The organism is Acinetobacter sp. AG1 (assembly GCF_001005525.1).
Taxonomy (GTDB): Bacteria; Pseudomonadota; Gammaproteobacteria; order Pseudomonadales; family Moraxellaceae; genus Acinetobacter; species Acinetobacter modestus.
Genome location: NZ_LBMZ01000093.1, coordinates 1 through 42,092 on the forward strand (window position 1 = coordinate 1; position 42,092 = coordinate 42,092).

Sequence of the window (42,092 nt, forward strand, 5' to 3'; positions counted from 1 at the left end):
TTTATTTAAGTGAACATTTTTTAGACTGATCAGTTACTTTTTATCTATTTTCTTTGTCGATAAGAACTTTTTTTAAACAATTAAGTTAAGTAGAATGTGTCTCTTGCTTCACATTTTTTGGCATTTTTGATTGAAAATACGGTTTATTAGTAAAAAAGTACAATTACTGTTGCTTTTAGCGTCAATCGCTACGAGCCAGATTTGTTACGCCATTTCAAATCATAATTTTTATGAATTAGCATTAACCATATTGAGTTATAGCAAGTGGTCGAATACATCTCGCCCAATTATTTGTGTAATAGATAATGCTGAGGCTTCGAATCAATTTCAGTCCAATATTAAACAACTTGGATATGACTATCAGGTGCAGGCTGTTAATTCAAAAGATTTTCAAAAAACAGAATGTCATGTTGTGTATTTCTCAACAACAACACCGCAACAACAACAAAACTTGATTCAAGCTTATCCATCGCGTTCATTACTGTCATTAAGTATTAATAATCCAGCATGTGAAATCGGCAGTATTTTCTGTTTATACAACAAAAAGACCTCTTCTACATTTAAAGTAAATCTAGATGCTTTGAGTTACTCCAAAGTTCATATCGACCCCCGAGTCTTAATCTTGGCGAAGAATACGGAGTAATTAAAGTGATTTCGAATTTATATCAATCTACTTCGCTACATGCTTTATTCCGTAAATCTCAATTTACGATTTTTGCAATTACTTTTTTAATTTGCTCTTGTACTTTTGCAACAATTTCCATGTTTACCATGGAAACTTATGCTAAACAGAATTTGCAACTATTAAGTCAAACCGTACTTGAACGTATTCAACCTGCTGTCGTTTTTAAAGATAAAGGTGCTATTGATCAAATCTTAGCTGACTATACAACCGATCATGCTATTCGCAGTATTCATGTGTATGACCCAGAACATCAATTATTAGCAGAAAGTACTAAGCAAATAGCGCATACCTCATTTTTACAGAGCATATTAGATCGTTGGTTCTTGCACGACCCAATTAAACTTATTGTGATGCATCATAAGAAAAAAGTTGGTGAATTGGTTTTATATGGTAGTTCTGAAAACATTTTACATTTTTTAAAGACCATCATTATTGGCTTAGCCATATCAATGTTTTTTATCGTGATTGCACTTTTATGGTCCGTTAATCTTACCTATCGCCAAATCATGCAAGCGATCAAACCATTAACCCATATTGCTCAATTAGTGAGTGATCAGAAAGCTTACAACTTACGTTTTCCAAATAACCATATTAAAGAGTTTCAAAATCTTAATACGGTATTTAATGAGCTCTTAGAGGAAATACAAGTTTGGCATACTCATTTACAGAAAGAGAATCTCCAACTTTCATTTCAAGCTCATCATGATCAGCTAACAGGCTTACCTAATCGACACTATTTTTATGAAGAATTGCTCAATATTTTTAAAAATAAGCAATTTCGTCACAATTCAGCACTGATTTTCATAGATAATAATAAGTTTAAAGCAATTAATGATCATTATGGTCATCTTGCTGGTGATGCGGTATTAAGAGAAATGGCAAATCGATTAATGCAGTCTGTCAGACAAGAAGACTTTATTGCTCGTTTGGGTGGTGATGAATTCGCAATCATTTTGCATACCATCCATCATTCTGATTACTTACAAACAATCGCTGAAGGTTTACTAGCAAGTTGTGATGAGCCTTTGGATTTTAACGGTCAACTTATCCATTTTAGCTTTAGTTTAGGGATTGCATTTTCACAGTTTGCAGACAATCCAGATGATTTAGTCATGCAAGCAGATCAAGCAATGTATAAAGCTAAAAATTTAAATCCACATTGGTTTCTTTATAAACCAGAAATTTAGGACATGTTATGCGCGCTCACACTTTTAAGATCTCCTTTGTAGCATTACTCTGCCTAACATTGGCTGGCTGTTTAAGTTTTGGTCCTTTGAAATATCGTCAAGTCAAAATGCTAAAAAAAGAAGGTTTCGTTTTAACAGAAGAAGGCTGGAGTCTGGGTCTGCCTGAACGTTTACTTTTCGACTTTAATAAAGCAGATATTAAACCTGAAAATCAAAGAGAAATCGTTCGTCTTGCCAATCAACTAAACAAATATGATCTGCAAAAATTAAAAGTTGTGGGTCACACTGATGATATTGGTAATCCTGAATATAACCAGAAATTGTCTGAAGAACGTGCTCAAAGTGTTTCTTCGATTTTCATTCATCAGGGTTTCAAACCCAATAATGTCACTGTGATTGGTCGTGGTGCAAGCCAACCTTTCGTGCCAAATACGTCTGATGAGAACCGCGCGAATAACCGCCGAGTTACGATTATTATTATTCCTTAACTTCTAATTTTTTCAAAAAGCCAACTATTTAAAGTTGGCTTTTTTAATTTATATGAGTTCAATAATATCAATGGTCGGTGGAACTCGAAATCGAAATGGAACGCCAACCATTCCAGTTCCAACTGTTACAAATACATCAGCGTGTTCATGTGTATAAAAACCTTTTTTGTGCCCTAAAATAGACACTTTTTTCATAATATACGTTGTAATCCAAGGAAGTTCTATTTGCCCTCCATGTGTATGACCAGCCAGCATTAATGGTCGTGTAGGTAATGCTGGCACCATATCTACTGTATCAGGGTTATGAGATAAAATGAGCCATGGTTTATCTTGTGGTAAGTCTGGCATAAATCGCATATTTGCTTTACCCGCCCATAAATCACCAATTCCAATTAAGCGAAACTCATCAAAATCGATAATCTGCCCTTCTATATCAATCACATTATTCTGCTCTAATGCATCTTTTAATAATGTTTGTATCGGTGGACCAGGATACTGCTCATCATGGTTACCAGGGACAGAATATACTGGGGCATGAATTTGTTTTAGTACTGAGAGTTCCTGAATCAAGCGATTCTCAGGCTCATAAGTCCAATCGCCTGCAACCACCACAATATCTGGTTTAGCTTCATTTAACTTTTTAACAATGCTTTTTAATTGACGTTCATGACCAGAAAACAATCCCACATGCATATCTGCAATTAAGGCCACTTTAACAGGTCGAATAAAATCACGATCTGGATTTAAACGGTATTGATGATGGTGAATATGAACCATATGTGGTTCAATAAATCGTGCATAAATCAATATGCTCGTTAAAAGGAAAACAAAAATACTCTCATGTAAACTGTAAAACTTAGACCAACCTGCATACAAGGTAAAAAACCAGAGAGGAACTAACAAATAAGAAAGATAAAATGCAGCTAGATGTACAAAAGCTTTGAAAGGATGAATCGTTTCAGTTCTTGCTTGATGAATCCATGCCTGAGCGAATGCCCACAAGGCTAAAACAATAAAAATAATATAAAAAACTAATATAACTGTGTCCGAATTCGACATTACCACTCTCATTAATCTGACATTAGGGCATACATCGCATCTCATATTTATAATTTTTGATGAAATGCTATACTCAAGTCCAACTTTTAATCAGTAAAGATTATGACGCAATTTTCTCATCTAAATCGCAAACATACAAAAATAAGTACAACTACTTACAATAAAAGTATGCTTGCGATTTATTGCAGTATTGCGATCACAATCACAGGATGCAGCACACTACCTAAACATAAAATAGAGCCAATACAACAATCTAACATTCAACAATTAGAAATAAATCAGACAACTTTGGCTCAGATCATTCAACCTTTAGAACAACAAAATCCTGGATTGACTGGTTATCACGTTTTATTTGAACCCCTAGAAGCGTTAGCAGCACGACTACGTTTAATTGATAAGGCCGAGAAAACCTTAGATTTGCAATATTATATTTGGGACAATGACAAAGTAGGTGCTCTTGCTTTGCATGCGCTGATTCGCGCAGCAGATCGTGGTGTCAAAGTGCGATTACTTATTGATGATAATAACGCAAAAAAAACTGAAGGAATCTTCTTAGCTCTAGCACAGCATCCAAATATTGAAGTTAAATTATTCAATCCCTATCGTTTTCGCAAATACCGTGCGCTTGATATGGTTTTAGACTTAAAACGAATCAACCGCAGAATGCATAACAAAAGTTTTATTGCAGACCAACAAGTTGCCTTGATTGGTGGACGTAATATGACGAATCAATACTACAACGTGAGTGATAACTATCAGTTTTCTGATGTCGATGTGATGTTGGTGGGCAAAGCGGTCAATGACATTTCACAGTCTTTTGACGAATACTGGAATCATAGTTACGCTTACGATGTAAGGGAAATTGTCAATCAAAATGCTCATCGCTTAAGCTATGAGAGCCTAAAACAGCAACTTGATGAGCATTATAAGAGAGCAACAGTACAGAATTATCTTGATCTGACTGGCAACTCACAGGCAATTGATTCAATTATCAGTCGGGATATTCCTTTAAACTGGGTAAAAGCTGAAGTTGTAAAAGACTCTCCTGACAAAATTAAATCAAAAGCCAAAAAACAAGAACACCTTAATTTCCAATTGATTAATCATTTAGAACAACCTGAAAAAAATATTGACCTCATCTCAGCTTACTTTGTGCCTGAAAAAAAGGGGGCTAAAATTCTCAACGATCTTGCAAAAGATGGAATCGAGGTTCGAGTGCTCACAAACTCATTTCAGGCAAACGATGTCGCTGTTGTTCATGCATTTTATGGAAAATATCGTCAGGATTTACTGGAACATGGTGTACAGCTATATGAGTTTCTTCCAGCATTAAATAAAAATGATCTCGATAAACATACCGAAGAACTCGCGAAGAAAGCAAAAGTAAATATCAAAGGACTAAGCCGTTCCAGTTTACATGCCAAACTGATGGCGCTAGATGAAAAGCAAGTTTTTATTGGCTCATTTAATTTTGATCCACGCTCTGCCTATCTGAACACTGAAATTGGCGTGCTTTTAGATAGCCCACCTTTAGCGCAGGCTGTTCATGCGACTATGGACCAAAACCTAAGTAAATATGCCTATAAATTAGTGTTAGATGCCAATAAAAAAATTACATGGCGACGTGAAACACCACAAGGTCCTGTCATCTACACGAAAGAACCTCGAATGAAATGGTGGCAGAAGGCAGGCATGAAAATTATTTCATGGCTGCCAATTGAAGGCTTTATGTAATTTAAAACGATTATTGTTATGGCTGAGTATTTAAAACTTTGCTTTGTAACTCAAGCAGCCCTGCTCGCATTTGACGATCAACTTCTTTAGTTAAGCTATCTACCGTATGGTCTGTTACAGGAATTGCAGGTAGGGTCAATAAATGTGCGGTAACTTTTGGCATTTCTAAAACACGTTGTACATGTTCTGCAAAAGACATTTCACCAATAAATGGTGCGACTAGATCTAATTCACCTTGCTGATTGACATAGCAAATCACACAAATTTGAACTGGACGTTGCGCGTCAATGGCAGCACCCAATAAGCGCCCATGTACTTTTTTGACCTGACGACCATCTGTAGTTGTGGCTTCTGGAAAGAACAAAACTGGAATATCTTGTTTTAAAAACTCTGTAATTTGTTCTTTTATTCGAATTGAGTCACCAGAACCACGCTTAATAAATAAGGTTCCACCGCCTTTTGCTAGATTACCCAAAATAGGCCATTTTTCGACTTCTGCTTTTGCTAAGAAGAAAATACGTGCTCCAGAGCCAAGTACAGCAACATCTAACCAAGAAATATGATTACTCACCCAAAGCGCTGGTTCTCGTGGAATAGTGCCATGAATCTGCACTTCGATATTAAAAACTTCGCATAAACGGCGGCAAAAATACTGAACATAACGCGTATTCGTTGGATTATTCGGATCCTTGTATAAACCGTGTCGATAAATGAGATAAAAACCTTCACCAATTGTTTCTAGACCTGAGGCTAATTTTTTACTATACAAGCTCAATTTAGAGATTAAATTTAATGGTGTGTTATTTGCTGCTGTTGCTTCTTGAGTCATAAATCATTAAAACCGTACGCATGTATGCACATTGCATTGAACTAGCTCACTTATATCATGCCCGTATCTATTTATAAAAGTTACCACCATGAGAAAAAACGAATGTGAATATAATTATTTTCAATTTTAAAAGGTTTTTTAAATTAAATATCATAAATAAATCGAATTAATAAATTAAGAGGTCATATGATGAATCCTCAACACACAACATCTCATAATCAAGTGAATATTCCTTATGGCTATGCTTTAAGAATATTTTTTGGCTGGTCAATTTTATATATCGGCACACTCGTTGGTTTTATCAAACTTCTTCATCATCATGTCATATAAATCCATGAAGCCTTTGCCCTTTGCTTGAAGTTTATTCTAGAATAAGGCTTCAATACTCAGGATATGATAACAGCGTGGAATTTTTTGAGCGGCAACAAGGTGGTGAACGAGCAATTTTAGTCAGTGTTTCTGTGCAGTTACTCGATGACCTTGATGCTGAAGAGTTTCGATTGCTCGCTCAATCCGCTGGTGCTGAAATTCTTGAACATATTTCTGTACAAAGAAATAAACCAGATCCTAAATTTTTTATTGGCTCAGGTAAAGTTGATGAAATCGCAGAATTAGTTCAGCAGCTAGAAGCTGAATTGGTCATCTTTGATCACTCTCTTTCACCAGCTCAAGAACGTAATTTAGAAAGAATTTTAAAATGCCGTGTAATTGATCGCACAGGGCTTATTTTAGATATCTTCGCATTACGGGCGCGTACACATGAAGGAAAATTACAAGTTGAACTTGCCCAACTTAAGCATTTATCAACGCGTTTAATTCGAGGCTTCACAGGTAATTTAGAACAACAAAAAGGTGGGATTGGTCTACGTGGTCCTGGTGAATCACAACTTGAAACTGACCGCCGACTCATCAAAGTACGTATTACCCAACTGAAAGACAAATTGGTTAAAGTTCAACAGACTCGATTACAAGGTCGTGCCGCACGCCAAAAAGCAGCAATTCCAACGATTTCTTTGGTTGGTTATACCAACGCCGGTAAATCGACACTGTTTAATATTTTAGCCCAAAGTGATGTCTATGCAGCAGACCAACTTTTTGCAACACTCGATCCAACCTTACGTCGTCTAGAATGGGATGGTATTGGTACTGTCGTACTCGCAGATACAGTTGGATTTGTGAGAAATTTACAGCATGATTTGGTTGAATCTTTCAAAGCGACCTTAGAAGAAACACTAGAAGCGACCTTACTTTTGCATGTAATTGACAGCAGTAGCCCTAACATGCCTGAACAAATCGAAGCAGTGGAATCTGTGCTGAAAGAAATTGGAGCCGATGCACCGATTCTTCATGTTTACAATAAAATTGATCTCAGCGGTGATACGGCAAAAATCATTTATAAAGCAGCAGATTTACCTGATCGCGTTTATGTTTCTGCGCATTCGGGGCAGGGATTGGATTTACTAAGCCAAGCTGTTCAACAATGCCTCATGGGACAGTTACAACATTTCGACTTAGTTCTCAAACCCGCTTACGGTAAACTACGCACACAACTTTATACACTCAATGTCATTCAAACTGAACAATATGATGAGCAAGGTGATTTGCATTTATCAGTTTGTATTGCTCCACAAAAATTGCATCAACTGATCAAACAAGCACATCTACCATTAGATGAAATTCTTGGAAACCAAGCAGCTTTATTTCACAGGCCTTTGGAAGAATTTGAAAAGTAAGCATCAATGTAATAATCGTTCATAAGTGAGAGTTAGAAAAAAGATGAAAGAAATTGATTGGACAGCTTGGTTTTGCACGATTCTATTAATTATTGTATTTCGTGAAGGTGCTGTTGCTATTACCACGGTCTTTCATCATCCAGAATTAGGTAATCTCGTCGGACTGATCAGCTTACTTGCAACTTTATTAATTTGGAGAAGATTTAGAAAAATCTCTAATCGTCTTATAGATACCAACAACAAAATCATGAAAGAAAGTGCTTTTGCATTTTTGCCGATCTGTGCTGGCTCCTTGATCATGTTGGTACATTTAGGCAAAGAAATTCCAATCTTTTTATTTGTCTTAACCCTGAGTACTTTATTGCCATTGTGGATTTACGCCAAAATGGCGAAACGCTGGTTATAGGAGTTCATGAATATGTTGATGGTTATATATGGATTCGTGATTACATTAATCAGTTATCTCATCGCAAAACCTTTAAACAAAAAAATTCCACAAATTCCATTAATTGTTTTTGCGATGTTTATCGTGATTGGGCTACTCGCAATTTTGGGTATTCCTTATGAACATTACATGAATAATGTGAATAGTATATTTAATCATTTACTTGGCTACGTTACTGTGGCTTTAGCCATCCCTTTAGCTGCGATGCGTTATGATGATTTGCCAATTAAATCAATGATTGGCATTTTGTGTTTTGCAAGTATCAGTGCAGTTGCATTACCGATGGGACTTGCATATTTATTACACATGTCAGAACCAACAATTATGGCTTTTGCGACCCGAGCTGTAACGACGCCTATTGCTCTGAATATTGCCACACTATTACATGCTCCTCTGATGATGGTATCGCTGATTGTGATTTTATCTGGAGTCATTGGCGCCGCATTTTCTCCGTGGATTTTAAAACATATCCATGATGAACGGGCTTCAGGCTTAGCTTTAGGTTTGGCTGCTCATGCAATTGGTACAGCACAAGCATGGCAGCGAGGCCCTGTTACAGGTCGTTATGCTGCTTTTGGTATGGCTGTAAATGGTGTATTTACTGCTATATGGCTACCCACTTTTATTTTGTCTCTTTCTTAATTTGTCACACAGATGTCAATTAATATTGAACTAGTTGTCAAAAATCCTACATAATGAAAGTTCAAACGTTAAAAGGATTTTTAATGATGGGCAAACAATTATTAGGCGCGTTGATTCTCTCTGCGGTAAGCAGTTTTAGCTTTGCAGAAGATATTACAGGTATGTGGCAAAGTATCGATGACAAAACTGGCGCACCAAAAGCTTTGGTTGAGATTCGTCAAGAAGCGAACGGTACTTATGCGGGTAAGATTGTAAAGATTACTCCACGAGCAGGTTACACACCTAAAGAAATATGTGTGGACTGTCCTGCACCATATACCAACAAACCAATTTTAGGCTTAGATGTTATGACAGGCTTAAAACATGGTGAAGGAATTAACTACGTTAATGGACGTATCCTAGATCCAAATACAGGTAAAGTTTATAGTATGAAAGCAAAATTAAGTTCAAATGGTAAACGTTTACACTTACGTGGCTATCTTGGGATATCTGCATTAGGTCGTAATCAGATCTGGATTCGCGCAGAATAAAATTTTAGAGCTATCAATTGCGCCAGCCATCTCCGTATTTGATCAAATTGATCACGGTTTAGCACTATAAAACACCTTTTTTTCGTTCTGAATGAAAGGTGTTTTTTCTTAAACATTAAAAAAAAAATTCATTGAAATTTCAATTATTAAAAAAATACACAAATGTAAAATAATGATTGAATGTGTTATTAGAAATCCGAAATAATAGAGAGACAATAATAGTGGCTGAGTAGCTTAACATGTACACAAAACTGATTACGTTTTTCTTCTTATTTAGTCTTAGCCATCTGACTTTTGCACAGGATATTATAGGTACTTGGCAAAGTATTGATGATCTAACTGGAGCACCCAAAGGGCAAGTTGAAATCACCCAAGAAGCCGATGGGACATATATTGGTAAAATCACTAAAATTACGCCACGCACAGGTTATATACCAAAAGAATTTTGTACGGGCTGCCCTGCTCCTTACACCAACAAACCTATCCTCGGTTTGACTGTTATCACCAAGTTAAAGCATAAAAAAGACTTATCTTATTCTGGTGGCAAAATCTTAGATCCAAACAGTGGTCGTATTTATAGTCTTGCAGCAAAAGTAAGTAACAATGGACAACGTTTACACTTACGAGGATATGTAGGCGTATCAGTATTAGGTCGTAGTCAAATTTGGATTCGTGTGAATAATTAAAAATCTAATCAATAAAAAAGCCCTCAAATTGAGGGCTTTTTTATATTTCTATAACTGTAGTTTAATGGCTTTGCAACTTTGCGTAGTCAATCAAAACATTTGCAGCTTCTGTAATAAAGGTTTCTTCTTCTGGCAATGCTGGTCGTGCATAAGCTTTCATTTTGGCACGTGACTCAATTAATGCATCAATCGAAGCCTGATAGCTTTCCCAGTTGGCATAAGGTGCCTGACCTGTCGCTATACGACGCTGATTTTCAGCATTGAGTGTTTGCTTTTCTAAATCAATTAGCTCAGCCCGACGCTGAGCAATATCTAACTCAACTTTTTTCTGATCAGAACTTTTTTGTGCAATCAGTTTTCGAGCTTCTAAATAATTAAATTGTGAATCAGCTTTCACCCGCTGTTCAGAAGATTGGGTAAGCTTAGCAATATACGGTTGTACAGAACCTTCGCGTTTGAAAGGTGCTGTTGGAATGGTATCCCATTTCAATGCATTTTTAGCTTTACGCTCACCAAACTCCTCATTGTAAATATCAACAAGTTTGATATCAGGAATCACGCCTTTGTTCTGCGTACTTCCACCCGTGACACGATAGAATTTACGTTGAGTTAGTGTTGCCTGACCATGTGCTAAGGAGTCTAGTTGAACCTGAGCGGTGCCTTTTCCTGTCGTAGTACTACCAATGATAATACCGCGCTCATAATCTTGGATTGCAGCAGAATAAATCTCACTCGCAGACGCAGATGCTAAGTTAACGAGCACAGCCATTGGCCCAGCATAAATTTGCTCTCCGCCATCAGTGTCTTCAAAGACATTCACATTACCATTGCCATCCCGAATTTGTACGACTGGACCAGACTTAATCACCTGACCCAGCATACGAGCAACTTCTTCTAATGAACCACCTGGGTCATTACGTAAATCAACCAGAACACCTTCTACTTTCTGTGCTTTGAGCGATTCAAATGCTTTTGCTGTATCTTCTGAAACTGAACGATATTCAGTACCAGCTCGACGTGAACGATAATCAAAATAGAAAGATGGAATTTCAATCACACCGAAAAGATGTTTTTTTCCATCACGTGTAATTTCAACTGTTCGTGAACGAACACCCGCATCCTCTTCCTGAATTACATCTCGGACTAAACTCACATTACGTGCTTGGCTCATGGAAGCACCCGCACCGAGTAAGCGAACCGTTACTTTAGTTCCACGCTTACCACGAATCAATCCAACAATTTCTGAACTCGACCAACCAATGACATCAATCATTTTTTCGCCATCTTGGGCAACGCCAATGATTCGATCTCCTGATTTGATTTGACCAGATTTACTCGCTGGCCCACCTTCAACAATGGTTTCAATCTTGGTGTAATCTTCATTGCCTCGTTCTGGGCGAATGGATACCCCAATGCCTTCAAGTTGCAATGTAGTCTGGCGATTTAACTCCATCGCATCAATAGGAGGGTAATAATTACTATGTGGATCGTAGGTTGCCAACATTGCATTTAATGTTTTATCTAAAACATCATCGCTCTTTACACGACCAATACGTTCAAGCTGGCGCGTATAACGTTTTGTCAGAGTTTGTACTGGTGTTAAATCCTCTGGACCAGTTAAATCCTGACCATTTGCAAGAGATGGATCTGCTTTCAAAGCTTTTTGCTTCGCCTGCTCTTCTTCTTTGCTAATCGTTAAATTAATTAACTGAGACACCAACATTCTCTGCCAATGCGCTTGTTGCTCGGCAGAGGTCTGAAAATAAGGCGCTTTTTCGCGATCAATATCAAGGTAAACACCTTTTTGCTGTAAATTTTGTGGCTTCTTCAATTCAGCCAACATAAATTCGTAGAACTGTTTCAAGCGTTCACGATATTGGGCATGAATCGCAAAAGGTCCCGTCAGGTTTCCTGCTTTTAATGAGCTACCAAAATTTGAACCATATTTATTTTTATATTCTGAAACTTCACTGCTCAGAAATAATGAATGATCTGGATCTAAGCTGTCCAAATACATATCTAGAATACGATTTGATGTCGCAGCATCTAAACGCATATTCAGATAATGCTGACGATCAACTAATGTTGCCAACTGGCGTGCGACCAATGCTTGTTCTTGTGATGGCTTGATCACGGTTGAAACAACAGGAGCTTCCGTTGCCGCAAATGCCTCATTCATTGTATGAGAAAAAAATAAACCACCAGTCGCGATTGCAACTGCACACGCTATCATTTGAAGTTTCATAAAATTTTGGTACTTCCTTGGATATGGCAATTATTACATGCTAGTACGATCAATATGAACATATTTTATTCAATATTTTTACCAAACTGTAGTACAGGTTGATCATTATAAATAAATGACCAACAAGCACTTATCATCAATATCATGTAGTTTTATCATATTCTGTACTGACAAAATGTAGCAAATCATTGCACAATTTAGCTATCGCTTTTTTACATCAAAATTCAAATGGAATCTATATGATCGGCGCATTGATGCTAGACGTTGCTGGCACAGAACTTACTCAAGAAGATATTGAACTATTACAAGCTCCGCAAGTCGGTGGCATGATTTTATTTGCACGAAATATTGAGTCTCCTCAACAAGTTCGCGCTTTAACTGATCATATGCGCCAAGTCCGTCCAGATATTCTGATTGCTGTCGATCAAGAAGGTGGGCGTGTTCAACGTTTAAGACAAGGCTTCACCTTGTTACCTGCAATGGGGCGACTTGGTGAACATTATGTACATCATCCTGAACAAGCAATTGAGTTAGCCCAACAATGTGGTTGGTTAATGGCAACCGAGGTTCTCGCCGTAGGTATCGATTTTAGTTTTGCTCCAGTCTTAGATCTCAATGATATTAGTGATGTGATTGGTGATCGAGGCTTTGCTAAAAATATGCAAGACATCGTTCCACTGGCTGATGCCTTTATGCGTGGAATGAAACAAGCAGGCATGGCAACAACTGGAAAACATTTCCCTGGACATGGTTCCGTAAAAGCTGATTCACATGTCGCTGCGGCGATTGATAGTCGCTCATATCAAGAAATTTACGACAAAGATATGCAAAGCTTTATCAAATTAATGCCTCAACTTGATGCTTTAATGCCTGCGCATGTGATTTATGATCAAGTCGATCCAAACCCGGCTGGCTTTTCTTCATTCTGGCTGCAAAATATCTTACGCCAGCAGTTCAAATTTGACGGCGTTTTGTTCTCTGATGATCTCAGTATGCAAGCCGCATGTGTTGCTGGTGGTGCTGATGCACGTATTCAAGCGGCATTAAATGCGGGTTGTGATATGGGATTGGTTTGTAATGATCGAACAGCAGCATGTACAGCTTTAGATGGCATTCAAAAATTGGCTTTACCAAATCAACAACGTCTAGAGCGTATGCGCGGTAAAATTCCAAACATCCAAGTGGGTTCAACACTAAATTTAGATCAAAATTGGCAGAACGTAAAAAAAGTCATTGAAGACTTTAAGAATTCGTTTTAACTTGCCAATAAGCAAAAGATGATTTAACACGCCATCTCTAATTGATCTATTTGAAAATGAATAGATCAATTTCCTCGCGCAAATGGGTTGTGCATGGGAACAGAATAAAATGAAAAAAATTGAGTCTAGGACAGATGACACAACAACTTTCGAAACACCGCCATATTTCGTTTACTGCACACTATACCGGCTATATTTGGTATCAAATGGGCATTTCCCACCCTGCATTAGCGACAACTAAAGGAAAAACACTAGCAGCCTTAGTCCATCCGATTGAAAGTTGGGCAGAAAAGTATGTTGGTGGAAGTATGCGAACAACGTTGAAACAACGCCATACCATGCTTGATACGCATTTAGAGCAATTGATTAAGCAATATCCAAACCTACAAGTACTTGAAATTGCATGTGGCTTATCGCCACGAGGTTGGTGGTTTAGACAGCATCACCCAGACATTTGCTATCGTGAACTTGACTTACCAGATATGGCCGCAACAAAACAAGCAGCTTTACAACAAATTGAACCACATGTTGATGATGTCCTATCAGTTGATTTATTTACAGAAGCATTTGCAAACGTATTTAAAGTCTTTGACCCTAAACGACCTTTGGTGATTATTAGTGAGGGCTTAATTAACTACTTTGAAAAGCCACTACTTCAGCAACTTATTCAAGCAATTGCGATCTATGGTCGCGACTTCAAAGAACTTCATTATTTAACAGATCTTTATCCCGAACCCACTCAAAATAAATTAGCAACCATTATCTGGAATAGTAGTCGTTTATTGAAATTAATGTCACGCAGCGCTTTTAGCTTCCACTTTAAGACACCAGCAGAGGTAGAGAATTTTTTTCATGAAGCCGGTTTTAAGCAAGTTGAAGTACTTCAACCTAAAGAGTTCTTTGAACAAACACGTTTAGAAAACAAGGAACAGCATCTCGGTGATCTTGTTTGGATGATTCGAGCCACCAATAAATAAAAGTCAAAAAAAAGAGAAGTGAATTCAAAACACTTCTCTTTTAAAATTCTATTAAAAATAATTAAATTTGTTTCTGACGCTCAATAAAACGAGACAAACGATCCGCAACGTCGAAACTACCGTGTTTAAACAAGATACGTAAACCCTGTTCGGTTGCCTCAAATGTTAAACATTCTATTTTAAACTCACCTTCTTCATCAGCTAAATGTAAGGCTAAATCTCGTGGATGCTGGCTAACAAAATCAAGCTGATCCAAATGATCAAGTTTTAGGTACACGCCAAAGAACGTAATATCTACAATCTTTACTGCTACTTCGGTATCTGAATGTCGATGTGATAATTTAGTGTCTGGTTTTAAAACAGGAATACGTTCTTCACCACGACGCTCAATGTTTTTCATCTGTTCGCGGTTCATTGGAATAATACCATCAAGATTGTCGATGGATTCTCCCTTTAAAAACGTAGTAAAAAGCGTCATCGTTTCTTTGCGGCGTTGTAATTGTGGCACATGGTCTGCATTGGCAATCAACGCAAATTCCATATTATTACATTGCAAAGCAAAGTCAGCATTTTCATGTGGCAAAGTAAAGCTATCGTACTGCCCTGCTGCAACAAGAGTTTTACACTGCGCAACCGGTACATTGCTTAAACGGAGTAGTCGATTGCAATTAATCTCGTAACGCTCACGTTCAGTTGCAGTAAACTCTGCCATCTGTCTAAAGAATAAACGTTTTGCCGTTGGAGACATACGAGTTTTATCAAGCTTCGCATGATTCACAAGATACAAAATAACTGCTTGCCCAAACTCCTCCATACGATCTTCACGCATCAAGTGTAAAGATTCCTCGAGCAGCATACGCCAGCTTTTACGGGTTTTTTGCATCACACCCATCAAGACCATGCGATCAATCAGTTCAGGACGTTGGTGTGCAAATGAAGATGCAACAACTGAACCCAACGACATGCCCATGACCGAAACTTTATCAATCCCAACAATATCAAGCCATTGACCCAACATTTTCGATAAATCTGGTAATTCAAGAATTCCTGCTGACTCGCCTGTATCCACATTTCGAATCTGCTGATTTGCGCCCATTGATGGTAAATCAATCAATATGACAGGCCCACTCTCAAAGAGTTGCTCAACACAATACTTATAAGAGTTAAAATTTTGAAATGCGCCCCCGACAATTACAATTGGCGTGTTGTAGATCGTCTTAGGATCTGCAATTGCCATATATTCAATTTTCCAACCATCTATCCATGTAGTACGCGCTGGTTGTTTAAAACTGTTTTTATTGTATATGTCGAAAAAACCAAACCCTGTGTAGGTATGGTTTAAATCCGAGTCCATTTGGATTATGGAATTCATATCCTTCCTCCATCCTTGTTTATTTTTTTGCTGTAATTAGTCTCATTTTTAGTGAGTTCTAGTTACAAGTTAACAAATTTATAAAATTTGTATTACATTTATCCTATACATTTTTCATTCTATACAAATGCATGATTTATACGCAATCATTTCCTTAACCACTTATCTTGTTTAGATCAATAATATTTTGCAAAATATGTAATCAGCTTGTAAATTCAATTTTAAATCAAAAGAACTGCTCAAAATTTACAATCTATAATTTTTTGAATTATCAGTTCAGCCTATTCATTGTTCAGCATTTGACTGTTACTATCATTATAAATATATGCAATCGTCAAAATGCTATGCAAGATTCTATTCAAAACTATATGCAACAGGTTGGTACTCAGGCACGTCAAGCGTCTCGTATCTTAATGAGCGCATCAACGCATCTAAAGAACCATGCTCTGTCTGCAATTTATACTGCTTTAGAAAATAATCAAGCACAAATTTTGGCAGCCAATCAAATTGATATGCAAAATGGTCACCAACGTCAATTAGATTCTGCCCTCCTTGATCGTCTTGAACTCACTCCTGCTCGCTTTAAAGGCATGCTACAAGGGTTAAAAGATGTTATTGCACTTGTTGACCCAATCGGTGAAATTACGGATTTAGCTTACCGTCCATCGGGTATCCAACTGGGTAAAATGCGGGTTCCTTTAGGTGTAATCGGCATGATCTACGAATCGAGACCGAATGTTACCCTTGAAGCCGCATCATTAGCACTAAAGTCAGGAAATGCCATTATTCTACGCGGCGGTTCAGAAGCGATTGAATCGAATAAAGCAATTGCAATAGCAATTCAACACGGTTTACAAATTGCAGGCTTACCTGAACATGCTGTTCAAGTGATTGATACACCTGACCGCGCAGCAGTAGGTCATTTAATCACAATGACTGAATTTGTAGACGTGATTGTTCCTCGTGGCGGTAAAAGCTTGATTGAACGTGTAACGAATGAAGCGCGTATTCCTGTGATTAAGCATTTAGATGGCAATTGCCATGTTTTTGTTGAAGCACAAGCAGATTTACAAAAAGCATTACCAATTGCGCTCAACTCAAAAACACATCGTTATGGCGTATGCAATGCGATGGAAACATTACTTGTTGATGAAGCAATTGCAGAAGATTTCCTGCCAAGTATTGCTGAACTATACGCAGATAAACAAGTTGAACTAAGAGGTTGTGCGGAAACACAACGTATCTTAGGTGAGTCTGTTAAAACAGCCACCGAAGAAGATTGGTACACTGAATATTTAGGTCCTATCCTTGCAATCAAAGTCGTTACAGGTATGGATGAAGCAATCGAACATATTAATAAATATGGTTCTCATCATACCGATGCGATTATTACTGAAAACTTTAGTCTAGCACGTGAGTTTCTCGCACGAGTTGATTCAAGTTCAGTCATGATCAATGCTTCAACCCGCTTTGCTGATGGCTTTGAATATGGTCTAGGTGCAGAAATAGGAATTTCAACAGACAAAATTCATGCACGTGGTCCAGTTGGTCTGGAAGGTCTAACCTCTCAGAAATGGATCGTATTTGGTGATGGTCAAATACGCCAATAAGGCATGTACATCCAAGTAAAACTCTGCACGATAAAGCTCATTTATTTGATCTTTATCGTGTTTTTCACATATTTTCATACAAAAACACTGATCAAAATAAACAGATTCATCCTAAGAAGTTTCTATTTACACTCTATAATCATTAGATTCAATTATAAATCAGTTGTATAGGCTAAAGTCTATCTTCGCCAATATGACAACCCATGTTAAAACATTGCACGTGATTGCTCTGCTCGACACGTTGCAGCAAGATCAAAAGTGTTCGTCATAAAATTTAAAATTTGTTAGGTGTTCAAACGTGGCTAAATCTGTACTTGTAATTAACTGTGGTTCATCTTCAATCAAATACGCGCTTATCTCAGAACGCCGTGAAGATCGTATTTATGGATTAGCAGAAAACTTAGGTTCTGCTGAAGCGCGTATCAAAGGCGTTACGATTGGTGGTGAACCACTTGAACTTTCGATTCCACATGCAGATCACGCCAAAGCACTTGAGACTCTTCTTGCACGTTTAGCGAACTACAATCCACAAGCGATTGGTCATCGTGTTGTTCATGGTGGCAATTTAACCAAAGCAGAACTATTAACACCTGAGATTGTAAGCCGCATCGAAGCTGCAACACCACTTGCACCTTTGCACAATCCTGCACATTTGATTGGGATTGAAGCAACCATGCGTTTGTTCCCTGAATTACCTCAGGTTGCTGTATTTGACACTGCATTCCATCAAACCATGCCTGAACATGCGTATCGTTATGCTTTACCGCAAAATTTATATACTGAACACCATGTCCGCCGCTATGGTTTCCATGGAACAAGCCACGCTTATGTGACTGAGCGTGCGAGTGAACTTGCTGGTGCAAAAAATCAAGGGGGCTGGCTCAGTGCTCACCTAGGAAATGGTAGTTCAACTTGTGCCGTTTGGAATGGTCAAAGTCTTGATACTTCTATGGGCATGACTCCATTAGAAGGTGTAGTGATGGGAACACGTAGTGGCGATGTTGACCCAAGCCTACATTTATTCCTTGCAAGTAATTTAGGCTGGAGCATCCAGAAAATTGACAGTATGTTGAATAAAGAAAGTGGCTTGCTTGGCTTATCTGGCCTTTCAAACGATATGCGTACTTTAGTTGAAGCTTCGGGTAATGGTCATGAAGGGGCAACACTTGCGATTGAAGTATTCTGCTATCGTTTAGCAAAATCATTATCTGCTTTGAGCTGTGGTTTGCCTCGTTTAGATGGTTTAGTTTTCACGGGCGGAATCGGTGAAAACTCAGCTTATGTTCGTGAAAAAACCTTGGCTTATCTACCACACTTTGGTTTGCAATTTAGTGCAGAAAAAAATAATGCTTTAGCACGCGGCACTGAAGGTCGAATCGATAATGGCACAGGTCCACAGATTTGGGTTGTACCTACAGACGAAGAAGGACGCATTGCGAAAGAAACGCGTCAAGTCGTTGAACAGCTCGCTTAATTCACAAAAATTTAGATAAATTTTAAGGTTCTTATGAATACGATTTTACTGATTCCAACAGGTGAAGGGGTTGGTCTTACATCTGCCTGTTTAGGAATGATCTACGCTTTAGACTGCAAAGGGATTAATGCTGGTTTTCTTAAACCATTTTCTCAATTAGCAGATTCAACCGTTGATCGCACTGCAACACTTTATCGTCATTTATTTCAACATCAATCTGTTGAACCGATTGCTTATGAAAAACTCACCCAGCTTCTTGGTTTAGGCGAAACAGATGAGCTACTTGAAGAAGCTGTTGCACTACATCGTAAAATCTCAGCCAATCACGATGTGATTATCGTCGAAGGTCTCGTACCTAATGGACAAGATCACTTTGCCAGTGAAATTAATGCCGCACTTGCACAAGCACTCGATGCGCAAGTTGTTTTGGTCAGCACAGCGGATTTAGCTGACCCACGTAAAACAGCTGAAAAAGTTGATGCACATTTGCGTCAATTCGGAGGTGCTGCATCAGCGCGCACCACAGGCGTTTTATTTATGCGAACCAAAGGCCTTCCTGAAGGTACAGCAGAAATCCCTGTCACACTTGATCCAAGTTTGCGTTTAGATAAGCAAATAGCTGAATTTTCAATACAATTACAACGTTACAATCGTTTTATTGGAACAAGTGAATTACCTATCATTGGTTTAGTGCCATTCAGTAATATTCTCAGCGTACCGCGTAGCTTAGATATTGTCACTGTTGTTAATGGAACTTGGTTAAATGAAGGTGAAGCAAAACAACGCCGTATTTTACATACCAGTTTAATCGCATCTGATATTGAAGCCGAATTACATAAATTTGTTGCTGGCGAACTCATCATTAGTGCATCTCAACGTACAGATGCCCTACTTGCAGCAAGTCTTGCAAGCAGTAATGGAATTCCTTTGGCGGGTTTAGTTTTAACTGAACAGGCTGCTCCAGCCGAGAATATTTTAGAATTTTGCCAAGGTGCTATTAAACAAGGTCTACCGATTTTACACACTTCGCTAGACACATTAGAAACAGCACAACGCCTATATCATTTTGGCAATGAAATTCCTGTAGATGATATTGAACGTGCTGAACAAGTGACGCGTTTTGTTTCAAGCCATCTTGATAATAGTTGGCTCGATCAACATACCCAGAACAACCTGAATCCACGATTATCTCCATCTGCATTCCGCTACGAGCTGGTACAAAAATCGATTGCTGCGAAAAAACGCATTGTACTACCTGAAGGTGATGAACCTCGTACTGTACAAGCCGCAGCGATTTGCCAATCACGTGGTATTGCTGAATGTATTTTATTAGCGAAACCTGAAGCTGTTGCTGAAGTTGCTAAAGCGCGTGGTATTCAGCTTCCAGCTGATTTGCAAATTATTGATCCCGATAGTATTCGTGACCAATATATTGAACCTATGGTTGAATTACGCAAAGGTAAGCTAGATGCATTACAAGCAAAAGCCCAGCTACAAGATACTGTAGTCCTTGGTACAATGATGTTAGCACTTGATCAAGTCGATGGCTTAGTATCTGGCGCAATTCATACAACTGCCAATACCGTTCGCCCTGCATTTCAATTGATTAAAACTGCCCCGAACTATTCACTAGTTTCATCAATCTTCTTTATGTTGTTGCCTGATGAAGTTTATGTCTACGGCGATTGTGCTATTAATCCAGATCCAAATGCTGAACAGCTTGCTGAAATTGCGATTCAATCTGCAGACTCTGCTAAAGCCTTTGGTCTTGATCCGCGTATTGCAATGATCAGTTATTCCACAGGCACGTCAGGCGCAGGTGCCGATGTTGAAAAAGTGGCTGAAGCAACCAAGATCGCCCAACAACGTCGTCCTGATTTACTGATTGATGGCCCTCTACAATATGATGCGGCTTCAGTTGAAAGCGTTGGACGTCAAAAAGCACCTGAATCTAAAGTTGCGGGTCGTGCCAATGTATTTATTTTCCCTGATCTCAATACTGGTAACACCACCTATAAAGCAGTACAACGTGCAGCGAATGTGGTAAGTGTCGGCCCAATGCTGCAAGGTTTAAACAAACCTGTGAATGACTTGTCTCGCGGTGCTTTGGTTGATGATATTGTATTTACCATTGCCTTAACGGCGATTCAGGCAAAACAACAAGACTAAACTCATATCGTTATATTAAAGCCATTAACTCATTCAAAAGTTAATGGCTTTTTTATTTATCCAGCAATCAAGCATTTTTTGAAGAACTTATACGCTTTAACTGCGGAATTTTTACAAAGAAAATCGCATTACCACATAAGATTAAGATCACTCCGATCACCGCATTCATTTGCCAGTGATAATCTTCCCAAACTGTTGAGATCAGCAAGGCAACTAAAGGAAATAACAAGGTACTATACGCGGCTTTGCCTGCCCCAATCCGTCCAACTAAATAGAAATAGGCAGTAAAACCAATCACTGAACCAAAGATGGCTAAATACAATAAAGCACTCACTGCACTGAATGACATACCGGGAAAAAAGTCATCCTGTCTTAACCATGAAATCACAGCCATCAACAACGAACCATACAACATGGCATACGCATTGGTGGTGAAAATATCCAGCCCATGTTTTTGATGGCGAGTACTGATCATATTTCCCAAAGAAAAACCATAGGTTCCTAAAATGCACAGTCCAATACCAATCAATGTATTGCTATTTAAAGTGGTGCCCACCACGTCATGCCAAAATAAGGCAATAATGCCAAGTACACCTAATAAGGCCGCAGGATAAAAGCGTGTCGACACCTGCTGGGCAAAGAAGAGTTTGGCGTTGATGGTGTTAAAAATGACCGCCATAGAGAAAATAACAGCCTCTAAACCGCTGCTGATATATTGCACCGCATAATAAAAACAGACGAAGTTAAAACCAAAAATACAACAGGCTTGCAGCATACAAAACAGATGATCTTTGCCAGCCAATTTCTGTAGCTTCCGACTCAAAGTGACAAAAGCAAATAACACTATGGCAGAAATAAAAAAACGCCAGAACACTGCGACACTGGCTGATATTCCACTTTGTTGCTGCAGACTAATCGCAATCCATGTTGTGCCCCAAATCACTACAACCAAACCATATAACAGCGCATTCATATCATTTAAACCAAACTCAATTACCTCGACAGCTATTTTGCTGGTTTTATCGTAATCATTACTTGCATCATCTTGCGGTGATTATCATGGATTTGCGTTTTTCTAGAATTTTTTTGACCAGATGACAAAACTGGCTGAACGTTTTACACTAAACTAGATGATATTTGGCACTGCGTATAGAAGATGAAATATCAGATTCTAGATCAATTACAGCAATACAAAGCGCAATTGCTCGACTCGGTTGAACTGGGTTCGGGTATGCAGTTGGCCATGTGGCAAAATAACCAAGATCGTGTCAGTGTCTGTAGCAATCACCATACCTTGAGTATGTATATTCAAGGCGGTTATGAAAGTTACCAAAAGACGCCGCAGGGTTGGCACAACGGTGGCGGCCCTGACCGTATGTGCCTGATGCCACAAGATTTCGAGTCCACTTGGGATCTCCGTGATCCACTCACCTTCGTACATCTTTACTATACTGAACAGCACTTACAACGTGTGGCAGAACAAGTCTGGGATCGCGAACCGAGTCAGATCATTTTAAATCCACAAATTTTTGTGGCTGACCCTCAAATTTCGATGATTTATCGGCACTTTTTACTCAATGGTGCATGGCAAGATCGTGAAAACCATTTGCAGATGAGTACCGCAACGACGCTATTACTCAATCATCTGATCAAAAATTATAGTCATGCCCAATGGCAAGCGCCTGAAGTCAAAGGGGGGCTCTCGCCTTATGTGCTTAAGCAATTATTGGAATGGATTGATCAACATCTCCATTTGAGTCTGACCTTGTCTGATCTGGCTCAACAAGCGCAACTCAGTGAATATCATTTTGCGCATATGTTTAAACAATCGATGCAGATGCCACCGCATCAATATGTGATGCAACGCCGTCTTGAGCGTGCTCATCAAGCACTTGAACAGACCGCAGCGAATCTGACAGAGATCGCAGTGCAATATGGATTTAGCTCAAGCAGCCATTTTAGCCATCGCTTTAAGAAACAGTTTGGCTATCCCCCATCTCAACTGAGAAAAAACTAAAATCCAAAGCACATCTTTTGTTGCTGCAATTTAGATCGAAGGCTCAGTTTAGACCTTTAGCCAAATCTAAGCTAAAACTCCCACATTCATTCCTTTTTGTCATATAATTTAGCCCGCCAGCTAATCGCCCGCTCAAGAGAAATTTGATATGACAACGATCATCAAACAAGATGACTTGATTACATCAATCAAGGATGCCCTGCAGTTTATTTCTTACTATCACCCACAAGACTTCATCCAAGCGATGAGCCGTGCTTACGATCGTGAAGAAAACAAAGCTGCAAAAGATGCTATTGCCCAAATCCTGATCAACTCACGTATGTGTGCTGAAGGTCACCGACCAATCTGTCAGGATACAGGGATTGTTAACGTTTTCCTTGAAGTTGGCTTAGACGTTAAATTTGATTTAACCATGAGCTTGGATGATGCTGTAAACGAAGGTGTACGCCAAGGTTACCTAGAGAACTCAAATGTACTCCGTGCGTCTGTTTTAGCAGATCCAGCTTTTGGTCGTAAAAACACCAAAGACAATACGCCTGCCGTAATTCACTACAAACTCGTTCCTGGTAATAAAGTTGATATTACCGTTGCAGCGAAGGGTGGCGGTTCAGAAAATAAATCTAAACTTGCGATGCTCAACCCATCTGATTCAATCGTGGATTGGGTGCTTAAAACTGTTCCAACCATGGGTGCAGGTTGGTGTCCACCAGGTATGCTCGGTATTGGTATCGGTGGTACTGCTGAAAAAGCCATGATGCTTGCAAAAGAAGCACTTATGGAAGAAATCAACATGGACGAATTACTTCGTCGTGGTCCACAAAGCAAAATGGAAGAACTCCGTATCGAGATCTTCGAGAAAGTAAATGCATTGGGTATTGGTGCACAAGGTCTTGGTGGTTTAACCACAGTTCTTGATATTAAAATCAAGGATTACCCATGCCATGCGGCAGGTAAGCCAGTCGGTATGATTCCAAACTGTGCTGCAACCCGTCACGCACACTTCCAGTTAGATGGCTCAGGTGTTGCACACATTCAAGCACCGAAACTTGAAGACTACCCTGCTGTAACGTGGGATTCATCTCAATCGAAGCGTGTAAATCTGGATACCATTACTCAAGAAGAAATGAATGCTTGGAAGCCAGGCGATACATTATTATTGAACGGTACCATTTATACAGGTCGTGATGCTGCACATAAGCGCATGGTCGACATGTTAAATAATGGCGAAGAACTTCCAGTCGATCTCAAAGGTAAATTCATTTACTACGTGGGTCCAGTCGATCCAGTTGGCGATGAAGTCGTTGGTCCTGCTGGCCCAACAACAGCAACTCGTATGGATAAGTTCACTCGCCAAGTTCTAGAAGCGACTGGTTTATTCGGTATGATTGGTAAAGCAGACCGTGGTCCTGCTGCAATTGAAGCGATCAAAGACAATCAAGCAACATACTTAATGGCTGTTGGTGGTGCTGCGTACCTCGTATCTAAAGCAGTTCGCGAGGCTGAAGTCGTTGCTTTTGCAGACTTAGGTATGGAAGCCATCTACAAATTCGTGGTTGAAGATATGCCTGTTTCTGTTGCAGTTGATGTGAATGGTACGTCAATCCATGCGACTGCGCCAAAAATCTGGCAAGCAAAAATTGGGAAAATTCCTGTTGTAGATGCTGCCGCTCAATAATACTTATACAATAATCTTAGCCGAATCATCGTATTCGGCTATTTTTTTGCCTAAAGCATCTGTTAAATTATAAAAAACAATAAGGATAACAAGATGAATAAAACAATATCGATCCTAATAATGAGTCTCTGCTGTGTCATGGCAACAGAAAATACATTTGCCAGTCCTGCTCAAAAAAAATCTGTAAAAGAACTAATTAAACTCAGTGATTTAGAAAACCTTTTACATTCCTCTCTAGATGAGATGCAACCTGCGTTAGACTCTGAAGCTGAAAGTATGCTTTTAAAAATTTTGGGTAAAGAGAGACTGACAACCAATCAAGAACATCTAGCACTTGTAGAACTCAGTCAATTATTAAAAGACACAAGCTCAAAAATGTTTATGCGCCCTGAAACATTACAAGCAATTGAGCAAATTTATGCAGAAACACTGAGTGAAGAGGAAGTACAAGCTTATTTAAAATTTTTGCGAACGCCAGAAGGAAAATCAATCAACCAAAAAAATTTAACAATTAGTAGCAATGTTTTTCAATACATGAATAGTTTAAGTCAAAAGACCTTAAATGATCCTGAGCAAAATTTAAAACTCAAAGAGCAGCTTTTAAGCATCATCAAACCCTTAATTCAAGATGAATAAACGCTGCTCAATATCGACTACCACGTCAATGGATTCCAAAGTTTAAATGGCTTAACCAATAGTACCTCAGACTTTTCATCATACTTAGCTGGCTTTAACTCTTGGGGCTTAGACCGAATTTTACCTGAGGCATCTTGTGCTACAAAGTTATAGCTCGATGATTTTAAACGTGTAAATGCGATTTCTTGATGTGCAACTTTATCAGGCATAATCATAAATGGCCCCGTATGTTCACTACGAGAAATCTTATTTTCTTCATCGTATTTAATAAAATACGTTTGTGATGCATCAACCGTAAAATCTACATATTTTGGTTTTTGAAAATGTAGCCCTGCCAATGGACGGCTGACACTCAGACGATATGTCCCTGCTGGTAGTTCTACCCAATAATAATGATTATGTAATAGGCTTGGAATTCGATGACCGTTAATAAATAAATTTGCAGCAGCAATTTCTTGGCGATTCCAGCGCGTATCTGGGCGATATAAATATACCACTGCCGCTTGCTCATTCTGTGGTTTGATCGGTGTGTAATATTGACCTAATTTTTGATTGACCCATCCACCTATGGTAAAACCACCAACATGATACTGATCAGATAGCCCTGGTTCTTTTGCTGTATCTACTGGAGGTAAAGTCGCTGTGAGTACTGTTGAATTTTCTTCAACCGCCTTATGACTTTGACAGCCAGCCAACACCCCTGCACAACATAATGACAATATTAAATAACGCATGATATCCCTCAAGGCGTTTTCTTGGATTTATTTTTAACAGCGCAAAACTATGCGGATTTTCCAATTTTTAAGATTAACACCTCATTAATTAATTGCAAATAAAAAAAGCATGAAAAGTCTAACCTTTCATGCTTTTTAGATGAATGAGAATTAAGCAGATTTTGAATCAATTACTTTCAAATCTTTCTTTTCAACTAATTCAGGTGTTGTCACTTGTGGTAAACGTTCAGCTTTAAATGTTGGCTTAGCTGTACCATTAATCACAGCCTCATCCACAATAACCGTCCCCACATCACTACGACTTGGTAAGTCATACATGGTTTCTAGCAAAACGTTTTCTAAAATTGAACGTAAGCCACGCGCACCCGTATTTCGTTCAAGTGCTTTCTTCGCTACAGCACGCAATGCAGATTCATCAAAGACAAGATCAACATTTTCCATCGTGAAAAGATACTGATATTGGCGAGTTAATGCATTTTTAGGCTCTGTCAGAATTTGCATTAATGCTTCTTCATCCAGTTCTTCTAAAGTTGCAATCACAGGTAAACGACCAATAAACTCAGGAATCAAACCAAATTTGACTAAATCAGTTGCTTCAACTTGACGGAACAACTCAGAGACTTTTTTACTGTCATCCTTATTCTTCACATCAGCCGTGAATCCAATACCGCCTTTCTCTTGACGTTGTTGTACAATTTTCTCTAAACCAGAGAATGCACCACCGCAAATAAATAAAATATTTGAGGTATCAATTTGAATGAATTCTTGTTGCGGATGCTTACGACCACCTTGTGGCGGAATAGAAGCAACGGTGCCTTCAATCATTTTCAATAATGCTTGTTGTACACCTTCACCCGATACATCACGAGTAATTGATGGATTCTCCGATTTACGGGTAATCTTATCAATCTCATCAATATAGATAATACCTTTCTGCGCTTTTTCTACATCGTAGTCCGCTTTCTGCAATAACTTTTGTACGATGTTTTCAACATCTTCACCCACATAACCCGCTTCTGTGAGTGTCGTTGCATCTGCCATGGCAAAAGGAACATCCAATAAGCGTGCAAGAGTTTGCGCAAGTAAGGTCTTACCTGAACCCGTTGGTCCAATTAACAAGATATTACTTTTCGCAATCTCAATATCTTGATGTGCATGATGTGACTGACCAACTTTCAAACGCTTATAATGATTATAGACCGCAACAGATAGTGTTTTCTTTGCAACATCTTGTCCAATGACATATTGATCCAACGCAGCACGTATCTCATGTGGTTTAGGCAAAGCTTTAGTCGCCCAGTCACCTGCTTCAACTTGTTGACTGGTTTGCACTAAATCTAAGCAGACATCCACACACTCATTACAAATATATGCGTCCTCACCTGCAATCAATTTTCCAACTTCAGATTGTGTCTTACCACAAAATGAACAATGCTTTTGTCCTTGAGGATGTTCGGACATATTTACTCCACAACTTAAATCTTAAAAACTAGGGACGTTTGCTTAATACTTGGTCAACTAAACCATATTCTTTGGCTGCTTGTGCAGTCATAAAATTGTCACGATCTGTGTCACGTGCAATTCTTTCATAATCTTGACCACTATGCTCAGCCATCAAACGGTTTAGACGCTCTTTGATATAAAGAATTTCACGTGCATGAATTTCGATATCAGACGCTTGACCACGGAAACCACCGAGTGGTTGGTGAATCATCACGCGTGCATTTTCAAGACAGTAACGTTTTCCTTTAGCACCCGCATTCAATAAGAATGCACCCATTGAAGCCGCTTGTCCCATGCAATATGTAACAACATCTGGCTTAATAAACTGCATAGTGTCATAAATTGCCATACCAGCAGTTACTGAGCCTCCCGGTGAGTTGATATAAAGATGGATATCTTTCTCTGGATTCTCAGCTTCTAAAAATAACATCTGCGCAACGATAAGATTTGCCATGTTATCTTCAACTTCACCTGTCAAAAAGATCACACGCTCACGTAACAAACGTGAGAAAATATCAAATGAACGCTCACCACGTGATGACTGTTCAACGACCACTGGAACTAAAGCATTTTCAATTGTTGGAACATACATATGTTTATTTATTCCTAAATTATTGTGACTCGATCATGCCAACAATATGAGGGATAATCGCTGAAATTGCAAAAGGTTCAACCCTAAATATTCGACTATTTAGACTAAAAGCTGGCAATTTTTCGATAAATTAACACTTTCATAACACGGATAAAAAAAGGCGCATTAAGCGCCTTTCTTCTGAACTTTTAAAAGATTAGCCACGACGAGCTTGTTGTTCTTTCAATAAGTCTTCGTAACTTACTGGAACATCATTTACTTTAGCAGCAGCTAAAATGTGGTCAACAACTTGGTCTTCTAACACAACTGCTTCGATTTGAGCACGTTGTTGTTTATCATTTTTGAAGTATTCAACAACTTCTGTTGGATCTTCATAAGAAGAAGCCATGTCATCGATGTAAGCTTCAACACGTGCTTGATCAACTTCAAGTTTAGCATCAGCTAATACTTTGCTAACCAATACACCAAGCTTCACTGATTTTTCAGCTTGTTCTTTGAACAACTCATCTGGAAGCATACTGCTATCAAATGCACCTGCACCTTGAGCACCAAACTGTTGAGTGAACTGTTGAATCATTTGTTGACGTTGACGGTCAATTTCTTGAGCAACCATAGAAGCTGGAACTTCAATTTCGTTTGCAGCGACAAGTGCATCAAATGCAGCTTGTTTAACTTGGTTACGAAGACCGTTGCGAACTTCACGTTCCATATTTTTACGAACGTCAGCTTTTAACTTATCTACGCCTTCTTCTTCAGTTAAACCAAAGATTTTTAAGAATTCAGCATCAATCTCTGGAAGTTTTTGTTTTTCAACAAGCTTCACAGTGATTTTGAATTGAGCTGCTTTACCCGCTAAGTTTTCAGCTTGGTAATCTTCAGGGAAAGTAACATCAATCACTTTCTCTTCGCCTTTCTTCATCCCGATGATGCCATCTTCAAAGCCTGGAATCATACGACCAGAACCAAGAACAAGTTTAAAGTCTTCAGCAGCGCCGCCTTCAAACTTCTCACCATCAACTGTACCTTCAAAATCGAAAGTCACTTGCATGTCTTTTTTCGCCATGCCTTTAGTTTCAGTCCAAGAAGCACGTTGTTTTTGCAAGTTTTCAATCATTACATCAACATCAGCATCGTTGATTTCTGATGATTTACGTTCAACTTCTAAGTCAGCAAAAGCTTTCACTTCTACTTCTGGATAAACTTCTACAGTTGCTTCAAAAACTAAAGCATCATCTTTGTTTTCAACTTTTTCAATGTTCGGCATGCCGACCGCATTGATTTTTTCTTGTTGAATTGCTTCGAATACTGTGTCACGAATGATGTCATTCACAACTTCTTGATAAATGCTCGCACCATATTCACGGCGAACAACATTTAAAGGCACTTTACCTGGACGGAAGCCGTTGATCTTCACAGTTTTGGCAGTGCGTTTTAAGCGAGCTTCAAATTGCTCGTTAACACGGCTCGTCGGTACAGAAACATTTAAACGACGGGCAACGCCCGAAACCGCTTCAGTCGTTACTTGCATGGCTTCCTCGATATATAGTTAGTAGTAACATTTTTAAAAGTGCCACATTATATGACAACTTTCTGGATATACAAAATCAGATGATCAAAATTCCCTATTTTTCCTAATTTGCCAGAAAAACAATATTTAAATTCTCAACCTAAAAAATCAAACTAACAATTTTAAAATGATCATTTAAGTATAAAAAACATAGCATTAAATAAATCAATCGTTAATACTGATTCTCATTATCAAAAACAACCGTAATACCAATTACAAAATTAAATTATAAATATCATAAGTTTAAGACTATACAATTCATTATACAGCCAAAATCACAATTGATAATAATAATAATTATCATTAGACTTCTCACAAAATGTTACATAGCTTAACAATCCACTCACTTTTACTACACTTTTTGTGAAAGTTTAAAATGATCAAAAGCTCTGTCATTCATCTGTTTAATTTCGGGGGTTCTCTCATGGCAAAAATCAAAAGCCGTAAACATATTGCTACAACACCGTTAGTTGCACTTGCAGCAAGTCTACCTTTAGTCAGTCATGCGGCAACTAAAGAAGAAAAAGTGACTCAACTTCCAACCATTGAAGTGACAGCACAAGAGATCTATAAAGCCAATACCGTTAGTTCCCCAAAGTACACACAACCTTTAGTGGACACACCTCAAACGATTCAAGTAATTAAAAAAGAAATTTTACAAGAACAAGGGGCTGCTTCTTTAGTGGAGGCATTGCGAAATACACCTGGAATTACCCTACAAATGGGTGAAAATGGAAATACCAGTGCAGGTGATACTTTCCAAATGCGTGGTTTTTCGACTCAAACTTCGACTTATGTAGATGGAATTCGTGATCTTGGTGCTGTAAGTCGTGATGTATTTAACTTAGAGCAAATTGAAGTTGTCAAAGGTCCTTCAGGTGCTGAAGCTGGTCGTGGCTCTGCTTCTGGTTATATCAATTTAGTCACTAAATTACCTAAAGCTGAAAATAGCAGTGAAGTCTCTGCACGTTATAACACAGCAGAAAATGCGCGTTTAACGGCTGATATTAATCAGGCAATTAGCGAAAGTACCGCAATCCGCTTAAACGTGATGGGGCAAGATGGTGGTGTCGAAGGTCGAGATGTTATAGAGAATAACGGTTGGGCAATTGCGCCATCAATTGCATTCGGATTAGACAGCGATACTCGTCTGTATTTGTATTCTCAACATATCCGTCAGAATAATATTCCTGATGGCGGTATTCCAACTGTAGGTATGAAAGGCTTCTATAACAGTGACGCACAGTTAAATAACGCAAAAGAAGTAAATCGTTCAAACTACTACGGCAGCATCAATGATTATGAAGATATTGATGCTGATATGTTCACAGCTAAAATCGAAAGTGATTTTGGGGAAAGTATTAAATTTACCAACACCACTCGTTACGGTAAATCTCAAATGAATCGCGCATTAACGGGAATTAATGGGCTTAGCCGAACAATACCGAATACAACACCTGCTCAACAATCGAATAATCCAAATGATTGGACTGTTGCTCGATCTCATCAAGGTGTAGATCAAGAAAATAAGATTCTCGCGAATGTCTCTGCTTTAAATATTAATTTTAAAACTGGCGCTGTTGAACATGATTTAGTTGCTGGCTTAGAGTTTTTACAAGAACAACAAATCTCTCGTACTTTATCTACTCAAAAACCAGGAACAAAAGCTCCTACAACGCCTGCTGCAAATCTCTATAATCCTAACCATGATGATGTAATGCCTGAATTGGTTTATACAGGTGCATATAGTGATGGTGAAACCAAAACAGCCGCAGCTTATTTATTTGATACGGTAAAACTATTAGATAATCGTTTACAGTTTAATGGTGGTGTACGTCTTGATTACTATCATACAGATTATGAGGCTTTAGCTGTTGCAACGAATGCAACCACCCTTGCGATTACTAAAACTCCCACTAATCTCAAAGCACACGATACTTTGGTGAGCTGGAAATTAGGTACTTTATTCAAACCAACCGAAAATAGCAGCCTTTATGTGTCTTACGCTAAATCATTGACTCCACCAGGAAGTGCAAACTTTAGCTTATCGGACACAGGAGCTAATAGTTCAGCGGCTAAACCACAAAAAACTAATCACTATGAAGTGGGTGGAAAATGGGATGTATTAAAGAATAAATTAGCATTAACTAGTGCGATTTACCATACTGAGAATGAAAATCAGTTTACCCAAGATCCAATCACGAAAGAATCTATTCAAGAAGGCAAAACACGTGTTCAAGGCTTAGAACTTGGTATCGTCGGTCAAATTACAGATGCTTGGAATATTTCTGCGGGCATTGCTCATATGAAAACTAAGCAAAAAAATCAACAAAGTTTCAATACCACAACGGGTGAAAAAACTGCTACCGATTCGGTACGTTGGTCTCCAGACTGGACTGCTTCATTATGGACAACCTATGATATTGCAGGTTTTAAGTTAGGCCTAGGCGCACGTTATGTTGATGAACAAAAACGTGTGATCACAGATAGTACAGCTCCAGCAAATATGCCTAAAGTTCCATCTTATATTGTATTTGATGCAATGGCGGGTTATAGCTTTAACAAGAATGCTTCTGTGAATCTAAATGTCTATAACTTAGCTGATAAAGATTACATTAGTGCTTTAAATAATGGCGGTAGTCGTTTCGTACTTGGTCAGCCACGTTCTGCTGCATTAACCTTTAACTACAAATTCTAAGTCATTTTATTTAATTCATCATGATTGAATAAATGAACACAGCCTGTCAAAAAAGCTATAATTTTTGACAGGTTGTATTTTTTGGAAGATTCAAAATATGATGTTGCATATCCCCCAAGTACTCAATAAGCATCAAGTTGCTGAGCTACGTGAACAAATACAACAACAATCAGTTTGGATTGACGGTACACATAGTGCAGGTCCACAAGCACAAAAAATTAAAAATAATTTACAAGTCGATATACAGAGTGATGTATATGAATCTGTTAGCCATTTTGTTTTGAGTGCATTACAACAAAATCTGCTTTTGCGTTCAGCTGCCCTTCCTAAACATACATTATTGCCAATGTTTAACTGCTATCAAAATCAAGGCAATTATGGCAACCATGTTGATAATTCGATTCAATATTCTGCAAAAACAGGGCAAATGATTCGTACTGATGTGTCTATCACCGTCTTTTTATCTGAACCTGATGAATATGAAGGTGGGGAACTGATTATCGAAGATACTTACGGCAGCCATGAAGTGAAACTCGATGCAGGAGATGCAATTGTTTACCCAGCAACAAGTTTGCATCGTGTTGAACCTGTGACACAAGGACGTAGAATCGCAGCATTCACATGGATTCAAAGCATGGTTAAAGATGACTGGCAGCGAACGATGCTATTCAATTTAGACATGACCATTATCAAACTAAGACAACAATTGGGCGATACAGAAGAAGTTGTTAGTTTAACCAGCCATTATCATAATTTGTTAAGACAATGGGGGGATTTATAATGCATGACCAGATCCCTACACCCGCTTTAAATACTATTCCTTCGTATATTCAAACAATTTCTGACTATCAACAGCAAGCTCAGCACCATGTTAGCAAGGACATTTGGGGATACTTAAATGGTGGAGCGATGCATGAAATTAGCGTGCAAAATAATTGCCAACAATTTCAAAATATTCAATTGATTCCTAGACATCTAAATGACTTAACACAAGGTAATACTCGTTTTCAATTATTTGGGATGGAATATCCGCATCCTATTTTCCTTGCACCGATTGGCCACCAAGCACTTTTTCATCCTCAAGCAGAAGCTGCATCTGCTCTCGCAGCTGAACTTATGCAAAGTAACTTTGTATTAAGTACATTCACAAATACACATATGGCACAGTTGAAACTAGAAAATCCATATAAATGGTTTCAATTGTATTGGCAAGGATGCAGAGAAAAATCGTTAACCTTAATCAAACAAGCTGAACAATCAGGTTATCGTGCAATTGTGATTACGGTCGATGCTCCCCACGTGGGTATCCGAGATCGGGAACGTAAGTTATTCTTTCAGCTACCAGAAGAAATGCAACATCCACACACTCCTACCCATTTAAGCTTTCCTGATGTATCACCATCCGAAAGCCAACTATTTCAAGGCTTAATGCAAATTGCGCCTAAGTGGGCGGATATTGCTTGGGTGATTGCAAATACACATTTACCTGTAATCTTAAAAGGAATACTACATCCTGCCGATGCTCAGAAAGCCCTCGATCATGGTGTGTCTGGGATTATTGTTTCTAATCATGGTGGGCGCATTGTAGATACGACTATTCCACCTTTAGTTGCATTACAAAAAATTCGTGCAATTGTTCCTCCTGATTACCCTGTATTATTAGATGGTGGAATTCGACGTGGTACAGATATCTTCAAAGCAATTGCATTAGGTGCAAATGCCGTAATGATTGGACGCCCTTATATTTATGGTTTAGCAACAGCAGGCGCTTTAGGTGTTGCTCATGTCATCCGCATGTTAAAGGAAGAATTTGAAATCACGATGGCACTTATGGGAACCGCTACCATAAAGGACATTAATCAAGACTATATTTATCAGCCTTAAGCATATTAACGGGAAATATTTTCTTTAAATTTTATTTTTATGCAAAAAATAGGAAAATATTTTCCATCCATTCGAATTAAAATAAATTATAGACCACTGCAGTCGCTTGTATATTCACCTAGACTGATTCAAATTAGGTGATTAAGATAACTGCAAAACCCAATACTTTTGCTTTGAACGGTAGATAATGAAAACGAGTGATGATCTTAGCCATCCGTCTGATATAAAACTACTCACTGCTCTCCTGATGCTGCGCCTCGCGCGCGTATAAATTTTTCGCCTACTTTATTTAGGCACTCGATCCCCGAATTCACTTTAAATTAATTCTTATAGACACCATATATATTCGTAGCACGTTGCATTTATTTTGAAGCAGCAACCCATGCTACAACAAGGAGTTATCTCATGATGTTGGCTGACCCAAGCAAAAAATACCGCCGTATGTATCAACGAGTGGATTTACCAGATCGTCAATGGCCAAATAACGAAATTAACCAAGCACCGATTTGGATGAGCACCGATCTTCGTGATGGTAACCAAGCGATTTTTGAACCAATGGATATGGATCAAAAATTAAAAATGTTTCATATGTTGGTTAAAATCGGCTTCAAACATATTGAAATTGGTTTCCCTTCAGCATCTCAAATTGACTTTGACTTTACTCGTAAGTTAATTGAAGAAGATTTGATTCCAGAAGATGTGTACATCGAAGTTTTGGTTCAAGCTCGAGATCATTTAATTGCGCGCACTTTTGAAGCATTAGTTGATGCTAAACGTGCGATCGTGCATATCTACAATTCAAACTCACCAACATTCCGTCAAAAAGTGTTGAATGTAGATGCAAACGGCGCAAAGCAACTTGCAATTAATGCAGCAAATAAAGTTAAAGAATACGCAGCACAATACCCTGCAACTGAATGGATTTTCCAATATAGTCCAGAGTGTTTTTCTGCAACAGAATTGGAAGTTGCCAAAGATGTCTGTGATGCGGTCACGGAAATTTGGGAAGCGTCTCCAACCAATAAGGTGATCTTGAACTTGCCTGCAACGGTTGAGGTTTCAACGCCGAATGTCTATGCCGATCAAATCGAATGGATGCACCGTAACTTGGCGCGTCGTGATGGTGTGATTATCTCAGTCCACTGTCACAATGACCGTGGTTGTGGTATTGCTGCTTCTGAATTGGCGATTATGGCGGGTGCTGACCGTGTTGAAGGTTGCGTGTTTGGTAATGGTGAACGTACAGGTAACGTCGATGTTGCTGCGATTGCCTTAAACATGTATACCCAAGGTGTTGCACCAAACTTAGACTTCTCAAATATCAATGAAATCATTGCAACAGTTGAAGAATGTACAGGTTTACCTGTGCACCCTCGTCATCCATATGCAGGTGATTTAGTCTTTACCGCTTTCTCTGGTTCACACCAAGATGCGATTAAAAAAGGCTTTGAATTCCAGAAAAACGAAGAGATCTGGGATATGCCGTACTTACCAATCGACCCTAAAGATTTAGGTCGTGACTATGATGCGGTGATTCGTGTCAACAGCCAATCTGGTAAAGGTGGTATTGCTTACTTATTGGAATCAAATTACAACGTTGCTTTACCACGCCGAGTACAAATCGAGTTCAGCCAAATCGTACAGCAACATACTGATGAAAACGGTACAGAAATTAGTGCACATGAAATCTGGACCTTATTCCAAAATACCTATGTGGATGTAAAAAATAGCCATTATCAAACCAAACATTATCAGTTATCCGATATTAATGGTACACAAATCATTGAATTAGATATTGAAATTGACGGTGAAGTACAACGTTTACGTGGTGAAGGTAACGGCCCAATTTCGGCGATGCTCGATGCGTTACAATTGCCAATTGATGTTGTAAATTATGAAGAACGTAGTATCAGTTCTGGTGCAAATGCTAAAGCACTTGCCTTGATTGAACTTCAAGTCAAAGGCACAGGTAAAAATGCCTTTGGTGCAGGGATTCATGACAACATTGTCACCTCATCGATTGAAGCGATTATTGCATGTACCAATCGTTTAATTGAACAAGGCGTACTTACAACTGAGCAAGTTGCTGCTGCGGCAGTTTAAGCAAAGCTGAGTTGTAATATCAGAAAAAATGACTTTTGAAAGGATACCTGAATTGGTATCCTTTTATTATTGATCAAAGATTTATACAAGGCGAATCATTCCAGTGTCTTTTCCATCGGATTCAGTGGGTTTAGTCACACCACAAAAATTTCAATTTGAGCAACCATTAGAGCTTGAATGTGGGCGTATCCTGCCACGTTTTGATTTGATGGTTGAAACCTATGGAACACTTAATGCAGATAAATCCAATGCAATCTTAATTTGCCATGCATTATCCGGGCATCATCATGCTGCGGGTTATCATCATGCAGATGATAAAAAAGCAGGTTGGTGGGATAGCTGTATTGGTCCCGGTAAAGCGATTGATACCAATCATTTTTTTATTGTTTCTTTAAATAATATTGGTGGTTGTAATGGTTCAACAGGCCCAACATCGCCAAATCCTGAAAACGAAAATCGTCCTTATGGCCCAGATTTTCCATTAGTCACTGTTCGTGACTGGGTAAAGACCCAAGCCATGCTATCTGATCGCCTTGGAATTGATGTGTGGTTCGCCGTGATTGGTGGTTCTTTAGGTGGCATGCAAGCACTACAATGGTCATTGGACTATGCTGATCGTTTAAAAAAATGCGTCATTATCGCCAGTGCACCAAAATTATCAGCTCAAAATATTGCCTTTAATGAAGTTGCTCGCCAATCGATTCTCTCTGATCCAGATTTCCATCATGGGCGTTACTTGGAAAATGACAGTTATCCAAAACGTGGATTAATTTTGGCACGTATGGTCGGTCATATTACGTATTTGTCTGAAGAAGCCATGAAACAGAAATTTGGTCGTGATTTGAAATCTGGCAAATTTATGTATGGTTTTGATGTCGAATTCCAAGTGGAAAGCTATTTGCGTTACCAAGGCGAACAATTTAGCCGCAATTTCGATGCAAATACTTACTTGATTATGACCAAGGCCTTGGATTACTTTGATCCTTCTCGTGAATATGAACATTCATTAACAAAGGCAATGAGTCAACCGAAGTGCCAATTCTTGGTGGTTTCATTTACGACTGACTGGCGTTTTAGCCCAAGTCGTTCACAAGAATTAGTTGATGCTTTAATTGATAATCATAAGCCCGTCAGTTACTTAGATATTGATGCGGAACAAGGTCATGATTCGTTCTTGTTCCCTATCCCACTCTATGTGAAAACATTAAGAGCATTTTTAGGTGGAGAACAACAGTTGCAAGCTACACCGCAGGAGCAGCACTAATGCGAATAGATCAACGACTCGCTGAAAAATGGATCAGTCCGAACTCTAGCGTATTAGACTTAGGCTGTGGTGATGGTGAATTACTGGCTCATATGAGCAAACAGCACAATATTCGTGCTTATGGCTTAGAAATTGATCAAGAAAAGATTGCAATTGCGATCAGTCGGGGGTTAAATATTATTCAACAGGACTTAAACTTAGGTTTAAGCCGTTTTGCCGACCAATCTTTTGATTCTGTAGTCATGGCACAAGCTTTGCAAGCTGTAGATGCACCTGATGTATTACTTCGTGATATGGTGCGTGTTGGCAAACAGGCGATTATTACCTTTCCAAACTTTGCGTATTGGAAGACACGTTCTTTTCTTGCATTAAAAGGTAAAATGCCTGTTTCGGAAGCTTTACCCTATATGTGGTATAACACCCCGAATATTCATTTATGTACTTTCCGTGACTTTGAAGCCTTATGTGCTGAGAATCGGATTAAAATTATTAATCGACTTGCCGTTAATGGTGACCAACAAGGTAGTGTGCTCAGTAAGCATATGCCGAACCTATTTGGTGAAGTCGCAATTTATCGAGTGAGCGCTCTATGAAAAAGACATTTATCAGCACATTTTTATTTGGTCTGATCAGTATACAAGCGCATGCTGACTATGTTGCTCAACCCCAATCGGTTGCAACACAGGCAGCACGATATTCAGTTATGAGTATCAGTGAATTACAAAGCGCAGCAAAATCTGGTCAAGCTGGGGCACAATTTTATCTAGCAACACGTTATCAGTATGGTAAAGACGTTGCTAAAGATGAGAAACAAGCTTTTTCTTTATTTAAAGCAGCAGCAGATCAAGGTTTATCTGCTGCACAGTTAAATGTCGGTCGTATGTATGCAGATGGCATCGGTACGAAGAAAGATGAAGCTTTGGCGCGTAAATATTTCGAGAAAGCTGCGAGTAATGGCGATAACCGTGCCAGCTTTAATCTCGCGATGATGGAAGAACAAAAGAAAAACTATGTTGGTGCTTACCAATGGTATGAGCTTTCAACACGTGACGGTATGCTGGATACTAAAGTCATCAGTCTTTCTGAAGGTAAGAAAACAGCGTTGGCTGCAAACTTAACTCAAGACCAGATTCGTACTGCACGTGACCGTGCTGATAAATGGATTCAAGCCCAATAGTCTTGCCTCAATCTATGAAGTGATTTAAAAACCGACTTGTAAGAGTCGGTTTTTTATTATATTGATAACATTCATATTTAATTAAGTTTATTAAATGAGCAATATAGAAAAGGCGATATTCAAAGTAAAACTAGAATTGGAAACAATAACACCAGAAGAAATCCAAAGGTGGGCAATTGAGACATTAGAAAAAAATTCATCAAATGATTTAGCTTTAGATATCTGTTTCTTATCAACCTCAGACCAAGTTACAACCTATTTTAATCAATTATCCCGAAGTCTATTTAATACAGATTTAACAAAGGAATCAGTCAATAACCTCTTAAAAGATTATATTGAAAAACATCTTGAGTTAGTAAAAAGCCAAGAGCTTCTATTTCCTTTTCTTCAGAAGCTCTTGGCTTTATCTAAGACTATAGAGAATGAAGATTTATATGAATTATTAAACTATTATGATGATGAATTTTACTTAAGCTTTGAAGGATATTCACTTTCGGAACCAGATGAGGTTTTTAAAAGTTTCATCGAAGATTTAAAAAAATTGTATCAAAATTAGATAAAATAAAAGAAAGCGACTTTTTTAGATTTTAGAATACAACCATTCAGTTCTACACTATTCTGTAGAAACACCCTAAAATCCTATTCAATCTAAGCGAATTTAAAATTTTATATGTTTACTCCATCATGGCTTAACCAAGGCAGCCTTGTCCTTGCAAGTAATAACAAAGGTAAAGTTGTCGAATTTGAACATCTCTTCCAACAACTCAATCTTCCTGTCGAAATCATTCCTCAAGGCAAACTGAATATTGAAGATGCGATTGAAGATGGTCTCAGCTTTGTTGAAAATGCCATTATCAAAGCACGTCATGCATCTAAACTTTCAGGTAAACCTGCGCTTGCAGATGATTCTGGGATTTGTGTTCCGATTTTAGGTGGTGCACCAGGAATTTATTCAGCGCGCTATGCGGGCGAGCATGGCAATGATGCTGCTAATAACCAAAAGCTTTTAGCTGATCTTATACCTTTCCGTAAAGACGGCGAAGTGATTGAGGGCATGTTTGTTTGCGTATTAGTACTGGTCACACATGCCGAAGATCCATTGCCACAAATCTTTCAAGGCATTTGGAAAGGTGAGATTTTAGAAGCAGCACGCGGTGAGAATGGGTTTGGCTATGATCCATTGTTCTGGCTACCAGAACTCAATCTTTCAAGTGCTGAACTTAGCAAAGCTGACAAAAATAAAATCAGTCATCGTGGTCAAGCAATGCAGCTGTTTAAAGCAAGTTTGATTTAAAGATCATTTGCCCTAGCTAAAACCTAGGGCAAATTATTTAAATCTAGATTGAATAAAAATACTGAATAATGAGTAAAAACTCACCTTAACGAGGCATTGATTACAAACCAAAAAGTAAAAAATTATCCATCAATCTACTTAATCTCATAATTTTTTGTCGCAAAATTGCAATATAAGTGTCACATCTTTGTCATGCCAAACTGTTGAGATATAACCAAAGTTATATAGGAATAGAATTATGGCTGGTTTATCAATTTGGCACGTCGTTATTTTTGCAATTGTCGTGATTTTACTATTCGGTACATCAAAGCTTAAAAATTTAGGCAAAGATGTTGGCGGTGCTGTTAAAGATTTCAAAAAGTCTATTAAAGAAGATGAAGTTGCTGCACCACTCAATGAGCCTCGTACCATTGATGCTCAAGTTAAAAATGCTGAAAGCTCAGTAAAAAGCTAAGCGAGCGGAATTATGCTGAACTTGGGAATGACTGAGATTTTTTGCTTTGCAGTAATTGCATTATTGGTTCTCGGTCCTGATAAATTACCTGAAGCTGCTCGATTTGTAGCAAAATGGTATGGGAAAATTAAAAAATTTATCAACAATATTCAGAATGAAATTGATCGAGAGCTCCGTCTTTCTGAGTTCCGCGAAGAAATGCAAAAAGAAATTGAAAAGATTACTGAGCTTGAACGTCGGCTACAAAAACAATTAGATGAATTGAAAACTCAAAATCATGAGGTAGAGGCTGCGCCATCAGTAACTAAATCTCAAAATTCGATTCGCTATGTGCCATATCACTCAAGTTCTATTATTCCTTTTTGTGTTCAATACCAAAAATCATCTGTGATTGGTATGGAAGCATACCCATCGTTGAATCAGTTTGATAACGAATTAAAGATTGCCGTATGAGTCAATTACCATCAACTTCAGTCAGTACTGAAGAAACCCTACAACAAATGCCGGTCATGCAGCATTTAATCGTACTTCGCCAATATCTTTTTAAGATTGTTGGCGTAACAATTTTTCTGTTTTTTTGTTTATTACCTTTTAGAAATCAAACCTATCAATGGCTGTCTGAACCATTGAGACAACAATTACCCGCAACATCAACCATGATTGCGACGGATGTCACAGCTACCTTTATGGCACCGTTTAAACTCAATTTATTCGTCGCATTTATGCTGGCAATGCCCTATATCATTTATCAAATTTGGTCATTTATAAAACCTGCGCTATATGAAAAAGAACAACATTTAGCGATTCCTTTGCTATTTGGCAGTATTCTTTTATTCTACTTAGGTGTCGCATTCGCCTATTTCATTACCCTACCTGCTATTTTGCATTTCTTTATTAGCGTGTCTCCTGAAACTGTTGCACCTATGACAGATATTAATAGCTATCTAAGCTTCTGCTTAAAACTATTCTTGGTTTTCGGTTTTACCTTTGAAATTCCAATCATTACTCTAGTTCTGATTTTGATTGGTGTCGTGAGTACACAAAGCCTCGTTGAAAAACGCCGTTTTATTGTTGTTGGATGCTTTTTCGTAGCTATGTTTGTAACACCACCTGATGCATTATCCATGATTATGCTGGCTGTTCCGATGTGGATGCTATTTGAAATCGGTTTACTTTTTGGAAAAATATTAGAAAAGCGCAAAGCAGTTTCAGAATAATAATATCTCTGTTCAATCCCTGAATAACCTCAGGGATTTTTTTATTTTAAATTTATATTTTTTATATATTTATAAAAATTAAATTGTCTTCAAACTGCCTTAAAAGTGTCAAAAAATTGTCATCTATCAAACATAAAATCAATCTAGATTTAT

General features: G+C 38.4%; 39 protein-coding genes. 30 read left to right on the plus strand and 9 right to left on the minus strand.

From position 1 onward, the window contains the following. The first annotated feature begins 169 nt into the window (after positions 1-169). The 3 genes from AAV96_RS04025 to AAV96_RS04035 are packed head-to-tail and all read left to right on the plus strand — an operon-like array spanning position 170 to position 2,360. Positions 170-643, plus strand: coding sequence for a YfiR family protein (locus AAV96_RS04025; RefSeq protein ID WP_034601049.1), 474 nt, complete (start codon positions 170-172; stop codon positions 641-643). Positions 644-648: 5 nt separating this feature from the next. Next, on the plus strand, positions 649-1,872 hold the full coding sequence (locus AAV96_RS04030) for a diguanylate cyclase domain-containing protein (protein ID WP_004660481.1): 1,224 nt from the start codon (positions 649-651) through the stop codon (positions 1,870-1,872). An 8-nt stretch (positions 1,873-1,880) separates the two neighbouring features. Next, positions 1,881-2,360 carry an OmpA family protein gene (locus tag AAV96_RS04035; protein ID WP_004660479.1) on the plus strand — a complete coding sequence of 160 codons (480 nt, stop codon included), beginning with the start codon at positions 1,881-1,883 and terminating at the stop codon, positions 2,358-2,360. A gap of 48 nt (positions 2,361-2,408) precedes the next feature. Here AAV96_RS04035 and AAV96_RS04040 read toward each other — a convergent pair whose 3' ends face one another. Continuing rightward, positions 2,409-3,419 (minus strand): metallophosphoesterase, encoded by a 1,011-nt coding sequence (locus AAV96_RS04040; protein ID WP_046738399.1) that lies wholly within the window; start codon positions 3,417-3,419, stop codon positions 2,409-2,411. A 168-nt stretch (positions 3,420-3,587) separates the two neighbouring features. Here AAV96_RS04040 and AAV96_RS04045 point away from each other — a divergent pair, with 168 nt between their 5' ends. After that, a complete protein-coding gene (locus tag AAV96_RS04045) occupies positions 3,588-5,153 on the plus strand; it encodes a phospholipase D family protein (RefSeq protein ID WP_241306663.1) in 1,566 nt (521 codons plus the stop codon). Positions 5,154-5,169: 16 nt separating this feature from the next. Here AAV96_RS04045 and AAV96_RS04050 read toward each other — a convergent pair whose 3' ends face one another. Next, the gene (locus AAV96_RS04050; protein ID WP_046738401.1) at positions 5,170-5,982 is read right to left on the minus strand and encodes a lysophospholipid acyltransferase family protein; all 813 of its coding nucleotides are present in this window, start codon (positions 5,980-5,982) and stop codon (positions 5,170-5,172) included. Positions 5,983-6,171: 189 nt separating this feature from the next. Here AAV96_RS04050 and AAV96_RS18225 point away from each other — a divergent pair, with 189 nt between their 5' ends. The 6 genes from AAV96_RS18225 (at position 6,172) to AAV96_RS04075 (ending at position 10,018) form a co-directional block, all read left to right on the plus strand. Next, a complete protein-coding gene (locus AAV96_RS18225; protein WP_171249115.1) occupies positions 6,172-6,312 on the plus strand; it encodes a hypothetical protein in 141 nt (46 codons plus the stop codon). A 74-nt stretch (positions 6,313-6,386) separates the two neighbouring features. Beyond that, on the plus strand, positions 6,387-7,715 hold the full coding sequence (gene hflX, locus AAV96_RS04055) for a ribosome rescue GTPase HflX (protein WP_046738402.1): 1,329 nt from the start codon (positions 6,387-6,389) through the stop codon (positions 7,713-7,715). Positions 7,716-7,758: 43 nt separating this feature from the next. Further along, positions 7,759-8,121, plus strand: a complete 363-nt coding sequence (locus tag AAV96_RS04060) for a hypothetical protein (RefSeq protein WP_004660470.1) — start codon at positions 7,759-7,761, stop codon at positions 8,119-8,121. A 12-nt stretch (positions 8,122-8,133) separates the two neighbouring features. Further along, positions 8,134-8,802 (plus strand): LrgB family protein, encoded by a 669-nt coding sequence (locus AAV96_RS04065; protein WP_004660468.1) that lies wholly within the window; start codon positions 8,134-8,136, stop codon positions 8,800-8,802. An 86-nt stretch (positions 8,803-8,888) separates the two neighbouring features. Beyond that, positions 8,889-9,332 (plus strand): DUF2147 domain-containing protein, encoded by a 444-nt coding sequence (locus tag AAV96_RS04070; protein ID WP_161794032.1) that lies wholly within the window; start codon positions 8,889-8,891, stop codon positions 9,330-9,332. 239 nt (positions 9,333-9,571) lie between these two features. Continuing rightward, positions 9,572-10,018 (plus strand): DUF2147 domain-containing protein, encoded by a 447-nt coding sequence (locus AAV96_RS04075; protein WP_004660464.1) that lies wholly within the window; start codon positions 9,572-9,574, stop codon positions 10,016-10,018. 61 nt (positions 10,019-10,079) lie between these two features. Here AAV96_RS04075 and AAV96_RS04080 read toward each other — a convergent pair whose 3' ends face one another. Further along, positions 10,080-12,263 carry a carboxy terminal-processing peptidase gene (locus AAV96_RS04080; protein WP_004660463.1) on the minus strand — a complete coding sequence of 728 codons (2,184 nt, stop codon included), beginning with the start codon at positions 12,261-12,263 and terminating at the stop codon, positions 10,080-10,082. A 239-nt stretch (positions 12,264-12,502) separates the two neighbouring features. Here AAV96_RS04080 and nagZ point away from each other — a divergent pair, with 239 nt between their 5' ends. Beyond that, the gene (gene nagZ / locus AAV96_RS04085) at positions 12,503-13,522 is read left to right on the plus strand and encodes a beta-N-acetylhexosaminidase (RefSeq protein ID WP_046738403.1); all 1,020 of its coding nucleotides are present in this window, start codon (positions 12,503-12,505) and stop codon (positions 13,520-13,522) included. A 134-nt stretch (positions 13,523-13,656) separates the two neighbouring features. Next, complete coding sequence (locus AAV96_RS04090) at positions 13,657-14,499, plus strand: class I SAM-dependent methyltransferase (RefSeq protein ID WP_046738404.1); 843 nt, start codon at positions 13,657-13,659, stop codon at positions 14,497-14,499. 61 nt (positions 14,500-14,560) lie between these two features. On the opposite strand, the gene AAV96_RS04095 is transcribed toward AAV96_RS04090, so the two are convergent. Next, positions 14,561-15,871, minus strand: a complete 1,311-nt coding sequence (locus AAV96_RS04095; protein WP_004660460.1) for an alpha/beta fold hydrolase — start codon at positions 15,869-15,871, stop codon at positions 14,561-14,563. 344 nt (positions 15,872-16,215) lie between these two features. On the opposite strand from AAV96_RS04095, the gene AAV96_RS04100 reads away from it, so the two are divergent. The 3 genes from AAV96_RS04100 to pta all read left to right on the plus strand — a co-directional run bounded on the left by AAV96_RS04100 (position 16,216) and on the right by pta (position 21,124). Next, complete coding sequence (locus AAV96_RS04100) at positions 16,216-17,481, plus strand: glutamate-5-semialdehyde dehydrogenase (protein WP_005219728.1); 1,266 nt, start codon at positions 16,216-16,218, stop codon at positions 17,479-17,481. 298 nt (positions 17,482-17,779) lie between these two features. Continuing rightward, positions 17,780-18,955, plus strand: a complete 1,176-nt coding sequence (locus tag AAV96_RS04105; RefSeq protein ID WP_004660458.1) for an acetate/propionate family kinase — start codon at positions 17,780-17,782, stop codon at positions 18,953-18,955. 33 nt (positions 18,956-18,988) lie between these two features. Next, positions 18,989-21,124 carry a phosphate acetyltransferase gene (pta, locus tag AAV96_RS04110; protein WP_046738405.1) on the plus strand — a complete coding sequence of 712 codons (2,136 nt, stop codon included), beginning with the start codon at positions 18,989-18,991 and terminating at the stop codon, positions 21,122-21,124. Between the two features lie 67 nt (positions 21,125-21,191). Here pta and AAV96_RS04115 read toward each other — a convergent pair whose 3' ends face one another. Beyond that, positions 21,192-22,097 (minus strand): DMT family transporter, encoded by a 906-nt coding sequence (locus AAV96_RS04115; RefSeq protein WP_046738406.1) that lies wholly within the window; start codon positions 22,095-22,097, stop codon positions 21,192-21,194. A 183-nt stretch (positions 22,098-22,280) separates the two neighbouring features. Here AAV96_RS04115 and AAV96_RS04120 point away from each other — a divergent pair, with 183 nt between their 5' ends. The 3 genes from AAV96_RS04120 to AAV96_RS04130 all read left to right on the plus strand — a co-directional run bounded on the left by AAV96_RS04120 (position 22,281) and on the right by AAV96_RS04130 (position 25,452). Further along, positions 22,281-23,141 carry an AraC family transcriptional regulator gene (locus AAV96_RS04120; protein ID WP_046738407.1) on the plus strand — a complete coding sequence of 287 codons (861 nt, stop codon included), beginning with the start codon at positions 22,281-22,283 and terminating at the stop codon, positions 23,139-23,141. A 148-nt stretch (positions 23,142-23,289) separates the two neighbouring features. Then, positions 23,290-24,816 (plus strand): fumarate hydratase, encoded by a 1,527-nt coding sequence (locus AAV96_RS04125; RefSeq protein WP_046738408.1) that lies wholly within the window; start codon positions 23,290-23,292, stop codon positions 24,814-24,816. Between the two features lie 93 nt (positions 24,817-24,909). Continuing rightward, positions 24,910-25,452: a DUF2059 domain-containing protein gene (locus AAV96_RS04130; RefSeq protein ID WP_046738409.1), complete on the plus strand. Its 543-nt coding sequence runs from the start codon at positions 24,910-24,912 to the stop codon at positions 25,450-25,452. A 17-nt stretch (positions 25,453-25,469) separates the two neighbouring features. Here the strand turns inward: AAV96_RS04130 and AAV96_RS04135 are convergent, their stop codons facing one another. The 4 genes from AAV96_RS04135 to tig form a co-directional block, all read right to left on the minus strand. Continuing rightward, positions 25,470-26,186 (minus strand): DUF2846 domain-containing protein, encoded by a 717-nt coding sequence (locus AAV96_RS04135; protein ID WP_046738410.1) that lies wholly within the window; start codon positions 26,184-26,186, stop codon positions 25,470-25,472. 150 nt (positions 26,187-26,336) lie between these two features. Continuing rightward, entirely contained in the window at positions 26,337-27,647 is a 1,311-nt protein-coding gene (gene clpX, locus AAV96_RS04140; protein ID WP_004660446.1) for an ATP-dependent Clp protease ATP-binding subunit ClpX, read from the minus strand. Positions 27,648-27,675: 28 nt separating this feature from the next. Then, positions 27,676-28,281 (minus strand): ATP-dependent Clp endopeptidase proteolytic subunit ClpP, encoded by a 606-nt coding sequence (gene clpP, locus AAV96_RS04145; protein WP_004660445.1) that lies wholly within the window; start codon positions 28,279-28,281, stop codon positions 27,676-27,678. Between the two features lie 196 nt (positions 28,282-28,477). Next, on the minus strand, positions 28,478-29,809 hold the full coding sequence (gene tig, locus AAV96_RS04150; protein ID WP_046738411.1) for a trigger factor: 1,332 nt from the start codon (positions 29,807-29,809) through the stop codon (positions 28,478-28,480). Positions 29,810-30,272: 463 nt separating this feature from the next. Between tig and AAV96_RS04155 the strand changes: the two genes are divergently transcribed. The 12 genes from AAV96_RS04155 to tatC all read left to right on the plus strand — a co-directional run bounded on the left by AAV96_RS04155 (position 30,273) and on the right by tatC (position 41,939). Continuing rightward, entirely contained in the window at positions 30,273-32,546 is a 2,274-nt protein-coding gene (locus AAV96_RS04155) for a catecholate siderophore receptor Fiu (RefSeq protein ID WP_046738417.1), read from the plus strand. Positions 32,547-32,643: 97 nt separating this feature from the next. Continuing rightward, entirely contained in the window at positions 32,644-33,327 is a 684-nt protein-coding gene (locus AAV96_RS04160; protein WP_046738412.1) for a Fe2+-dependent dioxygenase, read from the plus strand. Next, positions 33,327-34,430, plus strand: coding sequence for an alpha-hydroxy acid oxidase (locus AAV96_RS04165; protein WP_046738413.1), 1,104 nt, complete (start codon positions 33,327-33,329; stop codon positions 34,428-34,430). The genes AAV96_RS04160 and AAV96_RS04165 overlap by 1 nt, the downstream gene beginning before the upstream one ends. A 405-nt stretch (positions 34,431-34,835) precedes the next feature. Beyond that, on the plus strand, positions 34,836-36,533 hold the full coding sequence (gene leuA, locus AAV96_RS04170) for a 2-isopropylmalate synthase (protein ID WP_005219710.1): 1,698 nt from the start codon (positions 34,836-34,838) through the stop codon (positions 36,531-36,533). Between the two features lie 103 nt (positions 36,534-36,636). Continuing rightward, positions 36,637-37,797: a homoserine O-succinyltransferase MetX gene (gene metX, locus AAV96_RS04175; protein WP_004660433.1), complete on the plus strand. Its 1,161-nt coding sequence runs from the start codon at positions 36,637-36,639 to the stop codon at positions 37,795-37,797. Next, entirely contained in the window at positions 37,797-38,390 is a 594-nt protein-coding gene (gene metW / locus AAV96_RS04180) for a methionine biosynthesis protein MetW (protein ID WP_005219708.1), read from the plus strand. The genes metX and metW overlap by 1 nt, the downstream gene beginning before the upstream one ends. Then, on the plus strand, positions 38,387-38,974 hold the full coding sequence (locus AAV96_RS04185; RefSeq protein ID WP_004660430.1) for a tetratricopeptide repeat protein: 588 nt from the start codon (positions 38,387-38,389) through the stop codon (positions 38,972-38,974). Before metW ends, AAV96_RS04185 begins: the two co-directional genes overlap by 4 nt. A 94-nt stretch (positions 38,975-39,068) precedes the next feature. Further along, positions 39,069-39,530: a hypothetical protein gene (locus AAV96_RS04190; RefSeq protein WP_046738414.1), complete on the plus strand. Its 462-nt coding sequence runs from the start codon at positions 39,069-39,071 to the stop codon at positions 39,528-39,530. A 114-nt stretch (positions 39,531-39,644) separates the two neighbouring features. Beyond that, positions 39,645-40,268 (plus strand): RdgB/HAM1 family non-canonical purine NTP pyrophosphatase, encoded by a 624-nt coding sequence (gene rdgB, locus AAV96_RS04195; RefSeq protein ID WP_046738415.1) that lies wholly within the window; start codon positions 39,645-39,647, stop codon positions 40,266-40,268. A gap of 238 nt (positions 40,269-40,506) precedes the next feature. Continuing rightward, the gene (locus AAV96_RS04200) at positions 40,507-40,722 is read left to right on the plus strand and encodes a Sec-independent protein translocase subunit TatA (protein ID WP_004660425.1); all 216 of its coding nucleotides are present in this window, start codon (positions 40,507-40,509) and stop codon (positions 40,720-40,722) included. A gap of 12 nt (positions 40,723-40,734) precedes the next feature. Then, complete coding sequence (gene tatB / locus AAV96_RS04205) at positions 40,735-41,175, plus strand: Sec-independent protein translocase protein TatB (protein WP_046738416.1); 441 nt, start codon at positions 40,735-40,737, stop codon at positions 41,173-41,175. Next, positions 41,172-41,939 (plus strand): twin-arginine translocase subunit TatC, encoded by a 768-nt coding sequence (tatC, locus tag AAV96_RS04210; protein WP_004660422.1) that lies wholly within the window; start codon positions 41,172-41,174, stop codon positions 41,937-41,939. Before tatB ends, tatC begins: the two co-directional genes overlap by 4 nt. Positions 41,940-42,092 lie beyond the last annotated feature (153 nt).

Bases quoted from the DNA above. Each gene is read 5' to 3' on its own strand.
- AAV96_RS04035 (WP_004660479.1), top strand. From the start codon at position 1,881: ATGCGCGCTCACACTTTTAAGATCTCCTTTGTAGCATTACTCTGCCTA.
- AAV96_RS04040 (WP_046738399.1), bottom strand. From the start codon at position 3,419: ATGTCGAATTCGGACACAGTTATATTAGTTTTTTATATTATTTTTATT.
- AAV96_RS04045 (WP_241306663.1), top strand. From the start codon at position 3,588: ATGCTTGCGATTTATTGCAGTATTGCGATCACAATCACAGGATGCAGC.
- AAV96_RS04050 (WP_046738401.1), bottom strand. From the start codon at position 5,982: ATGACTCAAGAAGCAACAGCAGCAAATAACACACCATTAAATTTAATC.
- AAV96_RS18225 (WP_171249115.1), top strand. From the start codon at position 6,172: ATGAATCCTCAACACACAACATCTCATAATCAAGTGAATATTCCTTAT.
- AAV96_RS04060 (WP_004660470.1), top strand. From the start codon at position 7,759: ATGAAAGAAATTGATTGGACAGCTTGGTTTTGCACGATTCTATTAATT.
- AAV96_RS04065 (WP_004660468.1), top strand. From the start codon at position 8,134: ATGTTGATGGTTATATATGGATTCGTGATTACATTAATCAGTTATCTC.
- AAV96_RS04070 (WP_161794032.1), top strand. From the start codon at position 8,889: ATGGGCAAACAATTATTAGGCGCGTTGATTCTCTCTGCGGTAAGCAGT.
- AAV96_RS04075 (WP_004660464.1), top strand. From the start codon at position 9,572: ATGTACACAAAACTGATTACGTTTTTCTTCTTATTTAGTCTTAGCCAT.
- AAV96_RS04080 (WP_004660463.1), bottom strand. From the start codon at position 12,263: ATGAAACTTCAAATGATAGCGTGTGCAGTTGCAATCGCGACTGGTGGT.
- nagZ (WP_046738403.1), top strand. From the start codon at position 12,503: ATGATCGGCGCATTGATGCTAGACGTTGCTGGCACAGAACTTACTCAA.
- AAV96_RS04090 (WP_046738404.1), top strand. From the start codon at position 13,657: ATGACACAACAACTTTCGAAACACCGCCATATTTCGTTTACTGCACAC.
- AAV96_RS04095 (WP_004660460.1), bottom strand. From the start codon at position 15,871: ATGAATTCCATAATCCAAATGGACTCGGATTTAAACCATACCTACACA.
- AAV96_RS04100 (WP_005219728.1), top strand. From the start codon at position 16,216: ATGCAAGATTCTATTCAAAACTATATGCAACAGGTTGGTACTCAGGCA.
- pta (WP_046738405.1), top strand. From the start codon at position 18,989: ATGAATACGATTTTACTGATTCCAACAGGTGAAGGGGTTGGTCTTACA.
- AAV96_RS04115 (WP_046738406.1), bottom strand. From the start codon at position 22,097: ATGAATGCGCTGTTATATGGTTTGGTTGTAGTGATTTGGGGCACAACA.
- AAV96_RS04120 (WP_046738407.1), top strand. From the start codon at position 22,281: ATGAAATATCAGATTCTAGATCAATTACAGCAATACAAAGCGCAATTG.
- AAV96_RS04125 (WP_046738408.1), top strand. From the start codon at position 23,290: ATGACAACGATCATCAAACAAGATGACTTGATTACATCAATCAAGGAT.
- AAV96_RS04130 (WP_046738409.1), top strand. From the start codon at position 24,910: ATGAATAAAACAATATCGATCCTAATAATGAGTCTCTGCTGTGTCATG.
- AAV96_RS04135 (WP_046738410.1), bottom strand. From the start codon at position 26,186: ATGCGTTATTTAATATTGTCATTATGTTGTGCAGGGGTGTTGGCTGGC.
- clpX (WP_004660446.1), bottom strand. From the start codon at position 27,647: ATGTCCGAACATCCTCAAGGACAAAAGCATTGTTCATTTTGTGGTAAG.
- clpP (WP_004660445.1), bottom strand. From the start codon at position 28,281: ATGTATGTTCCAACAATTGAAAATGCTTTAGTTCCAGTGGTCGTTGAA.
- tig (WP_046738411.1), bottom strand. From the start codon at position 29,809: ATGCAAGTAACGACTGAAGCGGTTTCGGGCGTTGCCCGTCGTTTAAAT.
- AAV96_RS04155 (WP_046738417.1), top strand. From the start codon at position 30,273: ATGGCAAAAATCAAAAGCCGTAAACATATTGCTACAACACCGTTAGTT.
- AAV96_RS04160 (WP_046738412.1), top strand. From the start codon at position 32,644: ATGATGTTGCATATCCCCCAAGTACTCAATAAGCATCAAGTTGCTGAG.
- AAV96_RS04165 (WP_046738413.1), top strand. From the start codon at position 33,327: ATGCATGACCAGATCCCTACACCCGCTTTAAATACTATTCCTTCGTAT.
- leuA (WP_005219710.1), top strand. From the start codon at position 34,836: ATGATGTTGGCTGACCCAAGCAAAAAATACCGCCGTATGTATCAACGA.
- metW (WP_005219708.1), top strand. From the start codon at position 37,797: ATGCGAATAGATCAACGACTCGCTGAAAAATGGATCAGTCCGAACTCT.
- AAV96_RS04185 (WP_004660430.1), top strand. From the start codon at position 38,387: ATGAAAAAGACATTTATCAGCACATTTTTATTTGGTCTGATCAGTATA.
- AAV96_RS04190 (WP_046738414.1), top strand. From the start codon at position 39,069: ATGAGCAATATAGAAAAGGCGATATTCAAAGTAAAACTAGAATTGGAA.
- rdgB (WP_046738415.1), top strand. From the start codon at position 39,645: ATGTTTACTCCATCATGGCTTAACCAAGGCAGCCTTGTCCTTGCAAGT.
- AAV96_RS04200 (WP_004660425.1), top strand. From the start codon at position 40,507: ATGGCTGGTTTATCAATTTGGCACGTCGTTATTTTTGCAATTGTCGTG.
- tatB (WP_046738416.1), top strand. From the start codon at position 40,735: ATGCTGAACTTGGGAATGACTGAGATTTTTTGCTTTGCAGTAATTGCA.
- tatC (WP_004660422.1), top strand. From the start codon at position 41,172: ATGAGTCAATTACCATCAACTTCAGTCAGTACTGAAGAAACCCTACAA.